61 protein-coding genes (2 of these 61 running past the window's edge) are annotated in these 55,381 nt (G+C 65.3%); 12 read left to right on the forward strand and 49 right to left on the reverse strand.

Annotated elements, in window-relative coordinates:
* From rfbH to TBD_RS09470, 10 genes are all read right to left on the reverse strand, one after another.
* Positions 1-154, reverse strand: partial view of a lipopolysaccharide biosynthesis protein RfbH gene (gene rfbH, locus TBD_RS09425; RefSeq protein ID WP_011312391.1) — the beginning only. 1,169 nt of this gene lie to the left of the window's left edge; only the first 154 of its 1,323 coding nucleotides appear in the window; its start codon is at positions 152-154; its stop codon lies beyond the left edge, outside the window.
* A 24-nt stretch (positions 155-178) separates the two neighbouring features.
* The gene (gene rfbG / locus TBD_RS09430; protein ID WP_041432646.1) at positions 179-1,246 is read right to left on the reverse strand and encodes a CDP-glucose 4,6-dehydratase; all 1,068 of its coding nucleotides are present in this window, start codon (positions 1,244-1,246) and stop codon (positions 179-181) included.
* Positions 1,240-2,007: a glucose-1-phosphate cytidylyltransferase gene (gene rfbF / locus TBD_RS09435; RefSeq protein WP_041433133.1), complete on the reverse strand. Its 768-nt coding sequence runs from the start codon at positions 2,005-2,007 to the stop codon at positions 1,240-1,242. Before rfbF ends, rfbG begins: the two co-directional genes overlap by 7 nt.
* A 95-nt stretch (positions 2,008-2,102) precedes the next feature.
* Positions 2,103-4,703 carry a glycosyltransferase family 2 protein gene (locus TBD_RS09440; RefSeq protein WP_148203036.1) on the reverse strand — a complete coding sequence of 867 codons (2,601 nt, stop codon included), beginning with the start codon at positions 4,701-4,703 and terminating at the stop codon, positions 2,103-2,105.
* 7 nt (positions 4,704-4,710) lie between these two features.
* Complete coding sequence (locus tag TBD_RS09445) at positions 4,711-5,838, reverse strand: hypothetical protein (protein ID WP_041432650.1); 1,128 nt, start codon at positions 5,836-5,838, stop codon at positions 4,711-4,713.
* The gene (locus TBD_RS09450) at positions 5,829-6,809 is read right to left on the reverse strand and encodes an NAD-dependent epimerase/dehydratase family protein (RefSeq protein WP_011312396.1); all 981 of its coding nucleotides are present in this window, start codon (positions 6,807-6,809) and stop codon (positions 5,829-5,831) included. Before TBD_RS09450 ends, TBD_RS09445 begins: the two co-directional genes overlap by 10 nt.
* Positions 6,810-6,824: 15 nt before the next feature.
* Positions 6,825-7,916 carry a 3-dehydroquinate synthase gene (locus TBD_RS09455; RefSeq protein WP_011312397.1) on the reverse strand — a complete coding sequence of 364 codons (1,092 nt, stop codon included), beginning with the start codon at positions 7,914-7,916 and terminating at the stop codon, positions 6,825-6,827.
* Complete coding sequence (locus tag TBD_RS09460; protein WP_041432652.1) at positions 7,900-8,616, reverse strand: SDR family oxidoreductase; 717 nt, start codon at positions 8,614-8,616, stop codon at positions 7,900-7,902. The genes TBD_RS09455 and TBD_RS09460 overlap by 17 nt, the downstream gene beginning before the upstream one ends.
* An 8-nt stretch (positions 8,617-8,624) precedes the next feature.
* Positions 8,625-9,467 (reverse strand): aldolase/citrate lyase family protein, encoded by an 843-nt coding sequence (locus TBD_RS09465; protein ID WP_011312399.1) that lies wholly within the window; start codon positions 9,465-9,467, stop codon positions 8,625-8,627.
* Positions 9,468-9,538: 71 nt separating this feature from the next.
* Entirely contained in the window at positions 9,539-10,690 is a 1,152-nt protein-coding gene (locus tag TBD_RS09470) for an O-antigen ligase family protein (protein WP_238376445.1), read from the reverse strand.
* Between the two features lie 239 nt (positions 10,691-10,929).
* On the opposite strand from TBD_RS09470, the gene TBD_RS09475 reads away from it, so the two are divergent.
* The gene (locus tag TBD_RS09475) at positions 10,930-11,916 is read left to right on the forward strand and encodes a CgeB family protein (protein WP_041432654.1); all 987 of its coding nucleotides are present in this window, start codon (positions 10,930-10,932) and stop codon (positions 11,914-11,916) included.
* Between the two features lie 255 nt (positions 11,917-12,171).
* Here TBD_RS09475 and hisG read toward each other — a convergent pair whose 3' ends face one another.
* The 13 genes from hisG to cysS form a co-directional block, all read right to left on the reverse strand.
* A complete protein-coding gene (gene hisG / locus TBD_RS09480) occupies positions 12,172-12,822 on the reverse strand; it encodes an ATP phosphoribosyltransferase (RefSeq protein ID WP_011312402.1) in 651 nt (216 codons plus the stop codon).
* Positions 12,823-12,835: 13 nt separating this feature from the next.
* On the reverse strand, positions 12,836-14,089 hold the full coding sequence (gene murA / locus TBD_RS09485; protein WP_011312403.1) for a UDP-N-acetylglucosamine 1-carboxyvinyltransferase: 1,254 nt from the start codon (positions 14,087-14,089) through the stop codon (positions 12,836-12,838).
* A gap of 1 nt (position 14,090) precedes the next feature.
* The gene (locus TBD_RS09490) at positions 14,091-14,327 is read right to left on the reverse strand and encodes a BolA family protein (RefSeq protein ID WP_041432655.1); all 237 of its coding nucleotides are present in this window, start codon (positions 14,325-14,327) and stop codon (positions 14,091-14,093) included.
* A gap of 56 nt (positions 14,328-14,383) precedes the next feature.
* Entirely contained in the window at positions 14,384-15,139 is a 756-nt protein-coding gene (locus TBD_RS09495) for an ABC transporter permease (RefSeq protein WP_011312405.1), read from the reverse strand.
* Positions 15,136-16,044, reverse strand: a complete 909-nt coding sequence (locus TBD_RS09500; protein WP_011312406.1) for an ABC transporter ATP-binding protein — start codon at positions 16,042-16,044, stop codon at positions 15,136-15,138. The genes TBD_RS09495 and TBD_RS09500 overlap by 4 nt, the downstream gene beginning before the upstream one ends.
* A complete protein-coding gene (locus tag TBD_RS09505; protein ID WP_011312407.1) occupies positions 16,041-16,319 on the reverse strand; it encodes an STAS domain-containing protein in 279 nt (92 codons plus the stop codon). The genes TBD_RS09500 and TBD_RS09505 overlap by 4 nt, the downstream gene beginning before the upstream one ends.
* Complete coding sequence (locus TBD_RS09510) at positions 16,316-16,951, reverse strand: MlaC/ttg2D family ABC transporter substrate-binding protein (RefSeq protein WP_011312408.1); 636 nt, start codon at positions 16,949-16,951, stop codon at positions 16,316-16,318. Before TBD_RS09510 ends, TBD_RS09505 begins: the two co-directional genes overlap by 4 nt.
* 66 nt (positions 16,952-17,017) lie before the next feature.
* Entirely contained in the window at positions 17,018-18,379 is a 1,362-nt protein-coding gene (locus TBD_RS09515; protein WP_011312409.1) for a TolC family protein, read from the reverse strand.
* On the reverse strand, positions 18,376-18,843 hold the full coding sequence (mlaD, locus tag TBD_RS09520; protein WP_011312410.1) for an outer membrane lipid asymmetry maintenance protein MlaD: 468 nt from the start codon (positions 18,841-18,843) through the stop codon (positions 18,376-18,378). The genes TBD_RS09515 and mlaD overlap by 4 nt, the downstream gene beginning before the upstream one ends.
* Positions 18,844-18,845: 2 nt before the next feature.
* Positions 18,846-19,634 carry a lipid asymmetry maintenance ABC transporter permease subunit MlaE gene (gene mlaE, locus TBD_RS09525; RefSeq protein ID WP_011312411.1) on the reverse strand — a complete coding sequence of 263 codons (789 nt, stop codon included), beginning with the start codon at positions 19,632-19,634 and terminating at the stop codon, positions 18,846-18,848.
* The gene (locus tag TBD_RS09530) at positions 19,627-20,439 is read right to left on the reverse strand and encodes an ABC transporter ATP-binding protein (protein WP_011312412.1); all 813 of its coding nucleotides are present in this window, start codon (positions 20,437-20,439) and stop codon (positions 19,627-19,629) included. Before TBD_RS09530 ends, mlaE begins: the two co-directional genes overlap by 8 nt.
* Before the next feature lie 88 nt (positions 20,440-20,527).
* Complete coding sequence (locus tag TBD_RS09535; protein ID WP_011312413.1) at positions 20,528-20,983, reverse strand: DUF72 domain-containing protein; 456 nt, start codon at positions 20,981-20,983, stop codon at positions 20,528-20,530.
* Positions 20,984-20,994: 11 nt separating this feature from the next.
* Positions 20,995-22,359 carry a cysteine--tRNA ligase gene (cysS, locus tag TBD_RS09540; RefSeq protein WP_011312414.1) on the reverse strand — a complete coding sequence of 455 codons (1,365 nt, stop codon included), beginning with the start codon at positions 22,357-22,359 and terminating at the stop codon, positions 20,995-20,997.
* Positions 22,360-22,474: 115 nt separating this feature from the next.
* On the opposite strand from cysS, the gene TBD_RS09545 reads away from it, so the two are divergent.
* The 3 genes from TBD_RS09545 to TBD_RS09555 all read left to right on the forward strand — a co-directional run bounded on the left by TBD_RS09545 (position 22,475) and on the right by TBD_RS09555 (position 24,860).
* Complete coding sequence (locus TBD_RS09545) at positions 22,475-23,416, forward strand: nuclear transport factor 2 family protein (RefSeq protein ID WP_041432657.1); 942 nt, start codon at positions 22,475-22,477, stop codon at positions 23,414-23,416.
* A gap of 200 nt (positions 23,417-23,616) precedes the next feature.
* Positions 23,617-24,108, forward strand: a complete 492-nt coding sequence (locus TBD_RS09550; protein ID WP_011312416.1) for a peptidylprolyl isomerase — start codon at positions 23,617-23,619, stop codon at positions 24,106-24,108.
* 8 nt (positions 24,109-24,116) lie between these two features.
* Positions 24,117-24,860, forward strand: a complete 744-nt coding sequence (locus TBD_RS09555; protein WP_011312417.1) for a UDP-2,3-diacylglucosamine diphosphatase — start codon at positions 24,117-24,119, stop codon at positions 24,858-24,860.
* On the opposite strand, the gene TBD_RS09560 is transcribed toward TBD_RS09555, so the two are convergent.
* The 21 genes from TBD_RS09560 to TBD_RS09655 all read right to left on the reverse strand — a co-directional run bounded on the left by TBD_RS09560 (position 24,855) and on the right by TBD_RS09655 (position 45,152).
* Positions 24,855-25,532 carry a hypothetical protein gene (locus tag TBD_RS09560; RefSeq protein WP_011312418.1) on the reverse strand — a complete coding sequence of 226 codons (678 nt, stop codon included), beginning with the start codon at positions 25,530-25,532 and terminating at the stop codon, positions 24,855-24,857. The genes TBD_RS09555 and TBD_RS09560 overlap by 6 nt on opposite strands.
* Positions 25,529-26,698, reverse strand: coding sequence for an O-succinylhomoserine sulfhydrylase (locus TBD_RS09565; RefSeq protein WP_011312419.1), 1,170 nt, complete (start codon positions 26,696-26,698; stop codon positions 25,529-25,531). The genes TBD_RS09560 and TBD_RS09565 overlap by 4 nt, the downstream gene beginning before the upstream one ends.
* A 144-nt stretch (positions 26,699-26,842) precedes the next feature.
* Complete coding sequence (gene purF, locus TBD_RS09570) at positions 26,843-28,363, reverse strand: amidophosphoribosyltransferase (RefSeq protein WP_011312420.1); 1,521 nt, start codon at positions 28,361-28,363, stop codon at positions 26,843-26,845.
* 21 nt (positions 28,364-28,384) lie between these two features.
* The gene (locus TBD_RS09575; protein ID WP_011312421.1) at positions 28,385-28,876 is read right to left on the reverse strand and encodes a CvpA family protein; all 492 of its coding nucleotides are present in this window, start codon (positions 28,874-28,876) and stop codon (positions 28,385-28,387) included.
* Positions 28,873-29,517 (reverse strand): SPOR domain-containing protein, encoded by a 645-nt coding sequence (locus tag TBD_RS09580; protein WP_011312422.1) that lies wholly within the window; start codon positions 29,515-29,517, stop codon positions 28,873-28,875. Before TBD_RS09580 ends, TBD_RS09575 begins: the two co-directional genes overlap by 4 nt.
* A complete protein-coding gene (gene folC / locus TBD_RS09585; RefSeq protein WP_011312423.1) occupies positions 29,498-30,766 on the reverse strand; it encodes a bifunctional tetrahydrofolate synthase/dihydrofolate synthase in 1,269 nt (422 codons plus the stop codon). The genes TBD_RS09580 and folC overlap by 20 nt, the downstream gene beginning before the upstream one ends.
* Positions 30,756-31,622 (reverse strand): acetyl-CoA carboxylase, carboxyltransferase subunit beta, encoded by an 867-nt coding sequence (gene accD / locus TBD_RS09590; RefSeq protein WP_011312424.1) that lies wholly within the window; start codon positions 31,620-31,622, stop codon positions 30,756-30,758. The genes folC and accD overlap by 11 nt, the downstream gene beginning before the upstream one ends.
* Positions 31,622-32,443, reverse strand: a complete 822-nt coding sequence (trpA, locus tag TBD_RS09595) for a tryptophan synthase subunit alpha (RefSeq protein ID WP_011312425.1) — start codon at positions 32,441-32,443, stop codon at positions 31,622-31,624. The genes accD and trpA overlap by 1 nt, the downstream gene beginning before the upstream one ends.
* Positions 32,444-32,486: 43 nt before the next feature.
* Positions 32,487-33,686 carry a tryptophan synthase subunit beta gene (gene trpB / locus TBD_RS09600; RefSeq protein ID WP_011312426.1) on the reverse strand — a complete coding sequence of 400 codons (1,200 nt, stop codon included), beginning with the start codon at positions 33,684-33,686 and terminating at the stop codon, positions 32,487-32,489.
* Positions 33,683-34,300, reverse strand: a complete 618-nt coding sequence (locus tag TBD_RS09605) for a phosphoribosylanthranilate isomerase (protein ID WP_011312427.1) — start codon at positions 34,298-34,300, stop codon at positions 33,683-33,685. Before TBD_RS09605 ends, trpB begins: the two co-directional genes overlap by 4 nt.
* Positions 34,285-35,064: a tRNA pseudouridine(38-40) synthase TruA gene (gene truA / locus TBD_RS09610; RefSeq protein ID WP_041433141.1), complete on the reverse strand. Its 780-nt coding sequence runs from the start codon at positions 35,062-35,064 to the stop codon at positions 34,285-34,287. Before truA ends, TBD_RS09605 begins: the two co-directional genes overlap by 16 nt.
* 13 nt (positions 35,065-35,077) lie before the next feature.
* Complete coding sequence (locus TBD_RS09615; protein WP_011312429.1) at positions 35,078-35,632, reverse strand: hypothetical protein; 555 nt, start codon at positions 35,630-35,632, stop codon at positions 35,078-35,080.
* Between the two features lie 52 nt (positions 35,633-35,684).
* Positions 35,685-38,171 (reverse strand): FimV/HubP family polar landmark protein, encoded by a 2,487-nt coding sequence (locus TBD_RS09620; RefSeq protein ID WP_011312430.1) that lies wholly within the window; start codon positions 38,169-38,171, stop codon positions 35,685-35,687.
* A gap of 129 nt (positions 38,172-38,300) precedes the next feature.
* A complete protein-coding gene (gene asd / locus TBD_RS09625; protein WP_011312431.1) occupies positions 38,301-39,416 on the reverse strand; it encodes an aspartate-semialdehyde dehydrogenase in 1,116 nt (371 codons plus the stop codon).
* A 139-nt stretch (positions 39,417-39,555) separates the two neighbouring features.
* Positions 39,556-40,617, reverse strand: a complete 1,062-nt coding sequence (gene leuB, locus TBD_RS09630) for a 3-isopropylmalate dehydrogenase (protein ID WP_011312432.1) — start codon at positions 40,615-40,617, stop codon at positions 39,556-39,558.
* A gap of 54 nt (positions 40,618-40,671) precedes the next feature.
* Positions 40,672-41,310: a 3-isopropylmalate dehydratase small subunit gene (gene leuD / locus TBD_RS09635; RefSeq protein ID WP_011312433.1), complete on the reverse strand. Its 639-nt coding sequence runs from the start codon at positions 41,308-41,310 to the stop codon at positions 40,672-40,674.
* Positions 41,311-41,312: 2 nt separating this feature from the next.
* Positions 41,313-41,450: an entericidin A/B family lipoprotein gene (locus TBD_RS14600; protein ID WP_081430010.1), complete on the reverse strand. Its 138-nt coding sequence runs from the start codon at positions 41,448-41,450 to the stop codon at positions 41,313-41,315.
* Between the two features lie 9 nt (positions 41,451-41,459).
* Positions 41,460-42,863, reverse strand: coding sequence for a 3-isopropylmalate dehydratase large subunit (gene leuC / locus TBD_RS09640; RefSeq protein ID WP_011312434.1), 1,404 nt, complete (start codon positions 42,861-42,863; stop codon positions 41,460-41,462).
* A 64-nt stretch (positions 42,864-42,927) separates the two neighbouring features.
* Positions 42,928-44,088, reverse strand: coding sequence for an MFS transporter (locus TBD_RS09645; protein WP_011312435.1), 1,161 nt, complete (start codon positions 44,086-44,088; stop codon positions 42,928-42,930).
* 46 nt (positions 44,089-44,134) lie between these two features.
* Positions 44,135-44,578 (reverse strand): YbaN family protein, encoded by a 444-nt coding sequence (locus TBD_RS09650; RefSeq protein WP_011312436.1) that lies wholly within the window; start codon positions 44,576-44,578, stop codon positions 44,135-44,137.
* Between the two features lie 37 nt (positions 44,579-44,615).
* Positions 44,616-45,152: a flavin reductase family protein gene (locus tag TBD_RS09655; protein WP_011312437.1), complete on the reverse strand. Its 537-nt coding sequence runs from the start codon at positions 45,150-45,152 to the stop codon at positions 44,616-44,618.
* Positions 45,153-45,333: 181 nt separating this feature from the next.
* Here TBD_RS09655 and TBD_RS09660 point away from each other — a divergent pair, with 181 nt between their 5' ends.
* The 3 genes from TBD_RS09660 (at position 45,334) to TBD_RS09670 (ending at position 47,578) form a co-directional block, all read left to right on the forward strand.
* Positions 45,334-45,705, forward strand: a complete 372-nt coding sequence (locus TBD_RS09660; protein ID WP_011312438.1) for a TusE/DsrC/DsvC family sulfur relay protein — start codon at positions 45,334-45,336, stop codon at positions 45,703-45,705.
* A 251-nt stretch (positions 45,706-45,956) separates the two neighbouring features.
* A complete protein-coding gene (locus tag TBD_RS09665) occupies positions 45,957-46,718 on the forward strand; it encodes a GGDEF domain-containing protein (RefSeq protein WP_011312439.1) in 762 nt (253 codons plus the stop codon).
* A 32-nt stretch (positions 46,719-46,750) separates the two neighbouring features.
* Positions 46,751-47,578, forward strand: coding sequence for a MinD/ParA family protein (locus TBD_RS09670; RefSeq protein WP_011312440.1), 828 nt, complete (start codon positions 46,751-46,753; stop codon positions 47,576-47,578).
* Between the two features lie 16 nt (positions 47,579-47,594).
* On the opposite strand, the gene TBD_RS09675 is transcribed toward TBD_RS09670, so the two are convergent.
* A complete protein-coding gene (locus TBD_RS09675; protein ID WP_011312441.1) occupies positions 47,595-48,416 on the reverse strand; it encodes an HDOD domain-containing protein in 822 nt (273 codons plus the stop codon).
* Positions 48,417-48,714: 298 nt separating this feature from the next.
* On the opposite strand from TBD_RS09675, the gene TBD_RS09680 reads away from it, so the two are divergent.
* Positions 48,715-49,353, forward strand: a complete 639-nt coding sequence (locus tag TBD_RS09680) for an alternative oxidase (RefSeq protein ID WP_049750243.1) — start codon at positions 48,715-48,717, stop codon at positions 49,351-49,353.
* Between the two features lie 72 nt (positions 49,354-49,425).
* Here TBD_RS09680 and TBD_RS09685 read toward each other — a convergent pair whose 3' ends face one another.
* The gene (locus tag TBD_RS09685; protein WP_011312443.1) at positions 49,426-50,451 is read right to left on the reverse strand and encodes an isoaspartyl peptidase/L-asparaginase; all 1,026 of its coding nucleotides are present in this window, start codon (positions 50,449-50,451) and stop codon (positions 49,426-49,428) included.
* Between the two features lie 116 nt (positions 50,452-50,567).
* A complete protein-coding gene (locus tag TBD_RS09690) occupies positions 50,568-51,080 on the reverse strand; it encodes a hypothetical protein (protein ID WP_011312444.1) in 513 nt (170 codons plus the stop codon).
* Positions 51,081-51,131: 51 nt separating this feature from the next.
* Here TBD_RS09690 and TBD_RS09695 point away from each other — a divergent pair, with 51 nt between their 5' ends.
* The gene (locus TBD_RS09695; RefSeq protein WP_011312445.1) at positions 51,132-52,403 is read left to right on the forward strand and encodes an SDR family oxidoreductase; all 1,272 of its coding nucleotides are present in this window, start codon (positions 51,132-51,134) and stop codon (positions 52,401-52,403) included.
* Positions 52,404-52,405: 2 nt separating this feature from the next.
* Entirely contained in the window at positions 52,406-52,870 is a 465-nt protein-coding gene (locus TBD_RS09700) for a DUF2269 family protein (protein ID WP_011312446.1), read from the forward strand.
* Positions 52,871-52,965: 95 nt separating this feature from the next.
* Here the strand turns inward: TBD_RS09700 and TBD_RS15005 are convergent, their stop codons facing one another.
* On the reverse strand, positions 52,966-53,124 hold the full coding sequence (locus tag TBD_RS15005) for a hypothetical protein (RefSeq protein ID WP_011312447.1): 159 nt from the start codon (positions 53,122-53,124) through the stop codon (positions 52,966-52,968).
* Positions 53,125-53,246: 122 nt separating this feature from the next.
* Positions 53,247-53,840 (reverse strand): hypothetical protein, encoded by a 594-nt coding sequence (locus TBD_RS09705; protein WP_041432661.1) that lies wholly within the window; start codon positions 53,838-53,840, stop codon positions 53,247-53,249.
* 298 nt (positions 53,841-54,138) lie between these two features.
* Here TBD_RS09705 and TBD_RS09710 point away from each other — a divergent pair, with 298 nt between their 5' ends.
* Both TBD_RS09710 and TBD_RS09715 read left to right on the forward strand, forming a co-directional pair.
* Entirely contained in the window at positions 54,139-54,366 is a 228-nt protein-coding gene (locus tag TBD_RS09710) for a hypothetical protein (RefSeq protein ID WP_011312449.1), read from the forward strand.
* 203 nt (positions 54,367-54,569) lie between these two features.
* Positions 54,570-55,381, forward strand: partial view of an EAL and HDOD domain-containing protein gene (locus TBD_RS09715; RefSeq protein ID WP_011312450.1) — the 5' portion only. 457 nt of this gene lie beyond the right edge of the window; the window shows 812 of its 1,269 coding nt (coding positions 1-812); the start codon lies at positions 54,570-54,572; the stop codon falls past the right edge of the window.

Below are 55,381 nucleotides of genomic sequence, written 5' to 3' on the forward strand. Positions count from 1 at the left end.
TCATGTATTGGAGCTCCAATGCGCCTATTACCTTGCCAGACGGTGGGATGACCGATTGACCCGCCGTGAACGGCTTAGAAGACATTACCTGGTCGGCGTACTGGTTTACGAGAGAAAGGATTTGTTCCTTTAACATTGCGGAAGAGGATTCCATTTCATGACTTTCTATAACGTTTTATCAGAGGTAGGCTTCGATTTGGCCAAGCGTGAACGGGCGCATGTCAGCGCCCGATCCGGCTGCCCGGTACCACTCGACTGTCTTGTCCAGGGCTTGGCCGAGCGTCCATTTCGGGTGCCACTGCAACTCGGCTCGCGCCTTCGAGCAGTCGAGGCGAAGATAATTCGCCTCATGCGCATGCTCTCCGCCTTCCAACTCCCAGCGGGCCCCCTCCCCCCAGAGAGCGGTTACTCGGTCGACGATCCAGGAGACCGGCTGCGCATCGTCATCGGCAGGACCAAAATTCCAGCCCTGTGCAAACGCGGGCCCCTGCTCGTATAAGCGCTGCGCGAGTAGCAGGTATCCGGAGAGCGGCTCCAGAACGTGCTGCCACGGACGAATGGCATGAGGATTCCGTATCCACACCGGACGCCCCACGCTAACCGCACGAACAATGTCGGGCACCAGCCGATCGGCAGCCCAGTCGCCGCCACCGATCACATTACCCGCCCGCGCCGATGCCAGGGCGACACGATGCTCCTGGTAGTTTGCCGGATTGAAATAGGAGCTGCGGTAAGCTGAAACCACAAGCTCCGCGCAGCCCTTGCTGTTGCTGTACGGATCGTATCCCCCCATCGGATCTATCTCGCGATACCCCCAGGGCCATTCGCGATTTTCGTAACTCTTGTCGCTCGTGACGATGACCACGGAACGCACTGACGGGGCTCGCCTCACGGCCTCGAGCAGATTGACCGTTCCCATCACATTCGTGGAGTACGTTTCAACGGGATGGGTATAGCTGTGACGGACCAGTGGCTGGGCCGCTAAATGGAATACGACATCGGGCCGCGATGCCGCCAATACGCGTGCCAGCTCCTCGCCCTGCCGGATGTCGCCCAGATGCGAATGCATGCCGCGGGTCACCCCGGCGGCCTCATACAGGTTGGGATCGGTGGGGGGGGGAAGCGCAAATCCCAAGACCTCCGCCCCCATGCTTTGCAGCCAAAGACAGAGCCAGCTCCCCTTGAAGCCCGTGTGACCCGTTACAAAAACCCGCTTGCCCTGCCAGAAGTCCGGGCTCGTCACCATATCTTCCACGGCGCCTTGCCCTCCTGCCAAAGCGATTCCAAATGTTGCTTGTCGCGCAGGGTGTCCATCGGCTGCCAGAAGCCGTGATGAAAATAAGCCCGGAGCTGCTTCTCGCTCGCCAGCCTTTCGAGCGGCTCCCGCTCCCAGAGCGTCGAATCGCCGCTGATATAGTCGATCACCTTCGGCGACAGCACGAAGAAGCCGCCGTTGATCCAACTGCCGTCACCATGCGGCTTCTCGCAAAAGCTCATTACGCTGCTGCCATCGAGATCGAGCGCGCCGAACCGGCCCGGAGGCTGCGTGGCAGTCACCGTAGCGAGGCAGCCGTGCGCGCGATGAAACGCCATCAGCTTGTCGATCTCCACATCGCCGACGCCATCGCCGTAGGTCATGCAGAAATCGTCGTCCCCCAGATATTCCCGGACGCGCCGGAGCCGCCCTCCCGTTTGGGTGACGTCCCCCGTGTCCACCAAGGTCACCCGCCACGGCTCCGCGTTGTTCTGATGCACCTGCATCTCGTTCCTGGACATGTCGAAAGTGATGTCCGACATATGGAGAAAGTAGTTCGCGAAATACTCCTTGATCATGTAGCCTTTGTAGCCTAGGCAGACGATGAATTCATCGATCCCATAGTGCGAATACAGCTTCATGATGTGCCATAGGATCGGCTTGCCGCCGACCTCGACCATAGGCTTGGGGCGCACGCCCGTTTCTTCGCTTAAACGGGTTCCCAGCCCGCCTGCCAATATCACTGCTTTCACTTTCACCTCGTCCGTAAATCAACATTTTCCGGAATCAAGCACCCGCCTGCGCTATACGTTCGCGATCGATAACAAGGTAGGCATCCTCGGCGCAGTCAGGGCCACAGTTCCTTATGTAGAATCTGCGCATACGTCTGCGTCAGCCGAGCACCGAGCCCAAACGACCTGGCAGTCCGCAGCTTGCGGCCGACACTATACAACCAAGGATTTCGACGGACCTTCCATATCAGGAAAAAAAACAGCCTATCCATTGCGCCGATATCCCGCCGAACGATGCAACGTTTGAGCAGGTATTGCTTGGCCTCCATCAGATCACGCGCCAGAAGCGCCAGTTTGGGCAGAAGAACCGCACCTGACTCGCAGCCCGCTATCTGCATCTGGCGCAGCCCGTCAAGACGCGAATGCCAAGTCATCATGGTTATCAGCGGAAGATTTTCTTTTGCCGCCAGATTCTGGAAATAACCGTGGAATTCCTCCATTTCGGCAACGCTTTGCAGCTGCATCGGGTCCCCGGTTTCGACGTAATGCTCCATCTGCCGCAATACCTGGAGAAACATCTCGTCGACCAGCCGAAAATGACTGCCGTCTGGGTGAGTTTCGGCGATCTCGACGAGGAAGCCCGGCCCGAGCAAACCGGCCCTCTCCGCATGGCGAGCCAGTCTGATCAACCCTGTGGTCCAGGGCCAGAAAGCGGGCTGAGAAGCCTTGTTCGTCAGCGTGCGGAATCGCTCGCCGACTTCGGATGTTTTGCGTGCTACCAGCGGATAATTGACAAATACGGTGCGCTTCCCGGCAAGCGCGCGCATGAAGCCGAAGACGTGCGAATAGATCTTGGAAACCGCGATGTAATCCGCGCTGTCAACAAATGCGCTCTTGCGCAGTACATAGCGCGACAGGAGCGCCATTGCCGTCGTCAGACCATGCCGCCGTACCAGGTCGCGATAATCGCACTCACTAAATGCGCATTCTTCACGGATAGCGCCAGGCAACTCGAAGTTATAGATGAGCTTATGCCGACGAAGATTCGCCCCGGCCTCATACTCCCTCGCATTCAACTGGTTGAACACATAGGCATCGGCCGCCCCGCCAGAACGCACAATATTGAGCAGGAGGTGAAGCGTAGGGACGACGATCTCGTCATCATCCCCTAGCAGCCAGACATACCGTCCGCGCACTTGCGGAAAGGCCCGGTTGACATTTTCTTCTGCGGAATCCACAAATTCCCGGTAATCGAGGACGCGCAGATTAGGAAGGAGATGTTTTGCCGCGCGCGCGACAGCAGGAGTACGGTCGGTGCTGGCATTCGCCGCAACCAGCACTTCGACGTCTTGCTCGTGTCCCAGTCCCGCCTCGGCGAGACCGCGTAGCTGGCGCGCCAGGTTCGGAGCCCTGTTATAGCTCGGAATCAGGATGGTGAGTACGATCGTTTCCTGATCCTCCATTTTCGCGGGCCGGCCGTCCGCATCGCCAGGCACGCCGCGCGCAAATTTGAATGGCCGCCCCTTCGGGTACAAGATCGCGGCACGTGTTGCCTCGCCGGGACTCGCGCGCCCGACAGCGAACCATGCACGTTCATTCATTTCAAGACTGTCGCGGAGGTCCTCCAGCAGTCGCCCCGCGCGCGTCGTCAGTACACCTCGCCGATCGCGATCAAGATCAAGGGCAACAAGCATGATATTCATCAATGCCGGGTGAGGAGATCGTTCGAAAAAGTCCAAGATCTCCTGACGCTGATCTCTGCTGAACTTCTCCTCGGCGTGACGGCTCTTCCGGCCAAGCGATATCTGCTCCAAGGCCATTCGGGCGATAAAGAACCCGAGCAGGCTGTTCTTGACCTGCCAGTTGCTTTTCGAGAGCTCGATTTCCTCAAACGAATGGAATGTCTCGATTGGCAGCCCAAGTCGGGACGATGCCTCGGTCAGAAGTCGAATCAGCCCGATGGTGAACGAGAAAAGTGTCAGCTGCCGCCGCTCGCTGGCGACGCGCGTGATGCGCCCGTATTCTTCAGACAGGGTGTTGGCCGTATACACTACAAGCGGCTTCGGGATCACTACCGCAGGCCTGTCATGAAAGGCGAGCATCATCGCCACGGAATGGCTGTATATCGGCGAGATACCGGACAAGCGCTGCCACTCCGCCAGCGACAGCCCCGCGCGCCGGAAGCACAGGCACGAAATGGTCGTCGTGGCCGAGACCAAGCCGAAACCTCGAAACAGATCGAGACCCCGCGCGTAGGCTATGGTCGGATATGGTGCATCGAAATATCCGTGCCTCGCCTCCTCCACCTGCGCTACCAGGTTCAGCAGGACCAAAGCCGGGCCCGCCCCTTCGAGCACTGGCAACAGGCTGGCCAAGGCCGTCTCCACCACCCGGTCGTCATCGCCGAAGGACCATACATACTCTCCCTCGGCATATTGCAGGGCGTTTTGCAGGCTTTCCTCGGCGGTCCTGCACTCACGGTCCTGATGGCGGTATTCGACGAATGCGTGACTGGCCGCGAATTGCTCCACCACACTTCGGGTGGCATCGGTGGAATAGTTGTCCACGCACGTCACGACAACGTTCCCTGCGCAGTCGGCATGCTCGATAGCGCGTACCAATGAGTTCAAGGCATCATCGAGCTTGGCCGCCCGATTGCGGGTGGGAATCAGAATTGTGAGCAGATGGTCCGTGGGCATTGTCTCGTTTTCGCTCACGCGTGAATCACGGAAAAAAACGGAGCCCACGCTGACTGATCCGCTTAAGTACTTGTCCCGCCGTCTTCAGGCCGCCCTTTTGCTGGTAGAAGGAGCGGACGATCTCAAGAACACCGCCGATCTTGAGGACGAGGTTCGTGTCGCGCAGGTAAGGCACTGCAATGGGCGTCTCGTACCGGCGCCCGTCCGCCTCTGACTGCGTCGACGCAATGAATTCCCCGAGCGCTTCGTAGAAGACATCGAAATGGTGCAGGAAATTATCTCGCGCCAAGTGGACAGTGTGTTTGGCACGGGCAATCTCGTCAGGGTCCGTGCCCCATGCGATTCCGTCCCACCCAAGCTCCTCGGCCGCGATCACCCGGTCGAAATACGGGTTGGGGAGAAAGACCACCGGGCAGCCGCACAGTAGCGCCTCGATGGCGAGGGCGCTGTTCTCGTAACAATATAAGAGCTCAGACCTGCGAAAGAGGTCCGCGATCTGTGGCTGCGTGGGCGAATCGGGGAGGTCTCGCGTGATCTCAGTGCTGTCGCGTGTGATATCGAACAATTCACCGCCATGGTGATACTTATATTTTCCCGCGTAGAAGCAGGTGCCCCGCCGCTCCTGCTCCGGGACGGGGCTAAATGTCTGCGGGTCGGACGCGGGCACGAACAGCGTCAGCCGAGCGGAAGGGATGGATCCGGCAAGATTTTCCGAATAGGCGATACAGAATTCGTCTTCGTCATACTGAAAGTCGCCGCCCAGCAAGCCGGGAAAATTAAGGACATAGCGCACCACGAAGGGCGCGTTGAAAGGATTACCGTGCACAGTTTCCGGATAGACAACGATGGGCGCCAACCCTGAAGCGAAATCATGCTCGAGGGTCGCCCTGGTTAGAACCGGCGTGATCAATTCCGGGTGCGTGGCGTACTGCGGCAAACAGTAGGGATGTGTAATGAGATAGGCACGCTCTCCCGCCCGATTGAGCGCATGGCAGAGCAGATGTAGCACCTTGATTCCGGCGGACATTCTCACATACCGGGGCGCGACGATGTAATAGGGGTGGCGGCGCCGAGGCAGCAGCCAGTCGGCACCTGCGTGGTCGTCGGCGACCGCATTCGAATTGTGCGCCATACCAGCGTTCATCAGCAGCATCCCGAGGCATCGCGAATGTAGTCTGCCGTCTTCGCGATCTGGGCATCGAGCGCCAAGGGCGCGATTTCATAGCGGGAGAGCAGTTCGTCCAGGCCAGAGAGATCACCGATGTATCGGTCCTCCGAATCTGTGTTGAGTGCGGGGCGCTCGATTGGCATCGAGGGACGATTTAGCACCGTGCGAACCCGCTCCGCAAGCTCGCCGACATCGACGACTTCAGACCCGACCGTGTCAAACCTGACTGCCTCCGTCTGCATGGATTCATCGATGAGGCAGCGCATGCAAAGCTCGAACAGGTCGCCGATGTAAAAATACGACCGCAAAACCCGCTTGTTGGCTCTCAGCCGTATCGGTCCACCCTTCAAGACGTCAACGATGATGGCCGACAAGGCGTAGGCTTCAAACTTGTTCATGCAGGGGCCACTCAGGTTAAAGATGCGCGGCGCTACCAGTCGCACGCTTCGGGCGCGGCACACCTTCTCAAATCGCGATTCATCCTCCGCCTTGAGCCTGCCATAAAGACCGGCCGCCGCGTCTCGCTTCCGTCCAAGGAGGTGATCGTAGACAGCACCGGAGGAGGCAAGCATGACGCCCGAGACATTTCCCTCCTCAACAAGGGACGCGACCATGCCTGAAATCTCCCGGTTACGCTCCACATATTCCTGATCGGAAAGCGAACCGACGCGGTCCTTGGTAAGAAACGCAAAATGGAAAAGCAAGGCAGGACGCCCGTCCAGCAGACGCGTGGCTTTGGACAATTCGCGGATGGTGACGGCAGTCCCATCCCGAAGCGCCGTCGACTGTTCTCGTGACCCATAGAGAATCACCCGTTGGGAAAACTCCTCTCCCAAGGCGCGGCGAAGCATCTCTGTGAGGGCGCGCCCCAGCCATCCGGTTGCGCCCGTGATCAGGAACACACGAGGGTCATTATTCAGTGCCGAGGAAACAGCAGAGGTGAATTCAAGTGCCATAGCTTCACCTGCCAGTCATTCAGCGGCCGACAAGAAATCGGGACGCCGTATGGCTCCGAACGTCTCCTTGATGATGCGTTCTGATTCTGGCGAACGCGGCAAAGCCAGCCTTTGCAGACGGCCCGCCTGGTCGATGCCAACAATCGTATATGCGGTAGCACTGTGTTTTTTGTCTGCCGCAAAGCGATCGAACAAATCCTGCTCAGTCGTGGCTGCAAGCACTTCGCCTAATCCATCGATATGTGCGAGCAAACCCCGGATATGGGCAGCCAACGTGGTAGCCGGTAGCGGAAGCGCCCGGTTCCCGGTGGCGAGCCGGGCATAGTGCATCGCGGCCAGCATGCCGACACCTACTGCCACGCCGTGGCTGACGGCGAACTTGGCCGCCCCCTCGATTGCATGTCCGAACGTATGGCCAAAATTGAGCAAGAGCCGCTCATTGCGATCGAATTCGTCGACCTCGATGAACCATTTCTTGGAGCGCAAGCTCAATTCGATCAACCGTGACAGGTCAACGTTTTCCAGATCGGCCGATGGATGCAGCGCCAGGTAACGCGCGAATACATCTTCGCCGCGCGCATAACATATCTTGGCGGCCTCGCAGAGACCAGCCACCTTCTGCTCAATGGCGAGCGTTCCGTTTAAACCAGGATCAACCAGGATTTCTTCGGGCGGATAGAAGTTGCCGACGATGTTCTTGTATGGGCCAACATTGATGGCGGATTTTCCGCCAATGCAGGAATCAACCATGCCGAGCAGAGTTGTCGGCAGATACTTCCAGGAAATCCCCCGCATGTAGATCGAAGCGCAAAACGTAGCGACATCCTGGATGACCCCCCCGCCGACCGCGACTAAGTTCGTATTACGCGTGGCCCCGTTCGCTCGCAAGCTAATAATCACCTCGGACATTCGATCAAGGCTTTTCACGTACTCAGTCGCATCAACTGCTATGACGGGGCGACCAGAATGTGCCAGGCGGTTCGCAAAGAAACGATCGCAGAGGAAAATGCTGTCGTTCGCGGCCTCGAACGTCGCCTCAAGCAAATCTTTTCCGATCCGAACTTGATAGGGCTTGATTTCTGAATGGATATCAAAGGATACGGACACGGCTAAATCCCAAGTCAGCGGCTATGAACTGGCCAGTTATGCCCGTATTCTCTTCCGAGCAAAGAAACATCGCGAGCCGGGAAACATCTCCCAACTGCGGAAGACGACCGAATTGTGTTGCGCTAGCCAATTCGCCTATCTGTTCAGCGGTAAGATTTTCGCGAGTCATTGGCGTGTCCAGCGCCCCCGGAAGTATGGCGTTAACAAGATGGCCGTCAGCCGCGAGGTCCGCCGCCGCCGACAACACCAGCCCTCGCAGTGCCGATTTCGTCATGCCATAGGAGAGCTTGTTTTGCCTCGCAATCTCCTGCCAGATCGAACTGATGACGCATAACCTCGCAGGCTGGGCGAGCAAGCTCCGCTGCAGAAGCAGCTTCAACGACGACAGGATGTATATGCAGTTGGTCTGATAGAGCTGTAAATGCGCATCCACATCTACGTCATAGACGCTATCGTTGACGTTTCCTCCCTGGGCCCAGCACACGGCATGGTATGGAGCGTATTCATCATAACCGTCCGCTGCCACGTGACCGGCCAACGGATCAGCGATTATCCAGGACACTCCATTGGCTTGACCGGAGCGCACACTGCGGGTCACGCCGACTACGCTCCAGTCGCGAGACAAGAATAAGTCCGCAATGGAGGATCCGATTGCGCCACTAGCACCAAATAGCAAGATCGTTTTGCGCGGCTTATCCATGGCCGGAGTCAAATGTTCGGTTGGTTTACATACGTCGACGTGCTCGCCTTCTCATCGGCCGAAAGCACGTGCCATCGTCTCTCAAGCATTTCTATGCGCTTAGCATCCTCTTTCAGAATGCAACTGTAGTACTCACGCTTGTTCAGCAGCCAAAGCAATTCGAAATGAACGGCCTGCAGCAGCCCGTTATGGACATCCGCATTCTCCATCATCGCTGCATCAAAAATGATTTTTCTCGTCTCGAATCGGGAGAGATGACTCGAATTCAACTCCTTCATGATCGAGAGCGCATCCATCGATACGCCGCCTCCCACTACAAAATCCAAGCCGCTCCTTTTGCACGCCTCCGAAACCTCAAGGCAGTAGGAGGTGACTTTTGGGTCATTGATGTCATCGCGCGTGAGTCCCATAGACAGAGAAAAGTCGACGCGACCAAAGACGACCCCGTCCGCCCCCCCGGGTTGAGCAGCTATTTGCACCAATTCATCCATACAACCGAACGCGCTCTTTGTTTCTACATTAAAGAGAAATCGCGTATCGCGTTGTTCATCCTTGCTATACACCTTGTTTTTTGCATCAATGAATTTGGACAAGGCATAGCCACTCTCTATCATGGGGGCAATAATGTACTCGACGCCGTATTGCTTGCTTTCCATCAAATCGCGCATCGCCTCGCAGCCTCCGATTTTTAGGCCGACGTTGAGACCCGCCTTGCGTGCCAGCTCGATCAGTCTCAACAATTCGTCCGTGCGCGTCCCTTCCGCCTCGAATTCAGCCTTGACGCCGACGTAGCCCAGTTCCTGCTTACCTCGCTTGAGAAGATCCAACATTTTTCTTTCATACTGATTCATAACATTCCTCCAACCGGATCCGAAGTGCCTGCAAGGCAGTAAATAAGTTAATTGCCAGAGCTTCCAAAGCCCTACGTGTATGGCCTATTCGATGAGACGTGTTCGACGGACGGCGCGGTCCGGGAAATAGCGATCATCCACCCGACCACCAGCGACCAATAGGCCGAATAAATCGCGGTATGCGTATTGAAAGGGAAGAGCCAGGCGAATACCCCCAGCCAAGCCGGCCAAGCCAAGTACTCCCGAGACATCCCCTGCGCCGACCGGATCAGAACCGCGAAAAACATCAGCAACCCGACCAATCCAATGCCCCCGGTTTCTGAGCCAACCTCCAGCACCAATTGATGGGCGTAAATCATCCCCGTCCCGTCCGGACTTAAGTAAGGGTCGTTCGGCTTCGCATACTTGGCATATGCGTAGCGATAACTACGGACCCCTGCCCCATTTACGGGGTGATTCTTCAGGACGGTGAGCGCATTGTTCCACAAGTGAACCCTATAGGAACTGGCGTTGTTCAGGCTTTCATACGTGAAGTCAAACGCCGACAAGGATTGATCCACGCGCTGGGCAAACTTCGGGTTGACTTGATACACTCCGACACCCGCGACCACCGCTGCCACCACAAGCGGCCCGAGTAACCTCACCGGATGAAACGCGAGCCTCCGCGCATAAACCCAAGTCCACATCACGGTCGCGACGGCGAAGACGATCCAGCTTTCGCGATTGCTCGCGAGGAGGACCACGGCCGCTGTGCCGAGCCAGGCCAATGCCAATTGCCAGCGAGTGCCGTGGCGCGAGAAATATTCCCACACAATCGGCGACAGCATCGCCAGCGTGAGGCCGAGCTTCCAGTTGGTCGGGCCATATATGCCGTTCAGGCGTTCCGGGTAAGCGTGGCCGAACAGATCGTAGCCGACGATTGCCTGAATCAAGGCGTCGACCACCCAGAACACCAACAGCCACGCGGACAGCTTGAAGAGGCGCTCGCGCGCCAAAGGCTCGCGCAGCATCCAGATCAGATACAGACCGGCGAGCCAGATACGCGGAAAGGTAAGCGCGGTGCTCAGTGACTTCTTGAACCAGAGCGAGTCAGGCACGGACAGCGCTATCGGCACCCAGATGCACAGGAACAGCAGGCTGAAGGTCTTGGCGCCGCCTTCCCACGCGACCGCCCGGCCATGCTTCCAGAGCAGAATGCCGCCGAGGATGGCCATGATGAACATGGGCAACTCGGACGAGCGAGCGAATGGCAGGAGCAGCAGGAAAGACCAGGCGAGGACGGGGGGCGTCCATGTTCTGGGGAGGAACAATGATTTCATCAATTAAGCACGGACTCTCGGATGCCCTTATCGCCGGGCGGGGTGCATTGTACCGGAGCCGCGCCCGGGTCAGGACGCGAGTCCGCAATTCCCCTAAAATCGCGCTTCGTCGTCATGTCGCAACTCCACCACGTACCGAAATATTGAAGCCACGAATTCTGCTCGTAGGAAAGTCAGGAAGCATCGTTCAGTGGTTCGAGGACGCCCGGGATGGCTTCGAAGACGCGGGTGCGGCCCCCGCGGTTTTTGCCCTCAATGGCAACACGCCCTGGTCCGCGATGGGTGCACGTCTTGCCAAGCTGGGCGGTCGGGCTGCACTCGAACGGCACCTCCTGCGGCAACTCGACGCATCGCTGAAAACGGTGAAGCCCGACCTGGTTGTGTTCGTCCAGGCTTATTGGGCGCCCGCTGCGCTTTTCGACATGGTCCGGTCCCAGGGAATACCGGCGGCCGGCTGGGTGGGCGACAAGTTTGGGCCGCAGGCGAAAGAAAGGGCCTCCCGCCTGGACCGCGTCTATTACACCGACAGCGGATTCCTCGTTGAGGCAGAGACTTTCGGTTTCGCGGACGACGGGGCTTATCTGCCGCACGCCGTCAATACGCGCCGGTTTCTCTCGGGAGACGTGCCTCGTACCGATCGAATCGCGTTCGTCGCAGTGCCCACCCCACACCGCGTCGCACTTCTCCAGCAGCTGGCCTTCCCGATCGCGGTCTATGGCCGTGGCTGGAACCTCCTCGGGCGCACACCCCATGACGTACATAACGGATGGCTCGCGCGGGGGCAGCTTCCAGGCCTCTACGGCGAGAGCCTCGCCGTGCTCAACATCCGCAACGAGCTCAACGTGTTCGAGGGTCTCAACCAGCGCAGCTTCGAACCGGCGGCATGCGCCACGGCGGTGATCCACGACTATGTGGCCGACCTCGCGCGATGCTTCGAGCCGGGGAAAGAGGTGTTGGTGTTCGGCGGGGTGCAGGAATTACAGGAAATCTGCGAGCGCGTGCGCCGCGATCCCGCCCTCGTCCGCCGCGTCGGTGCGGCCGCGAAAGCACGCGTTCAAGCCGAGCATACTTGCGCCCACCGCGCGAAGACCATCTTGCGGGATTTCGGGTTGGAGTGTCGCAAGCCCTAGCGGGCCCGAGGGGTCGCGTCGATTCGGCGTAGGCCGGCGGGCGGCCGATTCACGCTTCGTCGGTAGGAGACGAGTCTTGCACGATGCTGCCGCGCCGGGCCTCCGAGTGAGCGTCGGCAGTGGCTACGGAGGGCTCGTGTTTACCGCTCCAGACGAGTCGTTCGACTGCTCGGCGCTGCTTATTTTGCCCGACCGACACGCGCGGGGTTTCTCACCGAGACCCGAACGACACCCCGGCTGCCTGCACGTACCTTCTCAGCGCGCCACCGCCGCCGCAAACGCATCCACCACAGGCTGGATTACGCTGCGCTTGAGCTTGAGCGCGGCCTGGTTCACGACCAGTCGCGAACTGATGTCGCAGATGTGTTCGACCGCCGCGAGGCCATTCGCCTTGAGCGTGCCGCCGGTCGACACGAGGTCGACGATGACGTCGGACAGGCCGACCAGCGGGGCGAGCTCCATCGAGCCGTAGAGCTTGATCAGGTCGATGTGCACGCCTTTCGACGCAAAATGGTCGCGCGCCGCGTTGACGTACTTGGTCGCCACGCGGATGCGCGCGCCCTGCTTGACGGTGCCGGCGTAGTCGTAGCCCTCGCGCACGGCGACCATCATCCGGCACTTGGCGATCTGCAGGTCGAGCGGCTGGTAGAGGCCGCGGCCGCCGTGCTCGTTCAACACGTCCTTGCCGGCAATGCCGAGGTCGGCGGCGCCGTATTGCACGTAGGTCGGCACGTCGCTCGCGCGCACGATGATGAGACGGACGTCGTCGCGGTTCGTGCCGATGATGAGCTTGCGCGACGACTCCGGGCTCTCTGCCGGCGTGATGCCCGCGGCGGCCAGAAGCGGCAGCGTCTCGTCGAATATGCGGCCCTTCGACAGGGCCAGTGTGATGCCGGTATTGCTCATGGCTCGTCCGTCTTCAGTGCACGCGCTTGATGCGCCCGCCCAGCTGGGTCAGCTTTTCCTCGATGCGCTCGTAGCCGCGGTCGAGGTGGTAGATGCGCTCGATCGTGGTCTCGCCCGCGGCGACGAGGCCCGCCAGCACCAGGCAGGCCGAGGCGCGCAGGTCGGTCGCCATCACGGTCGCGCCGTCGAGACGCGCCACGCCCCGGACGAGCGCGGTATGGCCCGAGACCTCGATGTTGGCGCCGAGGCGGCGCAGCTCCTGCACGTGCATGAAGCGGTTCTCGAAAATTGTTTCCGTCACGCTCGCGGCGCCCACGGCGATCGTGTTCATCGCCATGAACTGGGCCTGCATGTCGGTCGGAAACGCCGGATGCGGCGCAGTGCGCACGTCGACCGAGTCGAGCTTGCCGGTCGATTCGACTTCGATCCAGTCGTCGCCGACGCTCACCTTGGCACCGGCCTCGCGCAGCTTCGAAATCACGGCTTCGAGCGTGTCGGGCGAGGTGTGCGTCGCGCGCACGCGGCCGCCGGTCATCGCGGCCGCGACGAGAAAGGTGCCGGTCTCGATGCGATCGGCCATGACCGAGTACTCGGCGCCGTGGAGCGCCTCGACGCCGTGCACGGTGATGACGTCAGTGCCGGCGCCCTCGATCTTCGCGCCCATCGCGATGAGGCAGCGTGCGAGATCGACGACCTCGGGTTCGCGTGCCGCGTTCTCGAGCACGGTCGTCCCCTCGGCGAGTGCCGCCGCCATCATCAGATTCTCGGTCCCCGTCACGGTCACCATGTCCATGACGATCCGCGCCCCTTGCAGGCGCTTGCAGCGCGCGTGGATGTAGCCGTGTTCGATCGAGATGTCGGCGCCCATGGCCTGCAGGCCTTTGATGTGCAGGTCGACCGGGCGCGAGCCGATCGCGCAACCGCCGGGCAGCGAGACGCGCGCCTCGCCGAAGCGCGCGAGCGTCGGCCCGAGCACGAGGATCGCCGCGCGCATGGTCTTGACCATTTCGTAGGGCGCTTCCTTGTGCGGGATCGAATCGCCCGAAAGCGTGACGTGATTCTTGTCGTCGAGCGTGACGCGCACGCCCATGTGCCCGAGCAGCGCGAGCATGGTGCTGATGTCCTTGAGGTGCGGCACGTTGCCGAGCCTGAGCGGCTCGGCCGTAAGCAGGCTCGCGGTCAGGATCGGCAGCGCGGCGTTCTTCGCCCCGGAAATCCGCACCTCGCCCGCGAGCGGATTGCCGCCCTGGATCAGCAGTGCGTCCATGTCAGCGCGCGGCCCAGTCTTCCGGCGTGTAGGTCTTCATGGACAGGGCGTGGATCTGCGCGTGCATGCGGGTGCCGAGCGCGTCGTAGACCAGGCGGTGCTGCTGGATCGTGTTCTTGCCGGCGAATGCCGGGCTGACGATGACGGCCTGGAAATGCTGGCCGTCGCCGTCGAGTTCGATGTAGTCGCACGGCAGTTTTTCCGTGATCCAGCTTTTGATGTCCTCGGGAGTGACCATGCTTGTCTCGCTAGTTTCGCTTGTTTCCATCGGGCGCCTCTCGGTCGAGAGACGTTTCAGTGCCTGAGCTTGTAGCCGCGCTTGAGCAGCGTCAGGGAGAGGGCGGATATTGCCACAAAGCAGGCCCCGGCGACCAGCAGACCGAGCCAGGGGTCGGTGTCCGACTGGCCGACGAAGGCATAGCGGAAGCCGTCGATCAGATAGAACACCGGGTTGACGTGGGAAACCGCCTGCCAGAACGGCGGCAGCGAATGGATCGAATAGAACACGCCCGAAAGAAAGGTCAGCGGCAGGATCAGGAAGTTCTGGAAGGCCGCGAGCTGATCGTATTTCTCGGCCCAGATCCCGGCGAGGATGCCGACCGCACCGAGGATCGCGCAGGCGAGCAGCGCGTAGGCAAGCAGCCAGCCCAGATGCGGCAGTTCGAGCGGCGCGAACCAGAGCGTGACGACCCAGACGCCGAGACCGACGACGAGCCCGCGGATCACCGACGCGCCGAGATAGGCCAAGAAGAACTCCAGGTAGGACAGGGGCGGCAGCAGCACGAACACGATGTTGCCGGTCATTTTCGACTGGATCAGGCTCGACGAGCTGTTGGCAAACGCGTTCTGCAGCATGCTCATCATGACGAGCCCGGGGATCAGAAAGCTCGTGTAGGAAACGCCCGGGTAGACCTCGACGTGCGCTTCGAGCACGTGCGAAAAAATCAACAGGTACAGCAGCGCCGTCACCACCGGCGCGACGACGGTCTGCACGACGACTTTCCAGAAGCGCAGCATTTCCTTGCGGAACAGTGCAGGCAGGCCGCTCATGTCCGTTTCATGATGTCGGTGAAGACATCTTCCAGGTCGGGTTCGCGCAGATGCATCTCGAGCACGCGCACGTCGTCGGCGCGCAGGTCGGCGAGCAGCGATTCGAGGTCGGCGTAGTCGCCGAAATTGAGCCGCCAGCAGCCGTCGGCGTCGCGCTGCAGCCGCTTTTGCCAGGCAAGCGGTACGGTCTCGCGGTCGAGCCGCAGTTGCGCGCAATGCTCGTTGGTCAGGCGAAGCAGGTTGCGCGTCGTGTCGGCGGCAACGACGCGGCCGCTTTTCAGCATCGCGATGCGGCCGCACAGCGCCTCAGCCTCTTCCAGATAATGCGTGGTCAGCAGGATCGTGTGCCCCTCGCGATTGAGGCGGCTGACGAATTCCCACAGGGAGCGGCGCAGATCGACGTCGACGCCAGCGGTTGGCTCGTCGAGGACGATGACGGGCGGCTTGTGGACCAGTGCCTGCGCGACGAGCAGGCGCCGCTTCATGCCGCCGGAGAGGCTCTGGGTGTTCTTGCTCGCATGCGGCGTCAGATCGAGGTGATGCATGATCTCGTCGATCCACGCGTCGTTGTGCTTGAGGCCAAAATAGCCGGACTGGATATGCAGGGTCTCGCGCACGTTGAAGAAGGGGTCGTAGACGAGCTCCTGCGGCACGACGCCGAGCGCACGCCGCGCCTTGCGGTATCCCGCGACGACGTCGTGGCCCATGATCGACGCCGAGCCCGAATCGGCGCGCGTGAGGCCGGCAAGGATCGAGATCAGCGTCGTCTTGCCGGCACCGTTCGGGCCGAGCAGGCCGAAAAACTCGCCGGGCTGGATGTCGAGCGAGACGCCGTCGAGCGCCTGGGTCGTGCGAAAGCGCTTGCGCAGGTTGTGGACGCTGATCGCGTGCGCCGCCGCGTTCATGCCTGCAACAGGTCGGAGACGCCGTAGAGGTCGGCCAGGATTGTGAAGCTCGCCGGCATGCCGGTGCAGCGCAGCGCCCTGCCCTCCTGCCGCGCCGTGCGCATCGCGCTGAATATCAGGGCGAGCGCCGCGGAGTCGGCGGCCTCGACCGCGCTGAAGTCGAGTTCCGCCACGCCGCCCCGCAAATGGGGTTCGAGTTCGCGCAACAGGCCGCCGACGCTGTCGACCGTCACCGCGCCGCCGAGCCGGCAGCGCTCGCCGTCGCAGGCGATCACGGCGCCGGGCGTGCCGCCGGCTTGGCCGCGGCGCTCGCCGACTTGTCGGCCAGCGTCTTGACCAGGCCGTCGATGCCGCTCTGGCGTATCGTGCTCGCGAACGAGGCGCGGTAGTTGGTGACGAGGCTCACGCCGTCGATCGAGACGTCGTAGACCTTCCAGCCGAAAGCCGTCTTGTACATCGCGTAGTCGATCGGGATCGGCTGCCCGCCGGGCTGGCGGATCTCGCTGCGGACGGTCACGTCGGTGTCGTCGGGCTTCAGCGTCATGGGCTTGAAATCGACGGTCTGGTTGGTGAACGCGGTCAGCGAGCTCGAGTAGGTGCGCACCAGAAGGTTGCGGAACTCGGTCACGAGCGCCTGCTTCTGCTTCGGGCTCGCGCGCGGCCAGTGCTTGCCGACGGCAAGCTGCGTCATGCGGTTGAAATCGAAGTTTGGCAGGATCTTGGCCTCGACGAGCTGATACACCTTGTTGAGGTTGCCGCTCCGGATTTCCTGGTCCTGCTTGAGGATGGCGAGGACCTCCTGGGTCGTCGTCCGGGCGAGAACGTCGGGCGGCGTGTCGGCCGCCGTCACCGGCGTGGAGAACAGTCCGGCGATCAGCGCCAGCGGCAGCAAAAACGTGCGCAACATAACGGTTTCCTATGTGTAGAGAACGGGGGCCCGATTCGGGCAGGCAGGGAGTAGACGCCTTCCCCCTTAGCGGAGTTCACCGGTCAGCCGGGCAAGCTGCGCGACGTTCATGTTGTAGTCGTTCACGGTGCGCAGATATTCGGTATGCACCAGAACGTAGTTGCGGATCGCATCGGCCACCGTTCCGGCACTTTCGATTCCCGCCGACAGGTCGGCCAGCGAAGCGATCATCCAGCGCCGCGCCGCCGTGGCCCCCTCGGCGAGTTCCTGCTGGGCGTCGAGGTTGGCTTTGGCGTTGACGTAGGCCTCGCTGACCTCGAAGGGGATGCCCGACACCGCGAAGGCCTTCTTGTGGTTGAGCGCTTCGAGTTCAGCCTGGGCCTGGTTGATGCGCGCGTCGGTGACGCCGAAGACCGAGTCCCATTTCACGCCGACGACCGGGGTCAGCCCGCCGCCGTTGAAGGGGTCGGTGAGATAGGGGTTGTCGAGCCGTTCACGGTTGGACGCGTAGTTGAACTGCCCGATCACGCCCGCGTAGACGTTCGGCATGCGATCCGCCTTCTTCGCGGCGACGAGCGCGCGCCGGGCGCGCAGCCCGGCCTCGAGCTGGCGCATTTCGGGGCGATCCTGCAGGGCGCGCGCGTGCAGGTCGGCGAGTTCGACCTGCGGAAACGGCACGGGCGCGATACGCTCGTCGACCACGGCGAGTTCCGTCTTCAGGCCGACCCCGGTCAGCACCTTGAGGCCGTCGAGACTGACTTTCTCGATCGCCCGCGACTGATGCACGTATTTCGACAGCAGGCCCTTCGCCGTCTGCAGGGCATAGAGGTCGGACTGCTTCGACTCGCCATTCTCTTCCTTGAGGTTGCGGTCGACCGAGGCGATCGCGCGGTCGAGCCGCGACTGGATGTCCTCGAGGAACACCCGGATGTCGCGCGCCGTCAGATAGCCGAAGTAGGCGCGCTTGGTGTCATAGACGATGTCGCCCTGCGTCTTGCTGAGTTCGCCGCGCTTGACGTCGACGTTGCCTTGGGCCGCCTCGCCGTAGTGTTCGATCTTGCCGAAGGTGAAGAGCGGCTTGATCAGCGCGAAATCGAGGTGGGTCCAGTCCGACACGCCGTCGAGGTTGTCGCCGTCGGTGCGCGGCACCGTGCCGCTGTACGCGCCACCCTGATAGAAGCCGCCCTCGACCTCGGGCGCGAGCCCGATGAAGGCGTTGGCGCTGATGCGCCAGCCGGCGTTGCCCTTCGCCTCTTCGAGCAGCGCACGCGCGGCCTCGACCACCTGTTCGCGTTCCTTGACGCGCGGATCGGCGGCGAGGCTCATGGCGACGGCCTGCTGCAGGTTGACCGTTTCCGCGTGGGCCGAAGAAGCGGCCAGCAGGACGCCGGCCGCCAGGAGAGTGCTTGTCAGGGTTTTGAGCATCATTGTGGCGCTCCTTCTTGAGCCTTGCCGTAGAGAAAATGGCCGATCAGGTTTTCGAGGACCACGGCGTCCTGCGTGATGGCAATGCGGTCCTTGTCCTTGAGCGTCGCGCTATCGCCGCCCGCTTCGAGGCCGATATATTGCTCGCCCAGCAGGCCGGACGTCATGATCGCGGCGCTTGAATCCTTAGGAAAAGCATAGCGCTTGTCGAGCCGCAGGGTCACCGCGGCTTCGTAGCTTTCGTTGTCGAAGCGGATCTCCCCGACCCGGCCGACGACGACGCCCGCGCTCTTCACCGGGGCGCGCGGCTTGAGGCCGCCGACATTGTCGAAGCGCGCGACGACCTCATAGGTATCGGATGCGCTTACGGCGCTCATGCTGCCGACCTTGAGCGCGAGGAACAGCAGGGCCACGATTCCCGCGATGACGAATAATCCCACCCAGAGATCGAGTACGGTCTTGTTCATTGTCAGTTGCTTCCCCGGAACATGAATGCAGTCAAAACGAAATCGAGCGCGAGCACCGCGAGGCTCGAGGTCACCACGGTACGGGTCGTCGCCCGCGACACCCCCTCGGCGGTCGGCGGCGCGTCGTAGCCCTCGAACAGCGCGATCGCGGTGATCGCGACGCCGAAGACGACGCTCTTGATGACGCCGTTCAGGATGTCCTGCTCGAAATCCACCGCACTTTGCATCTGCGACCAGAACGCGCCCTCGTCGACCCCGATCAGCTGCACGCCGACGAGGTAGCCGCCGAACACCCCCATGGCCGAGAACAGTGCCGCCAGGAGCGGCATCGAGATCACGCCTGCCCAGAAGCGCGGCGCGACGACGCGGGCGATCGGGTCGACGGCCATCATTTCCATCGCCGAAAGCTGTTCGGTCGCCTTCATGAGGCCGATCTCGGCCGTGATCGCGCTGCCGGCGCGGCTGGCGAACAGCAAGGCCGCGACGACCGGGCCGAGTTCGCGCACCAGCGACAGCGCGACCAGGATGCCGAGCGCTTCCTCCGAGCCGTAGGTCTGCAAGGTCTCGTAGCCTTGCAGCCCGAGCACCATGCCGACGAAGAGGCCCGACACCAGGATGATGATGAGCGACAGCACGCCGGTGAAATAGAGCTCACGCACGGTCAGGCCGAAACGGCGGAACGCGGTGCCCGAATGCAGCAGCGTCGCGGCGAAGAAACGGGTCGCGAAGCCGATGCGCCAGACCGCGTCTATCGTGCGGGCGCCGAGGTTTTCGATGGCCTGCCTAAGCATGCATGGCTCCCAACTGGAGGTCGGTGGCGTAGTCCGGCCCCGGGTAGTGGAAGGGTACCGGGCCGTCCGCTTCGCCGTGGACGAACTGGTGCACGTAGGACAACGCGGACGCGCGGATCTCGTCCGCCGTCCCCTCCGCCACGATCACGCCTTCCGAAACGAAATACACGTAATCGACGATCTTGAGCGATTCCTGCACGTCGTGCGTGACGACGAGCGAGGTCAGGCCCAGCGTGTCGGTCAGGCGCCGGATCAGGTTCCCCGTCACGCCGAGCGAAATCGGATCGAGGCCGGCGAAAGGCTCGTCGTACATGACGAGCATCGGATCGAGCGCAATCGCGCGCGCCAGCGCCACGCGCCGTGCCATGCCGCCCGACAGCTCGGCCGGCATCAGCTCGGCCGCGCCGCGCAGGCCGACCGCGTGCAGCTTCATCAGCACGAGGTCGCGGATCGCGTCCTCCGGCAGATCGGTATGCTCGCGCAGCTGGAATGCCACATTGTCGAACACCGACATATCGGTGAAGAGCGCGCCGAACTGGAACAGCATGCCCATCTTGCGCCGCAGCCGATAAAGGCCGGCCTGGTCGAGCGCGCCCAGCGACTCGCCGGCGACCCGTACGGTGCCCTGCCGCGCCTTGATCTGTCCGCCGATCAATCGAAGAAGTGTTGTTTTCCCGCAACCACTGCTGCCCATGATGGCCACGACCTGGCCGCTGCGCGCACGCAGGTTGATGCCCTTCAAAACCGGCCGGGCGCCGTAGCCAAATGCAACATCTTCGATTTCGACGAGTGTGTCGTTGTGCAAGAAATCGAGCCTGTATTTTTTATCGAGGCTCGCATTTTACCCAAGCCCGGCGCGCCTGCCCGGCTCGGCGGCCGCTTTCGCGTCGTTTTCAGTAACCCAACACTTCCTTCAGGCTTTTCACCTGCTCGAGGCGCGCGAGGTCGCCGCTGCGGCTGAACACGAACAGCGGCTCGGCGCGCGCTGCGTGTTGGGTGATCCGCGCGGCCAGCGCACGCAGGTCGGGCTGGGCGTCGAGCCACGAGACATGCTTCGCTTCCCAGGCCGCATCGGCCACTACGACGCGGCCTGACGCGGGCACGTACGGCGCGCGGGCGGCCGTTTCGAGAATGAAGTGGAAGCCGTCCTGGGTGTCGGCAAGCCACTGTGCCCAGGTCGCCGGGGACACGTCTCGCCAGCGCTCGGCCGCCAGGTAGACCGCCTCGAACTGAGTGTTGTAATAAGACAACAACCAGTCGTCCGGCAGGCCCTCGGGATAAAACTGCCCGCGCCACGCCGGATGCACCCAGTCGACGGCCCCGACCAGAACGAGCGCGCTCGATTCCACGGTTCGCGCGCTTACTGGCGCCGCCAGGTCGTGCCGCCGGGGCCGTCCTCGAGCACGATGCCGGCGGCCGCGAGCTCGTCGCGGATGCGATCCGACTCGGCGAAGTCGCGCGCCTTGCGCGCGGCCTGGCGCGCGGCGATCCTGGCTTCGATCTCGCTGGCATCGAGTCCCGCCTCCGAGGTACCCGCCTGCAGGAAATCGCTCGCGTCGCGTTGCAGTAGCCCGATCACCGCGCCGAGGTTACGCAAGGTCTGCGCCGCGCCGGTGTCGCCGCGGTTGGCCTCTGCCGCGAGTTCGAAAAGGACCGCGATCGCTTCGGGCGTATTGAAATCGTCGTCCATCGCCCCGCGGAAGCGCGCCGCGGCGGGCGCATCCCAATCGACGGGGCCGGCGGCCGGCGCGCCTTTCAACGCGGTGTAGAGCCGGGTCAGCGCGCCGCGTGCGTCGTCGAGATGGGCATCGGAATAATTGAGCGGGCTGCGGTAATGCGCGCGCAGGATGAAGAAGCGCACGATCTCGGCGTCGTATTTCTGCAGCACCTCGCGGATCGTGAAGAAATTGCCGAGCGACTTCGACATCTTTTCGTTGTCGACGCGGACGAAGCCGTTGTGCAGCCAGTAGTTGACGAAGGTGCAGCCGTGCGCGCCCTCGGACTGCGCGATCTCGTTCTCGTGGTGTGGGAACTGCAGATCCTGGCCGCCGCCGTGGATGTCGAAGTGCTGGCCGAGGAGTTCAGCGCTCATCGCCGAACACTCGATGTGCCAGCCGGGGCGGCCCTGCCCCCACGGCGACTCCCAGGCCGGCTCGCCGGGCTTGGCGGCCTTCCACAGCACGAAATCCATCGGATCGCGCTTGTTCGGATCGACCTCGACGCGCTCGCCGGCGCGCAATTCGTCGAGGCTCTTGCCCGACAGCCGGCCGTAGGCGGGAAAGCCGCGCACGCTGTAGTAGACGTCGGCGTTGGGCGCCGCATAGGCGAGACCCCTGTCGACCAGTTGCGCGATCAGCGCAAGCATCTGCGCGACGTAGGCGGTGGCCCGTGGCTCATGGTCGGGCGGCAGCACGCCCAGCGCACGCTCGTCCTCGTGCATTTCCGCGATGAAGCGCTCGGTCAGCGCGGCCGGGGTTTCCTTGTTCTCGTGCGCGCGCTTGATGATCTTGTCGTCGATGTCGGTGATGTTGCGCACGTACTCGACCGCGTAGCCGCTCGCGCGCAGCCAGCGGGTCACCATGTCGAACACGACGAACACGCGTGCGTGCCCGAGATGGCAGAGGTCGTACACGGTCATGCCGCAGACGTACATACGCACGCGGCCGGGGCTGAGCGGGACGAATTCTTCCTTGGTACGCGTGAGGGAGTTGGTGATGTGCAGCATGGGGCGAATCGGACGGAAGCGTTGAGGACAGGCTGGAAACACGCGTCGAAGCGGTGTCTGAGCCCGTTCGACGCTGCTAGAATGCCGGTTTCCCGAGATGAGCCGAGCATATCATATGGCCCTGTTCCGTTTCTTCGCTGTGTTCGCCGTCTGCATCGTCGCATTCGGCACGCCGGCTCTGGCGGACGATGCGCAGGACATCAACCGGCGCTTCCGCAGCGGCGACCTGACGGGGGCGTTGGAGCAGGCCGAGCGGCATCTCGCGAAAAATCCCAAGGATGCGCAGGTGCGCTTCCTGAAGGGCCTGATCCTTGGCGACCAGGGCAAGCGCGACGAGGCCATCCGCGTATTCACGAGTCTGACCGAGGACTTCCCCGAACTGCCCGAGCCCTACAACAACCTCGCCGTGCTGTACGCGGCGCAGGAAAAGTACGACGCCGCGAAACACGCGCTCGACATGGCGATTCGTGTCCACCCGAACTACGCGACCGCTCACGAGAACCTCGGCGATCTCTATGCCAAGCTCGCGACGCTCGCCTACGACAAGGCGCTCGCGCTCGACACCGGAAATACGGCCGTGCAGACCAAGCGCGCCCGGATCGGCGACGTGATCGCCGACGTCGGGTCACCTGCCCCCGCAGCGGACGAGGCCGCCAGCACCACGGGCGCACGCACCACGGGTACGAGCACCACGGGTACGCGCCCTGCGGATTCGTCCGACGGCGCGGTGGCGGCCATCGAAGCGGCAATCGCCGACTGGGCGAAGGCCTGGTCGAAGCAGGACGTCGCGGGTTATTTCGCGGCTTACGCGAGCAATTTCAGTCCCGCGGGGCTGAGCCGTGCGCAGTGGGAGGCGCAGCGCCGCAGCCGCATCACCGCGCCGCGCAGCATCGACGTACAGATCAGCGACCTCGAGATCGAGCGGCAGGGAGACACGGCCCGCGCGAACTTTCGCCAGTCCTATCGCTCGGACCGTTTGAGCACGACCGTCAGCAAGGCGCTCGCCCTGACGCGTGTCGACGGTCGCTGGCGCATCGTCGACGAAATCTCCCGATAAGCATGTTTCGCCTGGTCTTGCTTCCGATCCACAACACTGCGCGCTGAACATCGAGTCACGCCGCGCGCGTCCTATTCGCGGGCGATGACGTTTGAGGAGCGAAACAGGCGGCGTCGCGTGGCGGCGCCTGGGGACTGCCCGATGACCAACACCCGTGCGGACATCAGGCGAATTCATCAAGAACCGGGGGAAGGACATCCATGGTCAAGCTGCATACGAATCACGGCACCATCACACTCGAACTCGACGCCGAGAAGGCTCCCAAGACCGTCGAGAATTTTCTCCAGTACGTCCGTGACGGCTTCTTCGACGGCACGATCTTCCACCGTGTGATCGACGGATTCATGATCCAGGGCGGCGGCTTCGAGCCGGGCCTCGCGCAGAAACCGACGCGCGACGCGATCGAGAACGAAGCCTCCAACGGCCTCAAGAACGACGCCTATACCGTCGCGATGGCGCGCACGCCGAACCCCAATTCGGCCACCGCGCAGTTCTTCATCAACGTCGCCAACAACAGCTTCCTGAACTTCACTTCGCCGACCCCGCAGGGCTACGGCTATGCCGTCTTCGGCAAGGTCGTCGAGGGGACCGACGTCGTCGACAAGATCAAGAAGGTCAAGACCGGAAGCCGCGGCGGCCACCAGGACGTGCCGCTGGAAGACGTCGTCATCACGAAGGCCGAAATCATCTGATTTCGGCCGTGGGCGCAAAACCGGGTGCGGGCCGGGCCTTCTTCGTCGCCGACCTCCATCTGACCGACGACCGCCCGCGCGCGACCGAGCGTTTCTTCCGTTTTCTCGAGGAAGAGGTTGCGGGCGCGGATGCGCTCTACATCCTCGGCGACCTGTTCGAGGCCTGGATCGGCGACGATCACGACGAGCAGGTCGCGACGGCGACCGCGCAGCACCTGAAGGCGCTCGCCGAAGCCGGCACCCGCGTATATTTCATGCACGGCAACCGTGATTTCATGCTGGCCGGCCGCTACGCCGGGCAGGCCGGCATGACGCTGTGCGCCGACCCCACGCGGATCGACCTCTACGGCACGCCAACACTGCTCACGCACGGGGACACGCTTTGCACCGACGATACGGCCTATCAGGCGTTCCGCCGGCGCGTGCGTCATCCGCTTACGCTCGCGCTGCTGCGACGGCTGCCGCGCGGGCTGCGCAACCGTCTCGCCCGCGGCGCCCGTGCCGGGAGCCAGGCGGCGAAAGCCCGCAAGCCGGTGCAGACCATGGACGTCAATGCCGACGCCGTCGTCGACGCATTGCGCAGCCACGCGGTCACGCGCCTGATCCACGGCCACACCCATCGCCCCGCTCGGCACGTGCACGAGCTCGACGGCCAGCAGTGCGAGCGCTGGGTGCTTCCCGACTGGTACGCGCGCTGGGGCTACGTCGTCTGCGACGCGGCCAGATGCACGCTGCGGGTCGAGGACTTATGACGGCGCGTTGACCGCCGTCAAGCCCGGCGGGACGCGGAACAGTTCCGGCGCGCGGGGCAGCTTCGATTCGCTTTCGAATCGCCGCGTGCGCCCGCTGAACTCGCGCACCTCCAGCGGCAGGCCAAGGCCGAGGAGCGCATCCGCCTCCCACACCTCGTTCGCCAGGTCGCAGTCGTGCTGCATCTCGGGCGGAGAATCCTTCCACACCCGATACTGGGTCGCCGCCAGCACCGTCTTCAGTTCGGCCATCGCCCGCGCCGCGTCGGGCGCGGCTCGCGACGCGACGATCCCCTCGCTGCAGACGACGCCCTCTACGACGAGGCTGAAACGCCGGGTGCCGGCGGCGGCAGGCACGGTGCGCAGATCCGATTTCCACGTCGCCGGCCGGGGTGGCGCGCCTTTCCCGCTGAACACCATGGCGAGACCGCTATCGCGCATCACGTTGGTCACCTGGCGCTGGCGCCGATCGAGCAGGACGAAATCGCCGTCGTCCTCGCCGGTGTCCATGCGCAGAAAGTCCGGCGTCACGAGGATGCGCGTCGCGTAGGCCGGATCGCCCGGGTCCTGGTCGACGTAGCGCAGCGCGGTCATCGTCGCCCCCGCGTCCGTCGGCTCGCTCGCGTGAAGCGTACCCGTCGCGGCAAGACAGAGCAGAGCGAGCCAGCGCCTCACGCCAGCCCTCGCGCCAGATCGGCTTCGATGTCCGCGACCGACTCGAGACCCACTGCGATGCGTACAAGACCGTCGCCGATCCCGGCCGCCAGCCGCTGCTCGGGCGTCATGCGGCTGTGCGTGGTGCTCGCCGGATGCGTGATCGTGGTCTTGGTGTCGCCGAGGTTGGCGGTGATCGACAAGAGCTTCGTCGCGTCGATCAGCTTCCACGCTGCGTCCTTTCCGCCCTTCAGTTCGAAGGCGACGATGCCGCCGCCGGTTTTCTGCTGCGTCATCGCCAGTTCGTGCTGCGGATGCGACGGCAGACCCGGGTAGAGCACGCGCACGACCTGCGGCTGCGCCTCCAGCCACTGCGCCAGCGCCAGCGCGTTCTTCGAATGGGCGTCCATGCGCAGCGCCAGCGTCTCCATGCCCTTGAGGATCACCCAGGCGTTGAAGGCCGACAGCGTCGGACCGGCCGTGCGCAGGAAGGTGTAGACACCTTCCATCAGCGCCTGGCTGCCGAGCACGGCGCCGCCGAGCACCCTCCCCTGCCCGTCCAGATACTTGGTCGCCGAATGGATCACGATGTCGGCGCCGAGCTCGAGCGGCTTTTGCAGCGCCGGCGAGCAGAAGCAGTTGTCGACCGCGAGCCAGGCGCCCGCCTCGCGGGCGATCGCGGCGAGCGCGCGGATGTCGCTGACCTCGGTCAGGGGATTGGACGGCGATTCGACGAAGAAAAGCCTGGTGTTCGGTTTCACCGCTGCGCGCCATTCGGCCGGGTCGGTCGGCGAGACATAGCTCGTTTCGATGCCGAAGCGGCCGAGGATGTTCGAGAACAGCTGCACGGTCGAGCCGAAGATCGAGCGCGAGGCGACGACGTGCTCGCCGCCCTTCATGAGCCCCATCACGGTCGCGAGGATCGCCGCCATGCCCGAGGCGAAGGCGACGCAGCGCTCGGCCCCCTCGAGCGCCGCGAGCCGCGCCTCCATCATCTGCACGGTCGGGTTGGTGAAACGGGCGTAGATCGGTCCCGGCTCGTCACCCTTGAAGCGCGCGGCGGCTTCGGCAGCGCTGCCGAAAACGAAGCTCGAGGTCAGGAACATGGCCTCGGAATGCTCGTTGAACTGGCTGCGGACCAAGCCGGCGCGCACCCCAAGGGTTTCGATGTCGTATGCGTCGTTCATCTTCGAGTCCAAAAGAAAAAACCCCGAACGCCAAGCGCGCCGCGGGGTTTCCGTCGCCTCGCTTTAGCCGTATTTTTCAAGCGCCCGCAAGCTGGGATTCAAATCGGCGCGTCCGGCCGAATCTACGCCCGGGGACTGTGGCGGTCAACTGCCCGTCGCGAGGTTGAGGTCGAGCTGCTGGGTCGACAGCGCCGACGGCGGCGGGCTTTCGCCGTCGCGCGCGGCCTCGACGTAGTCGAGGTACTCGGGCGTGATGTCGCCGGTGATGTAGCAGCCGTTGAAGCACGAGGTGTCGAACTCGCGGATCGCCGGGTTGGCGGCGCGCACCACCTCGACCATCGCGTCGAGATCCTGATAGATCAGCGCGTCGCAGCCGATCTCACGCGCGATTTCCTCGTCATTGCGGCCGTTGGCAATGAGTTCGCGGCGCGACGGCATGTCGATGCCGTAGACGTTACAGAAGCGCACAGGCGGCGAGGCGGACGCGAAATAGACCTTCTCCGCACCCGCGTCGCGCGCCATCTGGACAATCTCCCGGCTCGTCGTGCCGCGGACGATCGAATCGTCGACGAGCAGGACGTTCTTGCCCTTGAACTCCTCGGCGATCGCGTTGAGCTTCTGCCGCACCGACTTCTTGCGCAGCGCCTGCCCCGGCATGATGAAAGTGCGGCCGATGTAGCGGTTCTTGATGAAGCCCTCACGGTACGGCACCGCGAGATGGTTCGCCAATTGAAGCGCCGACGGGCGGCTGGTGTCGGGGATCGGGATCACGACGTCGATCTGCAGGTGGCCGAATTCGCGGCGGATTTTTTCCGCGAGCGACACGCCCATCGCGAGGCGCGTGCTGTAGACCGAGATTCCGTCCATGACCGAATCCGGGCGGGCCAGATAGACGTATTCGAAAATGCAGGGGTTGAGCACGGGGTTGTCGCTGCACTGGCGGCTGTGCAGCCGACGCTCGTAGTCGATGAACACGGCCTCGCCGGGCGCGACGTCGCGCAGCAGGCGGAAGCCGAGCGTATCGATCGCGACGCTCTCGGACGCGACGATGTACTCGTGCGGCGTGACCTGGTCGTTGATGCCGATCACCAGCGGGCGGATGCCGTGCGGATCGCGGAAGGCCAGCAGGCCGTAGCCGGCGATGAACGCGGTCACGGCGTAGGCGCCCTTGCAGCGCGCGTGGACGCCGGCGACCGCGCCGAAGATCGTATCGAGGCTCAGCTGCTGCCCGGACGCGCGGACGTGGAGCTCGTGCGCCAGTACATTGAGCAGGACCTCGGAGTCGGAGTTGGTGTTGACGTGGCGCAGATCGCTGCGGAACAACGATTCCTTCAGTTCATGCGTGTTCGTCAGGTTGCCGTTGTGCCCGAGCACGATGCCGTAGGGCGAGTTCACGTAGAACGGCTGCGATTCGGCCGACGACGACGCACTGCCCGCGGTGGGATAGCGCACGTGTGCGACGCCCATGTCGCCGAGCAGGTTGCGCATGTCGCGTGTGCGGAAGACGTCGCGCGCGAGCCCGGGCGCCTTGTGCATGTGAAAACGGTTTTCCTCGGCGGTCACGATGCCCGCAGCATCCTGTCCGCGATGCTGCAACACCATCAGCCCGTCGTACAAAAGCTGATTGACCGCCGTGTTGGCGACGACTCCGATTACCCCGCACATACCGTGCACCCATCCATAAAGTTATTCAAAGCGAACGTATTTCGCGACGCTTGCCGGCACCAGCGGCAGGGCGCTCTGCGCCATCGACTGCAGGGTGCCCGAGAGCATGGCCTGCTTCCAGAAGTCCGTACGCGGCAGCGACGTGAGGCCCGCCGCCAGCGTGAGCCCGACCAGGATGACGAGGCCCTTCGCCAGACCCAGCACGCCGCCGAGCACGGTGTCGGCACTGCCGAGGCCCGCCGCCTTGACGAGCGAGGCGAGCGCATGGCCGAGCAGCAGCACGCCGATCAGGACGACCAGAAAGATGACCGCGAAGCCCGCGAAATAACGAATCGCCGGGTTCTCGATCCCGATCGGCAGCATCGGCGCCAGCGCCACCGCGCCCCATCTGCCCGCGATGAAGGCGAGTATCCATGCGGCAAGCGAAAACAGCGTGTCGACCAGACCGCGCATCAGGCCGCGCACGACGGCCAGCAGCAGCACGAGCACCACGATCAGGTCGAGCAGGCTCACTTGGCGAGCACCTGCCCTTTCATTCCGTTCTGCGCGAGCGTCTGCGCCGCGTTGGCCGCGGCCTCGCGCGACGCGTAAGGGCCGACGCGAACGCGGGTCAGCGTGCCGACGGTGTCGGTGTAGGCCGGCAGCCCCGCCAGCGTCGCACGCGCCTTGAGGGCGCCTGCCTTTTCGACGTCGGCCAGGGCGGCGAGTTGCACGACGAACACTTCGGCCGCGGCAGTCGTGGATGTCGGGGTTTTTTGCGGGGGGGGAGCCGGAGCCGGCTTTGCCACGGCCGTCTGGGCGGGCGCCTTGGGTTTGGCGGTGGGCGCGGCCGGATGAACCTCGGGGGCAGCGGATTGGGGCTTGGATGCAGGGAGGGCGGGATCGGGATCGGCCCGCGCCGGGGTCGACGGCTCGGCTTGCTCCGTCCCGCGGGTCTGCGCAGGCGGATCGACCGCCGGAGCCGGCTGCGCAGACGTTTCGCTATCAGGTAAGGGGGTCGCCATGCGCACGGCGAGCGAACTGGCGGGCGGCGGTTCGTCTTCGAGCAGCAGCGGCAGCGCGATGACCGCGACGAGCGTCAGCGCGACCGCGCCGATCAGCCGCCGGCGGGCGCGGCGCCTGAGCTCATTTTCACTACTGCTGGGTGGCGGCATGATCGAGGACTGCAGCGACGGTGTAGAACGAACCGAAGACGAGGATTCTATCATCTTCACCGGCTGCACTTCGCGCCGCCGCAAGCGCCGCCTTCACGCCCGGCTGCACATTCACGCTACGCACGCCGTGCGCGTGCAGGACCGCGGCCAGCGAGCTGGCGTCGCGGGCCCGCGGGGAATCAGGTGTGCATGTCCACCACGCGTCGACGCCGTCGGCCAGCGCCGCGACGACCGCTCCGGCATCCTTGTCGGCGAGCATTCCGACGACGGCGAGCGTGCGCCCGGAGATCGGCTGCTCGCGCAGCGTCGACGCCAGCGCACGCGCCGCCTCGGGGTTATGTGCGACGTCGACGATCACCTCGGGCCTGCGCCCGATGCGCTGGAAGCGCCCGGCCACGCGCGCTTCCGCGACGCCTCGGCGGATCGCTTCGGACGAGGTCGGCAACCGGGCCTGTAGCGCCTCGAGGACGGCGAGCGCACCGGCGGCGTTACGCAACTGGCAGGGCCCGGCCATGGCCGGCAAGGGCAGATCCGGCCAACTGAGCGCGCGGCTGTGATAGGTCCAGCGCTCCCCGGCACGCGCGGCGGAGAAATCGCGGCCGAGCCGGCGCAGATCGGCGCCGACTTTCCCGGCGTGGGCAAGCAGGCTGGCAGGCGGTTCGGGGTCGGCGCAGACCGCGGGCCGGCCGGCCCGGTAGATACCGGCCTTCTCGAATCCGATTTGTTCGCGCGTGTCGCCGAGGTAATCCATGTGGTCGAGGTCGACGCTGGTCACGATCGCGGCGTCGGCGTCGAACACGTTGACCGCGTCGAGGCGTCCACCAAGGCCGACTTCGAGGATCGCGACGTCGACCTTGGCGGCGACGAACTGTGCCATAGCGGCAAGCGTGCCGAATTCGAAATAGGTCAGCGCGACGTCGCCGCGCGCCCGGTCGACGGCCTCAAACGCGGCGACCAGATCGGCGTCGTCGACCTCCTTGCCCGCGATGCGGACGCGCTCGTTGTAGCGCAGCAGGTGGGGCGAGGTATAGAGACCGGTCTTGTAGCCGGCGGCGCCGAAAACCGCCTCGAGATAGGCGCAGGTCGAGCCCTTGCCGTTGGTGCCGCCGACGACGATGAGCGGGAAGTCGGGTGCCAATCCCATCGCGTCCTTGACGCGTCGGACGCGTTCGAGGCCCAGTTCGATGGCGCTGGGATGCAGCGTCTCGAGCCGGGCGAGCCAAGCGGCGAGCGATGCGCTAGGCGGCAAGCGCCGGGCGTCCCATCATGATCGCAAGCGTGGCAGCCAGGTCGTCGCGCATCTGGCGGCGGTCAATGATGCGATCGACCGCGCCCTTCTCCTGCAGGAATTCGGCACGCTGGAAGCCCTCGGGCAGGGTCTCGCGCACGGTCTGCTCGATCACGCGCGGACCGGCAAAGCCGATCAGCGCGTTCGGCTCGGCGACGATCAGGTCGCCGAGCATCGCGAAGCTGGCGGAAACGCCACCCATCGTCGGGTCGGTCAGCACCGAAACGAAGGGCAGCCGGTTGCGCGACAACTGGGTCAGCGCGGCCGAGGTCTTGGCCATCTGCATCAGCGAGAACAGGCCCTCCTGCATGCGAGCGCCACCGCTCGCCGAGAAGCAGACGAAGGCCGAGTTCGACTCGATCGCGGCCTCGACGCCCTGGACGAAACGCTCGCCGACGACCGAACCCATCGAACCGCCCATGAACTTGAATTCGAAGGCCGCCGCGACGACCGGCACGGCCTTGACGCTGCCGCCGATCACGACGAGCGCGTCGGTTTCCGAGGTTCCGGTTTGCGCCTCTTTGAGGCGATCGGGGTATTTCTTGCTGTCCTTGAATTTGAGCGGGTCGAGCGGCGTGACGTGGGCGCCGATCTCGTGCTGGCCCTCGCCGTCGAGCAGCATCGCGAGCCGCGCTCGCGCGCCGATGCGGTGGTGATGGCCGCACTTCGGACAGACCTCGAGGTTGCTTTCGAGGTCGGCGCGGTAGAGCACCTCGTTGCACGCCGGGCACTTCGACCACAGGCCCTCGGGCATGGTCTTCGACGTCTGCGCGCGACGCTTGATCTTGGGCGGCAGGATTTTCTGGAACCAGCTCATTATTTATTCTCCGTTTGCTTCGATGCGGCGTCGACGCCGCGGCGCAGGTCGGCGACCAGATGCTTGACCCGCGCGCCGCATTCTCCCTCGGGCGCGGTCTCGATCTCGTTGACAATGCGGCTCCCCACCACGACCGCATCGGCAATGCGCGCGACGGCTTCGGCAGTGGCCGCGTCGCGGATGCCGAAACCGACGCCGACCGGCAAGTCACAATGCTTACGCACCATCGCCACCTTGCGCGCGACCTCCTCGGTGTCGAGGTTGGCCGAGCCGGTCACCCCCTTGAGCGACACGTAATAGATGAAGCCGCCGGCGACCGCGGCTACCTGCGCAACACGCGACTCGGGCGTGGTCGGCGACAGCAGGAAAATCGGGTCCAGGTCGTGGGCCTTGAACACGTCGGACACGCCGAGCGATTCCTCGGGCGGAATGTCGACGGTCAGCACACCGTCGACGCCCGCGGTCTTCGCGGCCTCGGCAAAGGTCTCGTAACCCATGTGCTCAAACGGGTTGGCGTAACCCATCAGGACGACGGGCGTGCTGGTGTTGACCTTGCGGAACTCGGCGGTCATCGCCAGCACGTCCTTGAGCCCGACCTTGTTCGCGAGCGCCCGTTCCGACGCGCGCTGGATCACCGGACCGTCGGCCATGGGGTCGGAAAACGGCACGCCGAGCTCGATGATGTCGGTGCCGGCGTCGACGAGCGCATGCATGAGCGGCACGGTCAGACCCTTGCCGGGATCGCCGGCCGTGATGAAGGAAATCAGGGCTTTCCTGTTTTGCGCCTTGAGCGCGGTGAACGTCTGGCCGATGCGGCTCATGGATTCGTTGCTTTCTAAAGACCGGGGAGTGTGACGCGGCAACTCAGAGCGTGATGCCCGCCGCCTTCGCCACGGTGTTGATGTCCTTGTCGCCGCGCCCCGAGAGGTTCACCAGAATGACCTGGTCCTTCTTCATCGTCGGCGCGAGTTTCTTCGCCTGCGCCACCGCGTGGCTCGACTCGAGCGCGGGGATGATGCCCTCGAAGCGGCACAGATCGTGGAAGGCGGCGAGCGCTTCGTCGTCGTTGATCGGCACGTATTCGGCGCGACCGGCGTCCTTGAGATAGCTGTGCTCGGGGCCGACGCCCGGATAGTCGAGGCCGGCCGAGACCGAATGGGTCTCGATGATCTGGCCGTTCTCGTCCTGCATCAGGTAGCTGCGAAAGCCGTGCAACACCCCGGGCGTGCCGGCGGTCAGCGGCGCAGCGTGCTTGCCGCTCGCGACCCCCGAACCGCCGGCTTCGACACCGATCAGGCGCACGTTCTCATGGGGAATGTAGGGATGGAAAATTCCGATCGCGTTCGAGCCGCCGCCGACGCAGGCGACGACCGCGTCGGGCTGGCGTCCGACGAGCTCGGGCATCTGCGCGATGCATTCGCGCCCGATCACGCACTGGAAGTCGCGCACGAGCATCGGGTAGGGATGCGGGCCGGCCGCGGTGCCGAGGATGTAGAAGGTCGACTCGACGTTCGTCACCCAGTCGCGCATCGCTTCGTTCAGCGCGTCCTTCAGCGTCTTCGAACCCGACGACACGGGCACGACGGTCGCGCCGAGGAGCTTCATACGAAAGACGTTGGGGGCCTGTCGCGCGACGTCTTCGGCGCCCATGTAGACAACGCATTCCATGCCGTAGCGCGCGGCGACGGTCGCCGACGCGACGCCGTGCTGGCCCGCGCCGGTCTCGGCGATGACGCGCTTCTTGCCCATGCGGCGCGCGAGCAGCGCCTGGCCGATCGTGTTGTTGATCTTGTGCGCGCCGGTGTGGTTGAGATCCTCGCGCTTGAGGTAGATCTGCGCGCCGCCGTATTCCTCCGAAAGCCGCCGGGCGTGGTAGACCGGGCTCGGCCGCCCGACGTAGTGCTTGAGTTCGTACTCGAATTCGGCCATGAAGCCGGGGTCCCGGCACGCCGCGTCGTATTCGACACGCAGCGCGTCGAGCGCGGCCATCAGCGTTTCGGAAACGAAAATGCCGCCGTAGGGACCGAAGTGGCCGCGGGAATCGGGAAGGTCAGTCAGCTTCATGATGCTTTCGCCTGTGAGATGAATCGCGCGATCTTCTGCGCGTCCTTGATGCCTTTCGCCGCCTCGACGCCCGAGGACACGTCGACCGCCCAGGGACGGACGCGCCGGACCGCGTCGGCAACGTTATCCGGCGTGAGCCCTCCGGACAAAATAACCCGCTGGGGCAGACGCGGCGGAATCAGCCGCCAGTCGAAGCGCGCCCCGGTGCCACCGGGCACGCCGGGCACGTAGGCGTCGAGCAGAAGCCCGCTCGCGGCCGCGAAGTCAGCCGCGCATTTTAGCAAATCCGTGTCCGCTCTGACGCGTATGGCCTTGATCCAGGGCCGGCCGTGGCGCGCGCAGTCGGCGGGCTTCTCGTCGCCATGAAACTGCAGCAGATCGAGCGGCACAGCGCGCAACACCGAGTCGACAAAGGCCGGGTTGGCGTCGACGAAAAGGCCCACAGTCTGAACGAATGGCGGGACTTCCCGCAGCAGCGCGGCGGCGGCGTCGAGCGTCAGATGACGCGGGCTCTTCTCGTAGAAAACGAAGCCAAGCGCATCTGCGCCGGCGTCGCACGCAGCGTGCAGGTCGTCGACGCGGGTAATTCCGCAGATTTTTACGCGAACGGCCATCGTTCGGAGCTTTCCGGCAGGGCAAAGCGCGCAGGATACCGGATGTGCGTGAGGTACAGTCCTGCCGCCTCGAAGGTCGGCGCGGCACGCGTGCGGTCGCGCCCGGCCAGCACCTCGTGCAGCCACTCGGGCGGGCGGCCGCCGGCACCGATCTGGACCAGACAGCCCATGAGGTTTCGCACCATGTGGTGCAGAAAACCGTCCGCGCGGAAATCGCACAGCAGGTAATCGCCGCGCCGCTCGATCAGCGCGCGGCGCAACTCCTTGACCGGCGAGCGGGCCTGGCACTCGGCTGCGCGGAACGCGGAAAAGTCGTGCCGTCCGATCAACGGCGACGCCGCCCGATTCATGCACGCCACGTCGAGCGGCCGGTGATGCCAGCCGACGAGCCCGGCGTTGAGGCCGGGGCGCACCGGATGGTTGAGCAGCACGTAGCGATAGCCGCGCTCGAAAGCGGCAAACCGTGCATGGAATTCCGCATCGACTTCGCGCGCCCACAACACGGCGACGCCCGCGGGAAGATGGCTGTTGACGCCGCGCACCCACGCGGTCAGCGGGCGGACCGAGGTCGTGTCGAAGTGCACGATCTGCAAGGCCGCATGCACGCCGGTGTCGGTGCGGCCGGCGGCGGTGACCGTGATCGCCTCGCCGGCGATCGCCGACACGGCTTTTTCCACGGCGTCCTGGACGCCGCAGGCTTGCGGCTGCGACTGCCAGCCGCAGAAACCGACGCCACGATATTCGAGACCCACCGCGATCCGCATCATCCAGTCGGCCTCAGGCCAGCACGATCCCCACGAGCAACACGCCCGCGAGTATGACGGCGCTGTCGCGCCTTTGCCAGCGTTCGCACGCAAGCGCGTAGGTGGCGGGTGTCGGGTCGTCGGCCGGCGGCGCACGCAGGGCGTCGAGCCAGCGCGCGGGGCGCGGCGCGTGCTCGACGTAGTCGAGCGTCAGGCCCAGGCGCACGGCGAAGGCCCGGCGATCGAATCCGAACCAGCCGAGCGGCTTCGCCAGCGCGTAGAGGCCATAGACGAGCCGCGGCCGCGACGTGTAGGCGAGGAGCACGGCGAGCCCGCCGAGCAGCAATACCAGGCGTGCCGCCCGCAGCGTCCCCTGCTGCATTCCGGTCACGCTCGGGCTCGCCCATTCGAGGGCCGGCCACAGGGCCGGCCCCGGCGTCACGTAGGCATACATGAGCAGCAGGATCGCAAGGAGCCAGCGCGTGCGGCGCAGCAGCCGCAGCCCCTGCACCCTGACCGGCGCAAACAGAAAGGCCGTCGCGGTTGCGACGGCCATGAGTGCCAGCACGGAGGTTGCGGCGTGCTCCACCGCAACCGCCCACCCGCACCAGAGAAGGATGCGGGCGACGGGATGAAACGACTTAGCCAAGTGCGCCCAGCATGCCTTTCGCGTCGGCCTTCTGGCTGTCGTTGCCTTCGGTCACCACTTCGTTGAGGATTTCGCGCGCCCCTTCCTTGTCGCCCATTTCCACATAGGCGCGTGCGAGGTCGAGCTTGGTGCCGACTTCGTCGAGCTCGACGTCGTTGCTGCCATCGCCGAGATCGAGATCGAGGCCGCTGAAATCGAATTTACCGTCGGCCGGCTTGTCGTCTTCGAGACCGAGGCCGACGTTGAGCGTGTCATCCGTCGATGCGGACGTATCCAGCGCGGGCAGATCGAAGCTCAGCCCCTCGAGGTCGAGGAGGCCGTCGTCCGCCGCGGTCTCGTCAGCGTCCGCCGTAACCGCGGCGCCGCCGCCCCCCGCGCGGCGCTCGAATGCGGGCGCCTGCCCGGCCGACTCGAAGTCGAGCACCGGACTTGCCACGGCCGCCACGGCCGCGTCGACGGCCTGCGGGCGCTCGGTCTCCACCGCGGTGGAGTGCGCCGTTTCCGCGGAGATTGCATTTCCCGCATCGACGACGCGCTCGGTATCGAAGCCCACCGCCCCGCCGGCGACCGCCGGCGTCGCAGCGAATGTCGCCGCGGCGGCTGCAGGCGCCGCGCTCGACTGGACACCCCCGTACAGAGGGTTAGTCGGGTCGATCCCGCGTCCCATCTCGCAGGCCTTGTCCCAGAGCGGGCTGGACTTGCTGCCGAGCGCCGCGTAGAGCTCGCCCGCGGCTGCCTCGAACGCGGCGGTATTGCGGCGCGCGGCATAGATTTCGAGCAGTTTCACCCGCACCTCGTGGCGATCGGGGTTCTTGGCGATCGCTTCCTTGAGGATTTCCTCGGCCTGCGCGTCACGGCCGTACGCCATGTAGACCTCGGCTTCGGCGATCGGGTCGACGTCGTGGGTGTCGATCGTGCCGAGCCCGGCCTGGCTGAAGTCGGTGAGGAAGGAGGTGTCACCGGTATTGACGCTGCCGCCCGCGGCAGAACCGAGCACGGTGTCGGGCCGCACGTCGCCGCCGGTGATGAGGCTGTCTTCGAGCCCCGTCGTGCCGGTCTTGCGCCGCCGTCCGCCGGCCATCATCCACCACAGGACGCCACCCAGGCCCACCGCGGCGAGGCTACCGCCCCAGTAAAGCGGGTTGGCGAGCAGCGGCTCGAACCAGTTTTCGGCGGACGCCGGTGCCGCGGGTGGCGCGGCGACGGCAGGAGCAACCGGCGCTGGCTTCGCCGGCTCTGCGGGCGCAGCGGCCGGCTCAGGGGTAGCGGCGGACGCGGCGCTCGGCTCGGGCTCGGCCGGTGCTTGGGCCTGCGCTTTCATGTCGGCCAGCTTCTGCATGTCCTGAATCTGCTTTTCCAGCAGCGCGACGCGCTGGTCGGATTCTGCGAGCGCCTTCTGTCGCGCGATCGCGTCCTCTTCCTGGGCGCGGAGCTTCTCCTGCAGCGCACTGGCCTCGCCCTTGTTCGCAGCGCTATCGGCCGGCGCGACCTTGGACAGCTTGAGCACGTCTTTCTTGTCTGCCGCCGCGGCCGCCGCCTTGTCTTCGACTTTGGACGTGACCTTGCCGCTGCTCGCCTGACCTGCCGCGGGCTCGGTCGGGGCGGTTCCGCTCACGGAAGCCGCGAGTTTCTGACGGTAGGCGTTCCAGTCGGCAGCCTGCAGCTTGAGTTCACGCACTGCTTCTTTCTGCGGAATCGCCGCAACGGCCTCTGCCGTCGGTACGGCCAAGGTGCGGCCCGCCTTGAGGCGGTTCATGTTGCCGACGAAAGCGTGCGTGTTCTCGCGATAGAGGCCGACGAGCGTCTGTTCGAGGCTGACGCTGTCGGGGCGCACGCGCTGGGCGATGCCGATCAGTGTGTCGCCGCGCTTGACCTTGACGCGCGTGGGTGCGGTGTCCTGCGGTGCCGTCGACTTCGGTGCGGGCGTCGCGGTGGCCGTCGCCGCCGGCGGCTCGGAAACGGGGGCGTCAGCCGCGGCGGGCGGTTGCGCAGCGGGCGGCGCGACCGGAGCCGGGGCCGCGCGCGCCGGAGATTGGGCCGGCGTGACAGCCACGGGCGCGACGGTCTGCGGGCTCGCCATGCCGGGCGGGTCGAGGAGCATCGTGTATTCGCGCACCAGACGGCCGGACGCCCAGCTCAGTTCGACCAGCATGTCGATGAACGGGTCGTTGACCGGTCGGCTCGACGTGACTTTGAGCACGGCCTTGCCGCCGGGCTTCTTCTCGACCGAGAAACGCAGTGTCGACAACACCGGGGAGAAATCGACGCGTGCATCGCGGTAAGCCTGATCCGATGCAAGGGTGGCGGAGATGCTGTCGAGCTCGGCCTTGTCGGCGGCGAACAGCTCGATCTCGGCTGCCAGAGGCTGACCGAGCGCCGAGGTGACCGAGAGCTTGCCCAACCCGGCGGCGTGCGCCATCAACGGCAGGGCGACAAGCCCGGCGGCGGCCAGCTGGGTGGTGAAGCGCTTCAATTTCATCCGTTTCTCTCCTGTTCACCCCCGCTCGAGCGGGGCTGTTGAATGCTTGACGCCATCATTGACGGCTCGTCACGCCCAATCTTTAGCGGACACCGCGCCTGCCGGCGGCGCCGGCGCTGGATTTGACGGCTAGCGTGCGTCGAGCAGGATGCGCAGCATACGCCGCAACGGCTCGGCAGCCCCCCACAGCAGCTGGTCGCCAACGGTGAACGCAGTGAGGTACTGCGGGCCCATGTTGAGCTTGCGCATGCGGCCGATCGGCACCGTGAGCGTGCCCGTCACGGCCGCCGGCGTGAGCTCGCGCATCGTGATCTCCCGGTCGTTCGGCACGACCTTGACCCATTGGTTGTGGGCCGCGATGAGGTCATGGATGTCGGCCAGCGGGACGTCTTTCGTGAGCTTGATGGTGAGCGCCTGCGAATGGCAGCGCATCGCGCCGACGCGGACGCAGAGGCCGTCGATCGGGATCGGGTTGTCGCTGCGGCGCATGATCTTGTTGGCCTCGACCTGCGCCTTCCACTCCTCCTTCGACTGACCCGATTCGAGCGCGACATCGATCCACGGAATCAGATTGCCGGCGAGCGGCACCGGCCAGGCGTCGACCGGATAGCGGTCGGAACGGATGAACTCGGCGACCTTGCGGTCGATCTCGAGGATGGCCGATGCCGGGTCGCCGATCAGGTCCATCACCTCGGCGTGCACCGCGCCCATCTGCGAAATCAGTTCCCGCATGTTGCGCGCACCGGCGCCCGAGGCGGCCTGATAGGTCATCGGCGACACCCATTCAACGAGCCCGGCGTCGAACAACCCGCCCATCGCCATCAGCATCAGCGACACCGTGCAGTTGCCGCCGACGTAGGTTTTCACGCCGTTGGCGATGCCGTCCTGGATCACGTTCTTGTTGACCGGGTCGAGGATGATGATCGCCTCGTCCTTCATCCTCAGCGTCGAGGCCGCGTCGATCCAGTAGCCGTTCCAGCCCGCGGCGCGCAGCTGTGGGTAGATCTCCTTGGTGTAGTCGCCGCCCTGGCAGGTGATGATGGTGTCGCAGGCGCGAAGATCGTCGAGGCTGCTCGCGTCCTTGAGTGGCGGCACCTCGCGCCCGATGTCGGGGCCCTGGCCGCCGACGTTGGACGTGGTGAAAAATACCGGCTCGATGTGGTCGAAATCCCGCTCTTCCTTCATGCGCCCCATCAGCACGGAGCCCACCATGCCGCGCCAGCCGATCAGTCCTACCTTCATCATGTCCGTTCTCCTGTTGAGGGGTCAGGGGTCAGGGGTCAGGATTCAGGGGTGGTGCGGGCAAAGCCCGCGCCGAGAAAATTGCGCGGCCTGTGGCCGCTCGTTCCCTGCCCCCTGGATCCCGAATCCTGCCCCCTAGAAATCAAAGTGCCACGACCACCGCGTCGCCCATCTCGCTGCACGACACCTTCTGCGTACCCTCGGTCCAGATGTCGCCGGTGCGATAGCCCTTCGCGATCACCTGCTTGACTGCGTTCTCGATGCGGTCGGCAGTCGCCAGATCGGCGAAGGTGTAGCGGTACATCATCGCGACCGACAGGATCGTCGCGAGCGGGTTGGCGAGGTTCTTCCCGGCGATGTCGGGCGCCGAGCCGTGGATCGGCTCGTACATGCCCTTGTTGTGTTCGTCGAGCGAGGCCGACGGCAGCATGCCGATCGATCCCGACAGCATCGAGGCGGCGTCGGACAGGATGTCGCCAAAGATGTTGCCGGTGACGATGGTGTCGAACTGCTTGGGGGCGCGGATGAGCTGCATCGCGGCGTTGTCGACGTACATGTGCGAAAGCTCGACCTCGGGGTAGTCCTTGGCCACCTCGATCATGATTTCCTTCCACAGCTCCGAGCATTCGAGCACGTTGGCCTTTTCGACCGAGCAGAGCTTCTTCCCGCGCTTCATCGCGATGCCGAAGGCGACGTGGGCGACGCGGCGCACCTCGGACTCCGAATACAGCATGGTGTTGAAGCCGACGCGCTCGCCATTCCGTGTTTCGATGCCGCGCGGCTGGCCGAAGTACACATCGCCGGTCAGTTCGCGCACGATCATCAGATCGAGGCCGGACACGACCTCGGGCTTCAGCGACGACGCCGACGCGAGTTCGGGATACAAGAGTGCCGGGCGCAGGTTGGCGAAGAGGTTCAGTTCCTTGCGAATGCGCAGCAGGCCGCGTTCCGGGCGCAGCGGGCGATCGAGCGTGTCGTACTGCGGCCCCCCCACGGCGCCGAGCAGCACCGCGTCGGCTTCGCGCGCGAGTTTCAGCGTCGCCTCCGGCAGCGGATCGCCCGCCGCGTCGTAGCCGGCGCCGCCGATCGGCGCGGTTTCCATCTCGATCTTCGCGCCTTCGGACTTGAGCGCCTCCAGCACCTTGACTGCCTGGGAGATGATTTCCGGACCGATGCCGTCACCCGGCAAAACTGCAATCTTCATGTTCTCAAAACCCTTTTTCCGCGAATTCCCTTCGGGCATTCACGGATGAAAAATTCACGCAAACAACCACGGCGCTTCCTGCCTGCGCCGCGCTTCGTAGGCCTTGATCTTGTCGGCCTGCAGAAGCGTCAGGCCGATGTCGTCGAGGCCGTTGAGCAGCCGGTGCTTGCGCCCGGCATCGACCTCGAAGCGCAGCACCTCGCCGCCCGGCGTCGTCACGGTCTGCTGCTCGAGGTCGATCTTGAGGCGGTAGCCCGCGCTCGCCTCGCATTCGCCGAACAGGCGGTCGACTGCGGCGGCGTCGAGCACGATCGGCAGGATGCCGTTCTTGAAGCAGTTGTTGTAAAAGATGTCGGCAAAACTCGGTGCGATGATCGCGCGGATGCCGTAGTCCTCGAGCGCCCATGGCGCGTGCTCGCGGCTCGAGCCGCAGCCGAAGTTGTCGCGCGCGAGCAGCACCGAGGCACCGGCGTAGCGCGGGAGATTGAGCACGAACGCCGGATTGGGCTGGCGCGTCGCCGGGTCCATGCCGGGCTCGCCGTGATCGAGGTAGCGCCATTCGTCGAACAGGTTGGGGCCGAAGCCCGCGCGCTTGATCGACTTCAGGAACTGCTTGGGAATGATCGCGTCGGTGTCGACGTTGGCGCGGTCGAGCGGCACGACCAGCCCGTCCAGGGTCGTGAATGCCTGCATGGCTAGTTACCGGCCTTGCTGCCGGCCTTCTCGATGGCGCTGCCCGCCTTCTGGACGTCCTGACCAAAGCCTTCCATGGTGTTGCAGCCCCCAAGAATCAGCGCAGCCGCGGCAGCCAGCACGACGATCATCGGTTTCATACGTTCTCCTTAAAAGTTGCGGACGTCGACGAAGTGGCCGGCGCACGCCGCGGCGGCGGCCATCGCCGGACTCACGAGATGGGTGCGCCCGCCCTGCCCCTGGCGGCCTTCGAAGTTGCGATTGGAGGTGGACGCGCAGCGCTCGCCGGGCTCGAGCCGGTCGGCGTTCATTGCGAGGCACATCGAGCAGCCCGGCTCGCGCCACTCGAATCCGGCGTCGATGAAGATCCGGTCGAGGCCCTCCGCCTCGGCCTGCTGCTTGACCAGCCCGGAGCCCGGCACGACCATCGCGAGCTTCACGTTGGGCGCGACCCGGCGCCCCTTGGCGACGGCCGCAGCCTCGCGCAGGTCCTCGATCCGCGAGTTGGTGCACGAGCCGATGAAAACCTTGTCGAGCGCGATCGCGCTGACCGGCGTGCCGGCCGCGAGCCCCATATATTCGAGTGCGCGCACCCAGTCCTGACGCTTGACCTCGCTCGGCGCCGCACTCGGGTCGGGCACGCTCGCGCCCACCGTGGTCACCATCTCGGGCGACGTTCCCCAGGTCACCTGCGGCTCGATGGCCGCGGCGTCGAGTTCGACCACGCGGTCGAACACGGCGTCCGCGTCCGAGTGCAGGGTTTTCCACCACGCCACCGCCGTGTCCCAGGCCTCGCCCGTCGGCGCATAGGGACGCCCTTCGACGTAGTCGATCGTCGTCTGATCGACCGCAACCATGCCGGCGCGCGCGCCCGCTTCGATCGCCATGTTGCACAGCGTCATGCGGCCTTCCATCGACAGCGCGCGGATCGCCGCGCCGCCGAACTCGATCGCGTAGCCGGTGCCGCCGGCCGTGCCGATGCGGCCGATGACGGCGAGCGCGATGTCCTTGGCCGTCACGCCCTTGCCCAATTCGCCCTCGACCTTGACCAGCATCGTTTTCGACGGCTTCTGCCACAGGCATTGCGTCGCCAGCACGTGCTCGACCTCGGACGTGCCAATGCCGAACGCCAATGCCCCGAACGCCCCGTGCGTCGAGGTATGCGAATCACCGCACACCACGGTCATGCCCGGCAGGGTCAGGCCCTCCTCGGGGCCGATGACGTGGACGATGCCCTGGCGGACGTCGTCCATCCGGAATTCGGTGATGCCGAACTCGGCGCAGTTGGCGTCGAGCGTTTCGACCTGCAGGCGCGACACCGGGTCGGCGATGCCCTGTGAGCGATCGGTCGTCGGAACGTTGTGGTCGGGCACGGCGATCGCCGCGTCGGGCCGCCGGGGCAGGCGCTGCGCGAGCTTGAGCCCCTCGAAGGCCTGCGGACTCGTCACCTCGTGCACGAGGTGACGATCGATGTAGAGCAGCGTCGTGCCGTCGGGTTCGACATGGACGACGTGGGCGTCCCACAGCTTCTGGAATAAGGTTTGGCCAGCCATGCGGAATCGGGCGATGAAGCGTGCAAAACAGCGATTATTTCATAGCTTGAGCGGGATGAATCATTTATCGCGCCTGCGCTGGCACGGGTTTTGTTTGTCCCCACAGCGCGTAAATGAGCCAGGCAAGGGCCGCGCTCGCGGCGGCGAGCGTGAAGGTCCAGGCCGAGCCGATCGCGTCCCAGGTCAGTCCGCTCGCGAGCCCGCCGATCGTGCCGCCGACGCCGTACGACAGGCTCGTGTACAAGGCCTGGCCGCGCGCTTGGTAACGCCCGCGGAAATGCAGGTGGATCAGCGCGACCGCGGCCGCATGATAGGTGCCGAAGGTGAAGGCGTGCAGGGTTTGCGCACCCCACACGAGCCAGGCCGATTCGACACCCCAGGCAATCAGCAGGAAACGCAGCACCGCGAGCGCGAAGCTCAACAGGAGAAGACGCGGCGGCGCCATGCGCGCGAAGATGCGCGGCACGAGCAGAAAAATGCCGATCTCGCAGGCCACGCCGAGCGCCCAGAGCCAGCCGACCGTCGACTTGTCGTAGCCGTGGTCGACCAGATAGATCGAATAAAACGTGTAATACGGGCCGTGGGTCACCGACATGAGCATGCAGCCGGCGAGCAGCGAGGCGACTTCCGGCCGCCTGACGATGTCCCATACCGAACGATGGTCAGGGGAGTGCAGCGGTATCACGGCCTCGGGAATCACGCGCGCGCACGCCAGTATCCCGAGCATCACGACGAGAACCGCCCACGGCAGCCAGGCGATCGAGACGTGGTCGAAGGCGTAGCCCAGGCCGACGACCATCAGGATGAAGCCGACCGAGCCCCAGAGGCGGATGCGGCCGTAGGCCGAGGCGCGCTCGCCGAGATGGGAGAGCGTCATCGCCTCGACCAGTGGCAGCGAAGCGCTCCAGAAAAAGCTCAAGCCCGCCATGACGGCGAACAGCCACCAGAAGCCGTCGTCGACGAAGACGCCCGCGAACACGACGACGCTGGCCAGCGCTGCGACCTGCACGATTGCCGTGCGCCGGCCGAGGCGGTCGGCAACGTGGCCCCAGATGTTCGGCGCGAAAATCCGCATCACCTGCAACAGCGACATCAGCACGCCGATCTGCACCGCGTCGAACGCGAGCGACTTCAGGTAGAGGCCCCAGAACGGCGACATCGCGCCGACGAAAGCGAAGTAGAAGAAGTAGAAACCGGACAGGCGCCAGTAGGGGACGGCATTCATGCGGGCGCATTATCCCCGAGTGGCGAGGCGCTGCCGCGGCCGCAGCTCAATTCTGCCGTGCGTCCGCCCCCGCTCGCCGCGGCGCGTCGCGCGACGGGATGCGCGCGATCCACGTCATCAGCAGCAGCCCGCCCACGCCCAGCGCAAGCTTGGCCGGCCAGCCGGGCACGACGAAGCCGATCGAGATCGCGAAGCTCAGCGCGATCAGCCACAAGGCCCTGCGCTTGGCGCGGTAGGGCATGCTGCGGTGTTCGCGCCATTCGCGGATCAGCGGGCCGAAATGCCGATGCGCGAGCAGCCAGGCGAAGACACGGCGCGACGCGCGCGCGTAGCAGGCCGCCGCGAGCAGCAGGAAGGGAGTCGTCGGTAAAACGGGAAAGAAAATCCCGGCCAGGCCAAGCAGCACGAACACCGTTCCGAGGACCGCGAACACGAGGCGGACCGGCATGGGGTGCCGATGCGGGTCGATCTCGTCGTGTTCCCTGCTCAATGGCCTGTCTCCCCTCGCGAGCCCGGAAGCGGGCGTCTCATTTCATCGCCGAGCGCAGGCGCAGCGTCTCGCCGGCGACGAAAAACTCGCCCTTGCCGCGATGGTGCAGCGTCTTCGGTTCCTTGACGCCCGTATCCACACGTGCCTTCAGCACTTCGAGCACGAAGAAATTGTAGCGATTCACCTCGCGCGTGTCGGCGACGCGGCATTCGAGATTCGCGTGGCACTCGACGATCAGCGGCGCCGACACCGTGGACGCGGGCGCCGGGGTGAGACCGAAACGGGCAAACGTGTCGACGGAGCGTCCCGAGCAGTTGCCGATGCCGACGACCGCGTTCGCCAGTTCGACAGTCGGAATGTTGAGCGTGCATACCCGCGTCGCCCGCACGGCGTCGAAGGAGGCGTTGCGCCCGCTGATCACGCAGCCGAGCAGCGGCGGTTCGAACTCGAGCATCGTGTGCCAGGACAAGGTCATGACGTTGGCCCGTCCGCGCCACGCGGTAGCGAGCAGCACGACCGGGCCAGGCTCCAGCAGGCGGTAAACCTTGGATAAGGGATAAGACCGTTTCGCCATGCACACCTCGCGACCGCTTCACTCAAGTCTAGGGCTTCGTCGCGCGTTTGCCGTGCGGGGCGGCCGGAGAGTCGCGAGTCCGTGCCACGGCGACCCGCGTCCGGTGGTCGTCCGTCGCCTTGTCCGGCCGTCGGCCATCGCCTATGTTTGAAGAGTCCCCAGCCTCCAAGGAGAGTGACAAATGCTCCACGTTTCCACGGACATCAACCACCTGATCGCCGAACCGGCCGCCGACCCCGATTTCCCCCACGCCCCGCTCGACTGGACGCGCGAAGCCGCCGAAGCCGTTGCGCAGGCGGAAGGCCTCGCGTTGACGGCCGACCACTGGGAAACCGTGCGCGCGCTGCAGAGCTATTACGCGCAGCACGCCGACGACAGCGTCATCACGCTGCGCGAGCTGCACGACGCGCTCAACGAAAGCTTCCACCATAAAGGCGGTCTTCGCTATCTCTACGCACTCTTTCCCGGCGGCCCCGTTGCCCAGGCCTGCCGGATCGCCGGACTGAAGCCGCCCTACATCGCTGTCGACCGCGGCTTCGGAAGCGTGGCCTGACCCGCCGGGTCGTCTGGCGTCGCCGGCCCGACGCTGCCCCAAGCGGGGCGGTCGTCCGAGCCCGTTTTTCCCGCTAGCCACCGGGCAGCCGCACCGCCCCTTCTCTGAGTTCTCACTCGTCGAGCCCAGCGGGGGGCCGTCCCGCCGGGCTTGATCAAAGCCCAGAAACCCCACATACTCCCGGGGCTCCCGGCCGGAGCCTCACCGGCCGCCTGCCCTTTTACAGCCGGTACTAGAACAGAAAAAACGCTGTGGCCACGCTGAGCTCCGTCTCCCCGATCGATCTGCACGCGCTGCGGCTCGACGACGCGCGGGCGCTGCTCGGCCACGCCGGCAAGCCCGGGGCTCCGGAGGCCGGCGAGGCCGCGGTCGAATACCTCCAGCGCGTCATCGACGAACTTTGTGAACTCTCCTTGAAGGATCCGCTGACCGGCCTGGGCAACCGCCGGCAGTTTCGTGCTGCCCTCGAGCGCGCGATCGAGATCGTCGCGCGCTCGGGGGACTCGGTACTACTGCTGCTGCTCGACATCGACCACTTCAAGCAGATCAACGACGCCCACGGCCATCTGGTCGGCGATCAGGTGCTGCAGGCCGTTGCTCGCGCGCTCGCCGAGTCGATCCGCCCGATGGACACGGTCGCGCGCTACGGCGGTGAGGAATTCGCGATGATTCTGCCCAATTGCCTGCCGGCCTGCGGGCACGCCGTCGCCGAACGCATTCGTCACCGCATCGAGGCGCTGTCGGTCCAGGTTGCGCCGCACACCGCGCTGCGGGTGACCGCGAGCATCGGCGGCGCCTACGCGCCGCAATGGGTGAGATCGACCGTGGATCTCTGGGTCGAACGCGCCGACCAGCAGTTGTACCGCGCGAAAGCGGACGGGCGCAATCTCGTGTTTCTCGACCAGCCGCAGGAAAGCGCCGTCAGCGCCGAAGAAAAAGGCCTGCTCTTCAGCCCGATCGCGGTCACCGAGGCGCAACCGTCCGCGGAAAATTCAGCGGGCAGCCCGGCCTGACAGCCGGGCCACGCGGTTCCGCCAGTCTATCCATGAACGACGTTCTTTCCCCCGTCCAAGCGGCCACCACGCGGCTTCCGCTCAAGCCGCCCGGCAAGGTCGTCGCGATCACCAGCGGCAAGGGCGGCGTCGGCAAGACCTTCGTCGCCGCCAACATCGCTGCGGCGCTGGCCAAGCGCGGACACAAGGTGCTCGTGCTCGATGCCGACCTCGGCCTCGCCAACCTCGACGTCGTGCTCAATCTCTACCCCAAGCTCACGCTGCACGACGTATTCACCGGAAAAGCCACGCTCGAGGAAGCCATCCTGCCCGCGCCGGGCGGATTTTCCGTACTTCTCGCCGGCTCCGGCATGGTGGAGTATTCGCGGCTCACGCCCGACATGCGCCAGGAATTCCTGCGTGTCGTGAACGGTCTCGTTCCGCATTACGACGTCGTGCTGCTGGACACCGGCGCCGGAATCTCGGACGTCGTGCTGTTCGCGGTTTCACTGGCTTCGGAAGTGCTGATGGTCGCGACGCCGGAGCCGACCTCGCTGACCGACGCCTACGCCACGATCAAGGTACTCGTCAGCCAGCAGCAGCGCCGGACCGTACGCGTCGTCGTCAACCAGGCGCAGCCGGGGGCGGGAAACGCGATCACGAAGCAGTTGCAGCACGTGCTCGACCGCTTCGTCAATCCCGGCTCGGAGCATCCGGTCCGCCTGCTGCACCTCGGCGAGATTCCAAGCGATCCGGGCGTGCGCGACGCCGTCATGCGGCGTCAACTGCTGATGCAGGCGTCGCCGACGAGCCCGGCCGCGCGCGCGGTGTCCGGGCTCGCGGGCAAACTCGAACAGGCTTTGAACGCCCAAAAAGCCTGAGCCGACGCGGCCACGTTCAGGCCGTGTTCTCGGCCGTGACCAGCGCGACCACGCGGTGAACGTCCATGTGCAGCAATTCGCCGATCTGCAGGAAGTCGTCGGGCAAGGCCGCGTCGTGCCAGCCATCGGCCGAGTGGCGCGCGAGATTGACCGCGAGCATCACGTTGCGCACGCGGGTGTTGCGCGCCTGCGCCGGGTCCATCAGCGTGACGAGCAATTGCGGGAGGTGCCATTGCAGCGCGAGTTCGTGCTGCAGGGCAACAAGCGGGAAACCCAGCACGCGCCGCTGCGCCTCGCTGCTGCGCAGCGTCGGGTCGCCACGCTGCAGCTGGCGCACGTCGAGCATGCCCTGGGGATCGAAACACCACATCAGCATTTCCGAGGCGTGGGCAAGGAGCGCCGACGTCTGCACCTCTTCGGGATGCAGGTCGTGGAGGCGCAACGCCCAGTCGAAGGCGTAGGCCGCGGCGCGGCGGGCGCGCCCGGCGGTGTGGAGCACCCTGAACGGCACGCCGTCGTAGGATCCGACGAGCTCTTCGGCCACGGGAGCCGCGGGCAGGTCGCGCAGAAACGCTTCCAGGCCGAGCATGAGGAGCGCCTGTTTGACGTCGATCAGTTCGTGCTGCTGGGCGCGATGCTTGTGCGTCTGCAGAAAGCGCAGCAGCTTGATCGTCATGAGCGGGTCGTCGGTCACGACGTTGGCGACGTTGCGCGCGGTCAGCAGCGTGTCGCTCACCCGCAGACGCTCGAGTTCGGCGGCCGTGCGGCCGAGCACGGGGATGTCGGCGCCTTGCAGGAAAGCGAGCCAGCCGGCCAGACTTTTCGTTTCTAGTGACATCCGTTCTCCGCCTCGGGCCAGGAACGCCGCCGCGCGCGGGGGTCGCTGTGCGACAGGCGTGACTCGAAGCCCCTGACAGCTATATCGGCCGAAAGCCGCATCCCTTAAGCGCCAGCGACCGCCTTGAGTGCCGCTCGCACGCGGTCCGCCCGCCCCCGCCCGCGGCCCGTCCCGTTCCCACCTCGCCGCATCGAACCACCGCGGAACGATCGGCCTTGCCCCGGGGTCGGACTTGCGAATGGCCGCCGCTCGCGGACGCGGAATCCGGCCTGCTCAAGGAGAAAACACGGTCTTGCCCATGCCACCCGACGCCCCGCTCGACGTGCACCGTCCGCCGGCCGACCTCAGGGATCGCATCGCACTCGGCTTCGTGAAGCTCGTAAAAGCCGCGGCCGACGCGTTCTTCGGGCGACGCTACGGCCATCGCGCGGTCGTGCTCGAAACGATCGCCGCCGTCCCGGGAATGGTCGGCGCGACGCTCCAGCATCTGCGCGCGCTGCGGCGCATGCAGGGCGACCGCGGATGGATTCGCACGCTGCTCGAAGAAGCCGAGAACGAACGCATGCATCTGATGACCTTCATCCACGTCGCGCAGCCCACGCAGTTCGAACGGCTTCTGGTCGTGCTCGCGCAGGCCTTCTTCTACAACCTGTATTTTTTCGTTTACCTCGCTTCGCCGAAGACCGCGCACCGCATCACCGGCTATCTCGAGGAAGAAGCGGTCCACAGCTATACCGAGTATCTCGCCCGCGTCGACGGCGGCGCGTGCACAAATGTCGCAGCGCCGGGCATCGCGATCGAATACTGGGCGCTTCCCGCCGACGCGCGCCTGCGCGAGGTGATCGTTGCGGTCCGCGATGACGAGATACGCCACCGCGAAGTGAATCACGCCTACGCCGACACGCTCACCCGATCGTCGGCGTCGGGGCCGGAATGAACGAAGGCGGGCGGCCTTTCGTACCGAGGACTGCGGAAAATCGGGAACGGGGGTGATCGAAGCGCGCCGGGCTCAGACGGCCGCCTGGCACCACGGCATGCCGCGGCTGCTGAGGCCGGCGGATTCGCGCTCGGAGACCGCGATGATGCCGATGTCCACGTCGGGCGGGAACAGGGCGAGGCCTTGCTTCAGGGCATCGGCCGGCGGCAGGCCGGTTTCGATCCAGCGATACACGGTATTCGCGAGCAGGGTGCGCACGATCTGCTCGCCGGCCCCGGTCACGGCGACCGCGGCGCGTGGGCCCGCATAAAACCCGCTGCCGATGATCGGGGTATCGCCGACCCGGCCGCGCAAGGCCGGCACCGCACCACCGGTCGACGTCGCGACCGCGAGCTGGCCGGTCGCATCGCGAACCACTGCGCCGACGGTGCCGCACCCCCATTTCTTCAAGGCCTCGTCCCACGGCAACGCGTAGTTCCAGAACCGGCGCAAGGGCAGGTCGGCGTCGGGCGACTCGCACCAGAAGCGGGCCAGTTCCGACACCACCTCGGCGTAGCGCTCACGCGCCCGGGCGCTCGGCTCATGGTTGCCGGTCAGGCTGCAGCGCGCGGCGAATTCGCGCGCGCCGTCGCCGACCAGCAGCCAGTGTGCGGTGTCGGCGACCGCGCGTGCGGCGAGGACGGGATGGCGCACGTCCTGCAGCGCGGCGACCGCGCCGAGACGGCCCGTCGAGTCCATGACTGCCGCGTCCATCTCGACGGCGTCGCCGTCGAGCTTGAGCGAGGCACCGAGCCCGGCGTTGAACCGCCCGTCGGCTTCGAGCGCGATCACCGAGGCGATCGCCGCACTCAACGCGTCGAGCCCGTTCTTCAGAACCGCCGCACCGGCCTCCGCCGCGTGGGTGCAGCCGTCCAGCCACGTCATCGGCGCGCCCGCGCCGCCGTGCACCACGACCAGCGGCTGGAAGCCGCCCGACTGACCGAGCTCCGCGGGCCGCACGTCGATTTCGCCCGCGGCGCCGCCTTCGCCGCCGTCTATGGGCATCGCGAAGACGCCGCGCGGGGCGGCGCGGCCGGTCGGGAGACGGGGTTCAAGCATTGGGCGGGCACGAGGCGGGAATGGGTACACGATCAAGGCATCAGTATTTCCGCCTGCCGGCGCCCGCGATATCGGAGGACAGCGCCAACCGCTGTGGGATTCGTCTTGCGCAGGCCTCAGGAACGGAGCGGCGGCGCGTCGGCCGCGCGGCGGGGCCTCTGCTGGAGCAGATGCCCGGCGGCGATCCCGACCGCGAACGCGCCGTAGACGATCGCGAGCGAGCTCGTGCTCAGGTGCCGCTCGAAGCCCGGCTTGAAGCGCTGCGGCGTCAAACGGTAGTCGACGAAATTGGCCAGCCCGGCGAAGGCCGTGGCGCGCAGCAGCTCAGCCGCTGGCGGCAGGGGCCTCGAACGCGTGAGGCGCTCGTAGATCACGCCCCAGAACACGGCCGACGCGTGGTGGATGCCGTAGCCGACCAGCGTGTGGCGCACGCTCAGGCCATGCCGGTGCGTGGCCTCCTCGCCCCACACCCAGTGGCTGACCGCGTTCTGCGCGCTGAGCGCGGTCCTGGAATCCTTTTTGCTGAGAAGCAGCAGGGCCGCGGTCGAGGTGATCGCGGCGACCGAGCCCGAGATCAGACCGCGGCTCAAACTCCGTCGCTTGTGCTGGGCTGGACGTTGAACTTTCATGGGAATCTCCTCGTTGACGAGCAAGGCCTGCGCTTCGACCTTCCTCCTGCCATGTTGATCCTGCTGACCGGCGCGACCGGTTTCCTCGGCCGTCATCTGCTCGCCGCGCTCCTTGCCGCCGGTCATCGCGTCCGTGCCGTGCGCCGCGGGACGCCACCGGCCGATTCCGCATCCGTGCACTGGATCCAGGCCGATTTCGCCCGCGACCACAGCCCCGACGCCTGGCTTCCGCATCTCGACGGCGTCGACGCCGTCGTCAACGCCGTCGGCATCTTCCGCGAGACCGCCGGGCAAAGCTTCGAGGCCCTGCACGAACGCGCACCGATCGCGCTGTTCCAGGCCGCGGCGCGGGCCGCCGTCGGGCGCGTGATCCAGATCTCGGCGCTCGGCGCGGACGAACAGGCGACGACGCCCTACCATCTGAGCAAGAAACACGCCGACGACGTCCTGCTCGCGCTGCCGCTCGCGGCGACCGTCGTCCAGCCTTCGCTCGTCTACGGCCCGGGCGGCGCGAGCGCGCGGATGCTGCAGAAATGGGCCGCATTGCCGCTGGTTCCACTGCCGGGCAACGGTTCGCAGCAGATCCAGCCGATCTTCGTCGACGATCTGTGCGACGCGGTCGTGAAACTGCTCGCCGGCCCACCGCGGCCGGGCCGGCTGGCCGCGGCCGGCCCCGGGCCGCTTTCGCTGCGCGCCTACCTCGCCGTGCTCCGCCGCGGACTGGGCCTCGGCGAGCCGCGTTTCGTGCCGATCCCGAAGCCGCTCGTGAAAGCCGCGGTGACGCTCGCCGCACGCCTGCCCGGCAGCCTCGCCGACCCCGACAGCCTGGCGATGCTCGAGCGCGGCAATACCGCAGACGCCGAGCCCTTGACCGGCGTCCTGGGGCGCGCGCCGCGGCCGCCACGCGTATTCATCGCCCCCGAGCAGGCGCCGGCGGCGCGCGACGCCGCGCTGCTCGGCCATCTGCTGCCGCTGCTACGCGTGTCGATCGCGGTGATGTGGGTCGTCACGGGCTTCGTGTCGCTGTGGGTCTACCCGGTCGCCGACAGCCTCGAACTGCTGCGCCGCGTCGGCGTGCCGGCCGCGCTCGGGCCGCTCATGCTATATGGCGCCGCGGGCCTCGATTTCGCGCTCGGGGCCGGCACGCTCGTCCTGCGGCGCCGCCGGCTGCTGTGGTTGGCGCAGATCGCGCTCATCGTGTTCTACACCGCGGCCATCTCACTCTACCTGCCCGAATTCTGGGCCCACCCCTACGGCCCGATCCTCAAGAACCTGCCGCTGCTCGCGGCGATCTGGGTGCTCTATGCGCTCGAGAAGGACTGAACGTGGAATACATCGTCGTCAAGTGGCTGCACATCCTGTCGTCGACCTTCCTGTTCGGCACCGGCATCGGCTCGGCCTTCTATCTCTTTTTTGCGAGCCTCAAGCGCGAGCCGCTCGCCGTCGCCTTTGTCGCCCGCCACGTCGTCAAGGCCGACTGGCTGTTCACCGCGACGACCGTCGTGTTCCAGCCGGCGAGCGGCTTCTATCTGGCCTACCTTGCGGACATCCCGCTCGGCAGCATGTGGATCGCGGGGTCGACCGCGCTCTACCTCTTTGCGGTCGGCTGCTGGCTCCCGGTCGCGCGCCTGCAGTACCGCATGCGCGACGCCGCGCGGCGGGCGGTCCAAGACGGCGCTGACCTGCCGCCGGACTACTGGCGCGCCTTCCGCATGTGGATCGCGCTGGGCTTCCCGGCGCTGTTCGCGTTCGTCGCGATCTTCTACCTCATGGTCGCGAAGCCCGTGTGAACGTCCGACCCGTGCAAGACGCGGGAAAAATCTGCACGGAGATTTGCACGGCTTACGCGAAGGCGTACCCGAGCCTGCGCACGTCGTGCGGGTCCTCAGGTATCGAACAGGCTGCCGACGACGACGATCACGAGAAACAGCACGAACAGCAGGATCAGGCCCAGCCCGATCATCTGGAAGATGCCGATTCCAGGACGCTCGTTCGGCTTCGATTCGGGTGGCCTGGGGCCGGGGAAACTGGGATTGGTCGGCATGGCTGACTCCTCGTCAAAACATGCTCTCGTCTTAGCCTGTCAGGCGGGAAATGCGAGGTAGCCGTGCGGAGGACCGAGGGCGGCACGGATGCCAGATCGCCACGCCGGACGGGGAATCGCGCTCAGCGGATGACGAAATCCTGCACCCAGACGACCTCGCAGGCGCCGTCGCCGGAGTCGCTGCGCGTCAGCGAACTGTTCCAGTGCCAGCCGTCCGGCGCCTTCACGCGCACGAGGTAGCCGCGCAACGCGACGATCTGCCCGACGCTAACCTGGTCGAGCCGCCGGCGGACTTCATCGGTCGCCGGGATCATGTGCATGTTGGCGCTGTGTTCGACGATCTGGGTCGGCGTGATCGGCGGGTTCATGGGCCAGCTGTAGAAGTAATACCGGTTGCCCTGGCTGATCTGCAGCCGCTTCAGCACGGCGCTGTCCGACATCGGCCCCCAGCCCAGCGCGAGGTCGATCGGCGAAAGGTCGGCTTCGCGCCCGCTGCTGTATTTCGCGAGCGAGAGCACCCGGGCTTCGACGGAAAATTCCGCCGCCGGCGCGATCTGGTAATCAGCGATCGAAAATCCTGGCAGATCCGAGCGATCGACCTGCACCGGCGCCGAGGGCGCGATCGCCCCCTCGGCCTGGCTGATCGGACGTGCGGAGAAATAGTTCAGCGCGCCAGCGGTGATGGCGACGAGGACAAGGGCGGGAGCGAAGCGCATCGTTGATTCGGGGAGCAGCGAAGGTGCTTCCGATAACGGTCGGTGCGGGCCCAAATTTAGGGTGCGCGCGAGGATGGGTGGATTCCGCGGGGCGAACGGCATTCTTCATGGCGACGGTTCGTCTGCGCTTGAAACGCCGGGGAGAAAGGCTACAAACAAGGCTTGCCGCCGGCAAACGGCGGCATTGGCTGGAAGGCGCACCCCGCTCGCGCCGGCGAGGCCACGCGCTCGCCGCGGACTCCCCTCGCTGCGCCCGCTTTCGCACACCTGTCTGCGTCCCGACCGAGGAGCCTGAACGATGGATATTGTTGACATGATCGTCCACGTCGACGAAACGATCCCCCGCGAGAAGATGCACGAACTCGAGGACGTCGTCCGCGCCGACGCCTGCGTCATCAGCGCCTGCAGCCTCAACGAGAATCCGCACCTCCTGGTCGTGACCTACGACCCCGCTTGCACGAGTTCGGGCAAGGTCCTCGACGCCGTCCAGGCGCAGGGCTTCCACGCCGAACTGCTCGGACTCTAGATCGTCGCCCGTCGGGCCCGGTACGCGGCGGCCCCCGGCCGTCGCCGGAGCTTGCGCGCCCGTCGTCGCCCGATGTCCATGGCGCAAGGAAGGCGCCGCCTGTGCCCGCGCTCGCGCACGGGGCCGCGCTCAGCGCCGCTTGGAACCGGAAACCGAACTGATATGCTCCTCCCCGATGACAAAACAATCAGGAGGAGCCCGGTTTGGGTAAGGAAACCTTTCTCGCGAGGCAACCCATCGTCGACGCCGCACACGGCCTCTTCGCTTACGAGCTGCTGTTCAGGCAGTCGCTGAATTCCGTCTCCGCCCAGATCGGCAGCCAGCTCCAGGCCGGCGTCGAGGTCATCAGCAACACCCTCTGTCTCGGGCCGGAGTGGCTGCTGCAGGGCAAGCTCGCCTTCATCAATCTCGACGAAGCGACGCTGATGAGCGACTTCGTCTGCCTGCTTCCGCCGCATCACGTCGTCTACGAAATCCTCGAGACCGTGCCGATGTCGGCGGTGCTGGTCGCCCGCATCCGCGAGCTCAAGCAGCTCGGCTACCGCTTCGCGCTCGACGATTTCGTCTGCCTCGAGGAATATCGCCCGCTGTTGCCGATGGTGGACTTCGTCAAGCTCGACGTGCTCGAACAGCATGCGGAAAAGACCGTCGAGATCATCGCGCACATCCGGCTCAACTTCCGCGGCCAGTTCATCGCCGAGAAGGTCGAAAGCCGCGAGATGTTCGAGCTCTGCCGCGACGCCGGCATCGAGTATTTCCAGGGTTATTATTTCGCCCGCCCGGAGAACTTCTCGAGCAAGACCATCCAGCCCGGACAACTTGCGGTGCTCGACCTGATGAACCAGGTTCGCGCGTGCGACGACCTCGGCGAGATCGAGGAGCCTTTGCGGCGCAACGCCGCGCTGACGCTGCGCCTGCTGCGCTACGCCAATTCGGCGGCGTCGGGCGTGCGCCAGCCGGTTCACACGGTGCGCCAGGCGCTGACGCTCGTCGGACTGAGGACGCTCTACCGCTG

This window comes from Thiobacillus denitrificans ATCC 25259, assembly GCF_000012745.1.
In the GTDB taxonomy this organism is placed as follows: Bacteria; Pseudomonadota; Gammaproteobacteria; order Burkholderiales; family Thiobacillaceae; genus Thiobacillus; species Thiobacillus denitrificans_B.

What these genes read in the sequence shown, in the direction of transcription:
- TBD_RS09655 (WP_011312437.1), bottom strand. Translation starts at nt 45,152, where the DNA reads ATGGCGAAACGGTCTTATCCCTTATCCAAGGTTTACCGCCTGCTGGAG.
- TBD_RS09675 (WP_011312441.1), bottom strand. Translation starts at nt 48,416, where the DNA reads ATGTCACTAGAAACGAAAAGTCTGGCCGGCTGGCTCGCTTTCCTGCAA.
- TBD_RS09510 (WP_011312408.1), bottom strand. Translation starts at nt 16,951, where the DNA reads ATGTTGCGCACGTTTTTGCTGCCGCTGGCGCTGATCGCCGGACTGTTC.
- TBD_RS09670 (WP_011312440.1), top strand. Translation starts at nt 46,751, where the DNA reads ATGAACGACGTTCTTTCCCCCGTCCAAGCGGCCACCACGCGGCTTCCG.
- TBD_RS09680 (WP_049750243.1), top strand. Translation starts at nt 48,715, where the DNA reads ATGCCACCCGACGCCCCGCTCGACGTGCACCGTCCGCCGGCCGACCTC.
- truA (WP_041433141.1), bottom strand. Translation starts at nt 35,064, where the DNA reads ATGCGGATCGCGGTGGGTCTCGAATATCGTGGCGTCGGTTTCTGCGGC.
- TBD_RS09470 (WP_238376445.1), bottom strand. Translation starts at nt 10,690, where the DNA reads ATGTTCATCATGGCCATCCTCGGCGGCATTCTGCTCTGGAAGCATGGC.
- TBD_RS14600 (WP_081430010.1), bottom strand. Translation starts at nt 41,450, where the DNA reads ATGAAACCGATGATCGTCGTGCTGGCTGCCGCGGCTGCGCTGATTCTT.
- rfbG (WP_041432646.1), bottom strand. Translation starts at nt 1,246, where the DNA reads ATGGTGACGAGCCCGGACTTCTGGCAGGGCAAGCGGGTTTTTGTAACG.
- leuD (WP_011312433.1), bottom strand. Translation starts at nt 41,310, where the DNA reads ATGCAGGCATTCACGACCCTGGACGGGCTGGTCGTGCCGCTCGACCGC.
- TBD_RS09465 (WP_011312399.1), bottom strand. Translation starts at nt 9,467, where the DNA reads ATGAATCAGTATGAAAGAAAAATGTTGGATCTTCTCAAGCGAGGTAAG.
- TBD_RS09500 (WP_011312406.1), bottom strand. Translation starts at nt 16,044, where the DNA reads ATGAACGCGGCGGCGCACGCGATCAGCGTCCACAACCTGCGCAAGCGC.
- TBD_RS09620 (WP_011312430.1), bottom strand. Translation starts at nt 38,171, where the DNA reads ATGAAATTGAAGCGCTTCACCACCCAGCTGGCCGCCGCCGGGCTTGTC.
- TBD_RS09545 (WP_041432657.1), top strand. Translation starts at nt 22,475, where the DNA reads ATGGCCCTGTTCCGTTTCTTCGCTGTGTTCGCCGTCTGCATCGTCGCA.
- hisG (WP_011312402.1), bottom strand. Translation starts at nt 12,822, where the DNA reads ATGAGCAATACCGGCATCACACTGGCCCTGTCGAAGGGCCGCATATTC.
- purF (WP_011312420.1), bottom strand. Translation starts at nt 28,363, where the DNA reads ATGTGCGGGGTAATCGGAGTCGTCGCCAACACGGCGGTCAATCAGCTT.
- leuB (WP_011312432.1), bottom strand. Translation starts at nt 40,617, where the DNA reads ATGAAGATTGCAGTTTTGCCGGGTGACGGCATCGGTCCGGAAATCATC.
- TBD_RS09645 (WP_011312435.1), bottom strand. Translation starts at nt 44,088, where the DNA reads ATGAATGCCGTCCCCTACTGGCGCCTGTCCGGTTTCTACTTCTTCTAC.
- leuC (WP_011312434.1), bottom strand. Translation starts at nt 42,863, where the DNA reads ATGGCTGGCCAAACCTTATTCCAGAAGCTGTGGGACGCCCACGTCGTC.
- asd (WP_011312431.1), bottom strand. Translation starts at nt 39,416, where the DNA reads ATGATGAAGGTAGGACTGATCGGCTGGCGCGGCATGGTGGGCTCCGTG.
- mlaE (WP_011312411.1), bottom strand. Translation starts at nt 19,634, where the DNA reads ATGCTTAGGCAGGCCATCGAAAACCTCGGCGCCCGCACGATAGACGCG.
- TBD_RS09460 (WP_041432652.1), bottom strand. Translation starts at nt 8,616, where the DNA reads ATGGATAAGCCGCGCAAAACGATCTTGCTATTTGGTGCTAGTGGCGCA.
- TBD_RS09685 (WP_011312443.1), bottom strand. Translation starts at nt 50,451, where the DNA reads ATGCTTGAACCCCGTCTCCCGACCGGCCGCGCCGCCCCGCGCGGCGTC.
- TBD_RS09490 (WP_041432655.1), bottom strand. Translation starts at nt 14,327, where the DNA reads ATGGTCACTCCCGAGGACATCAAAAGCTGGATCACGGAAAAACTGCCG.
- TBD_RS09580 (WP_011312422.1), bottom strand. Translation starts at nt 29,517, where the DNA reads ATGCCGCCACCCAGCAGTAGTGAAAATGAGCTCAGGCGCCGCGCCCGC.
- TBD_RS09565 (WP_011312419.1), bottom strand. Translation starts at nt 26,698, where the DNA reads ATGAACGACGCATACGACATCGAAACCCTTGGGGTGCGCGCCGGCTTG.
- accD (WP_011312424.1), bottom strand. Translation starts at nt 31,622, where the DNA reads ATGAGCTGGTTCCAGAAAATCCTGCCGCCCAAGATCAAGCGTCGCGCG.
- TBD_RS09550 (WP_011312416.1), top strand. Translation starts at nt 23,617, where the DNA reads ATGGTCAAGCTGCATACGAATCACGGCACCATCACACTCGAACTCGAC.
- TBD_RS09695 (WP_011312445.1), top strand. Translation starts at nt 51,132, where the DNA reads ATGTTGATCCTGCTGACCGGCGCGACCGGTTTCCTCGGCCGTCATCTG.
- TBD_RS09690 (WP_011312444.1), bottom strand. Translation starts at nt 51,080, where the DNA reads ATGAAAGTTCAACGTCCAGCCCAGCACAAGCGACGGAGTTTGAGCCGC.
- mlaD (WP_011312410.1), bottom strand. Translation starts at nt 18,843, where the DNA reads ATGAACAAGACCGTACTCGATCTCTGGGTGGGATTATTCGTCATCGCG.
- murA (WP_011312403.1), bottom strand. Translation starts at nt 14,089, where the DNA reads ATGGACGCACTGCTGATCCAGGGCGGCAATCCGCTCGCGGGCGAGGTG.
- TBD_RS09515 (WP_011312409.1), bottom strand. Translation starts at nt 18,379, where the DNA reads ATGATGCTCAAAACCCTGACAAGCACTCTCCTGGCGGCCGGCGTCCTG.
- cysS (WP_011312414.1), bottom strand. Translation starts at nt 22,359, where the DNA reads ATGCTGCACATCACCAACTCCCTCACGCGTACCAAGGAAGAATTCGTC.
- TBD_RS09605 (WP_011312427.1), bottom strand. Translation starts at nt 34,300, where the DNA reads ATGGCCGTTCGCGTAAAAATCTGCGGAATTACCCGCGTCGACGACCTG.
- TBD_RS09705 (WP_041432661.1), bottom strand. Translation starts at nt 53,840, where the DNA reads ATGCGCTTCGCTCCCGCCCTTGTCCTCGTCGCCATCACCGCTGGCGCG.
- trpB (WP_011312426.1), bottom strand. Translation starts at nt 33,686, where the DNA reads ATGAAGCTGACTGACCTTCCCGATTCCCGCGGCCACTTCGGTCCCTAC.
- TBD_RS09445 (WP_041432650.1), bottom strand. Translation starts at nt 5,838, where the DNA reads ATGCTGCTGATGAACGCTGGTATGGCGCACAATTCGAATGCGGTCGCC.
- TBD_RS09710 (WP_011312449.1), top strand. Translation starts at nt 54,139, where the DNA reads ATGGATATTGTTGACATGATCGTCCACGTCGACGAAACGATCCCCCGC.
- trpA (WP_011312425.1), bottom strand. Translation starts at nt 32,443, where the DNA reads ATGAGCCGCATCGGCCAGACGTTCACCGCGCTCAAGGCGCAAAACAGG.
- TBD_RS09450 (WP_011312396.1), bottom strand. Translation starts at nt 6,809, where the DNA reads ATGGCACTTGAATTCACCTCTGCTGTTTCCTCGGCACTGAATAATGAC.
- TBD_RS09495 (WP_011312405.1), bottom strand. Translation starts at nt 15,139, where the DNA reads ATGAGCGGCCTGCCTGCACTGTTCCGCAAGGAAATGCTGCGCTTCTGG.
- TBD_RS09660 (WP_011312438.1), top strand. Translation starts at nt 45,334, where the DNA reads ATGCTCCACGTTTCCACGGACATCAACCACCTGATCGCCGAACCGGCC.
- TBD_RS15005 (WP_011312447.1), bottom strand. Translation starts at nt 53,124, where the DNA reads ATGCCGACCAATCCCAGTTTCCCCGGCCCCAGGCCACCCGAATCGAAG.